The organism is Cellulomonas algicola (genome assembly GCF_019024305.1).
GTDB lineage: Bacteria > Actinomycetota > Actinomycetes > Actinomycetales > Cellulomonadaceae > Cellulomonas > Cellulomonas algicola.
On the sequence record NZ_JAHKSJ010000008.1, the window covers coordinates 345,125 to 402,795 of the forward strand.

At 73.8% G+C, this 57,671-nt stretch carries 53 protein-coding genes, 1 tRNA gene and 1 pseudogene (2 of these 55 running past the window's edge); 36 read left to right on the top strand and 19 right to left on the bottom strand.

The features are described 5' to 3' along the window. The 4 genes from adhE to aceA all read right to left on the bottom strand — a co-directional run. Positions 1 to 1,755, bottom strand: partial view of a bifunctional acetaldehyde-CoA/alcohol dehydrogenase gene (gene adhE / locus KOV94_RS08800; protein ID WP_218051829.1) — the 5' portion only. 996 nt of this gene lie to the left of the window's left edge; only the first 1,755 of its 2,751 coding nucleotides appear in the window; the start codon lies at positions 1,753 to 1,755; its stop codon lies off the left edge, out of view. 212 nt (positions 1,756 to 1,967) lie between these two features. Beyond that, positions 1,968 to 3,356 carry a chromate efflux transporter gene (gene chrA, locus KOV94_RS08805; protein WP_124343775.1) on the bottom strand — a complete coding sequence of 463 codons (1,389 nt, stop codon included), beginning with the start codon at positions 3,354 to 3,356 and terminating at the stop codon, positions 1,968 to 1,970. Positions 3,357 to 3,455: 99 nt separating this feature from the next. After that, positions 3,456 to 5,117 (bottom strand): malate synthase A, encoded by a 1,662-nt coding sequence (aceB, locus tag KOV94_RS08810; RefSeq protein WP_218051830.1) that lies wholly within the window; start codon positions 5,115 to 5,117, stop codon positions 3,456 to 3,458. A gap of 61 nt (positions 5,118 to 5,178) precedes the next feature. After that, a complete protein-coding gene (aceA, locus tag KOV94_RS08815; RefSeq protein ID WP_124343777.1) occupies positions 5,179 to 6,504 on the bottom strand; it encodes an isocitrate lyase in 1,326 nt (441 codons plus the stop codon). A 336-nt stretch (positions 6,505 to 6,840) separates the two neighbouring features. Between aceA and KOV94_RS08820 the strand changes: the two genes are divergently transcribed. After that, positions 6,841 to 8,319 carry a helix-turn-helix transcriptional regulator gene (locus tag KOV94_RS08820; protein WP_124343778.1) on the top strand — a complete coding sequence of 493 codons (1,479 nt, stop codon included), beginning with the start codon at positions 6,841 to 6,843 and terminating at the stop codon, positions 8,317 to 8,319. A gap of 22 nt (positions 8,320 to 8,341) precedes the next feature. Here KOV94_RS08820 and KOV94_RS08825 read toward each other — a convergent pair whose 3' ends face one another. Then, positions 8,342 to 10,054, bottom strand: coding sequence for a cation:proton antiporter (locus KOV94_RS08825; RefSeq protein WP_124343779.1), 1,713 nt, complete (start codon positions 10,052 to 10,054; stop codon positions 8,342 to 8,344). 207 nt (positions 10,055 to 10,261) lie between these two features. On the opposite strand from KOV94_RS08825, the gene KOV94_RS08830 reads away from it, so the two are divergent. Beyond that, positions 10,262 to 11,539: a pectate lyase gene (locus tag KOV94_RS08830; RefSeq protein WP_235843509.1), complete on the top strand. Its 1,278-nt coding sequence runs from the start codon at positions 10,262 to 10,264 to the stop codon at positions 11,537 to 11,539. A 112-nt stretch (positions 11,540 to 11,651) separates the two neighbouring features. On the opposite strand, the gene KOV94_RS08835 is transcribed toward KOV94_RS08830, so the two are convergent. The 3 genes from KOV94_RS08835 to KOV94_RS08845 form a co-directional block, all read right to left on the bottom strand. After that, positions 11,652 to 12,773: a hypothetical protein gene (locus KOV94_RS08835; protein ID WP_218051831.1), complete on the bottom strand. Its 1,122-nt coding sequence runs from the start codon at positions 12,771 to 12,773 to the stop codon at positions 11,652 to 11,654. Next, entirely contained in the window at positions 12,770 to 13,303 is a 534-nt protein-coding gene (locus KOV94_RS08840; RefSeq protein ID WP_124341912.1) for a SigE family RNA polymerase sigma factor, read from the bottom strand. The genes KOV94_RS08835 and KOV94_RS08840 overlap by 4 nt, the downstream gene beginning before the upstream one ends. 124 nt (positions 13,304 to 13,427) lie before the next feature. Beyond that, complete coding sequence (locus tag KOV94_RS08845; RefSeq protein WP_235843342.1) at positions 13,428 to 13,874, bottom strand: hypothetical protein; 447 nt, start codon at positions 13,872 to 13,874, stop codon at positions 13,428 to 13,430. Between the two features lie 153 nt (positions 13,875 to 14,027). Between KOV94_RS08845 and KOV94_RS08850 the strand changes: the two genes are divergently transcribed. From KOV94_RS08850 to KOV94_RS08865, 4 genes and pseudogenes are all read left to right on the top strand, one after another. Continuing rightward, on the top strand, positions 14,028 to 15,032 hold the full coding sequence (locus KOV94_RS08850) for a LacI family DNA-binding transcriptional regulator (protein ID WP_308160450.1): 1,005 nt from the start codon (positions 14,028 to 14,030) through the stop codon (positions 15,030 to 15,032). Between the two features lie 488 nt (positions 15,033 to 15,520). Continuing rightward, a pseudogene (locus tag KOV94_RS08855) lies at positions 15,521 to 16,163 on the top strand (NADPH-dependent F420 reductase). A 158-nt stretch (positions 16,164 to 16,321) separates the two neighbouring features. Next, positions 16,322 to 17,035, top strand: coding sequence for a TetR/AcrR family transcriptional regulator (locus tag KOV94_RS08860; RefSeq protein WP_218051832.1), 714 nt, complete (start codon positions 16,322 to 16,324; stop codon positions 17,033 to 17,035). Between the two features lie 65 nt (positions 17,036 to 17,100). Beyond that, positions 17,101 to 17,844, top strand: coding sequence for an SDR family oxidoreductase (locus KOV94_RS08865; protein WP_218051833.1), 744 nt, complete (start codon positions 17,101 to 17,103; stop codon positions 17,842 to 17,844). 59 nt (positions 17,845 to 17,903) lie between these two features. On the opposite strand, the gene KOV94_RS08870 is transcribed toward KOV94_RS08865, so the two are convergent. Continuing rightward, positions 17,904 to 17,976, bottom strand: a tRNA-Arg gene (locus KOV94_RS08870). Between the two features lie 53 nt (positions 17,977 to 18,029). After that, positions 18,030 to 18,683, bottom strand: a complete 654-nt coding sequence (locus KOV94_RS08875; RefSeq protein WP_124341916.1) for a FadR/GntR family transcriptional regulator — start codon at positions 18,681 to 18,683, stop codon at positions 18,030 to 18,032. Positions 18,684 to 18,856: 173 nt separating this feature from the next. Here KOV94_RS08875 and argS point away from each other — a divergent pair, with 173 nt between their 5' ends. From argS to KOV94_RS08910, 7 genes are all read left to right on the top strand, one after another. Beyond that, the gene (argS, locus tag KOV94_RS08880; protein WP_218051834.1) at positions 18,857 to 20,539 is read left to right on the top strand and encodes an arginine--tRNA ligase; all 1,683 of its coding nucleotides are present in this window, start codon (positions 18,857 to 18,859) and stop codon (positions 20,537 to 20,539) included. Then, complete coding sequence (gene lysA / locus KOV94_RS08885; protein WP_308160452.1) at positions 20,536 to 21,972, top strand: diaminopimelate decarboxylase; 1,437 nt, start codon at positions 20,536 to 20,538, stop codon at positions 21,970 to 21,972. Before argS ends, lysA begins: the two co-directional genes overlap by 4 nt. Positions 21,973 to 22,168: 196 nt before the next feature. Beyond that, the gene (locus tag KOV94_RS08890) at positions 22,169 to 23,527 is read left to right on the top strand and encodes a homoserine dehydrogenase (protein WP_235843344.1); all 1,359 of its coding nucleotides are present in this window, start codon (positions 22,169 to 22,171) and stop codon (positions 23,525 to 23,527) included. Further along, the gene (gene thrC, locus KOV94_RS08895) at positions 23,527 to 24,618 is read left to right on the top strand and encodes a threonine synthase (protein WP_124341918.1); all 1,092 of its coding nucleotides are present in this window, start codon (positions 23,527 to 23,529) and stop codon (positions 24,616 to 24,618) included. The genes KOV94_RS08890 and thrC overlap by 1 nt, the downstream gene beginning before the upstream one ends. Before the next feature lie 7 nt (positions 24,619 to 24,625). After that, positions 24,626 to 25,609 (top strand): homoserine kinase, encoded by a 984-nt coding sequence (thrB, locus tag KOV94_RS08900; protein WP_124341919.1) that lies wholly within the window; start codon positions 24,626 to 24,628, stop codon positions 25,607 to 25,609. A gap of 276 nt (positions 25,610 to 25,885) precedes the next feature. Next, the gene (gene rho / locus KOV94_RS08905; protein ID WP_218051835.1) at positions 25,886 to 27,925 is read left to right on the top strand and encodes a transcription termination factor Rho; all 2,040 of its coding nucleotides are present in this window, start codon (positions 25,886 to 25,888) and stop codon (positions 27,923 to 27,925) included. A gap of 200 nt (positions 27,926 to 28,125) precedes the next feature. Next, positions 28,126 to 28,593, top strand: a complete 468-nt coding sequence (locus KOV94_RS08910) for a DUF6325 family protein (protein ID WP_124344686.1) — start codon at positions 28,126 to 28,128, stop codon at positions 28,591 to 28,593. A gap of 77 nt (positions 28,594 to 28,670) precedes the next feature. Here KOV94_RS08910 and KOV94_RS08915 read toward each other — a convergent pair whose 3' ends face one another. The 7 genes from KOV94_RS08915 to KOV94_RS08945 all read right to left on the bottom strand — a co-directional run bounded on the left by KOV94_RS08915 (position 28,671) and on the right by KOV94_RS08945 (position 36,236). Further along, entirely contained in the window at positions 28,671 to 29,750 is a 1,080-nt protein-coding gene (locus KOV94_RS08915) for a class I mannose-6-phosphate isomerase (protein ID WP_308160453.1), read from the bottom strand. Further along, positions 29,747 to 30,829, bottom strand: coding sequence for a DUF4432 family protein (locus KOV94_RS08920; RefSeq protein WP_218051836.1), 1,083 nt, complete (start codon positions 30,827 to 30,829; stop codon positions 29,747 to 29,749). Before KOV94_RS08920 ends, KOV94_RS08915 begins: the two co-directional genes overlap by 4 nt. Continuing rightward, positions 30,826 to 32,010, bottom strand: coding sequence for an ADP-dependent glucokinase/phosphofructokinase (locus KOV94_RS08925; RefSeq protein WP_218051837.1), 1,185 nt, complete (start codon positions 32,008 to 32,010; stop codon positions 30,826 to 30,828). The genes KOV94_RS08920 and KOV94_RS08925 overlap by 4 nt, the downstream gene beginning before the upstream one ends. A 55-nt stretch (positions 32,011 to 32,065) precedes the next feature. Beyond that, positions 32,066 to 32,932, bottom strand: coding sequence for a ketose-bisphosphate aldolase (locus KOV94_RS08930; protein ID WP_124342293.1), 867 nt, complete (start codon positions 32,930 to 32,932; stop codon positions 32,066 to 32,068). Positions 32,933 to 33,004: 72 nt separating this feature from the next. Beyond that, positions 33,005 to 33,892: a carbohydrate ABC transporter permease gene (locus KOV94_RS08935; protein WP_225916299.1), complete on the bottom strand. Its 888-nt coding sequence runs from the start codon at positions 33,890 to 33,892 to the stop codon at positions 33,005 to 33,007. 2 nt (positions 33,893 to 33,894) lie between these two features. Continuing rightward, positions 33,895 to 34,878, bottom strand: a complete 984-nt coding sequence (locus KOV94_RS08940) for a carbohydrate ABC transporter permease (protein WP_235843385.1) — start codon at positions 34,876 to 34,878, stop codon at positions 33,895 to 33,897. 86 nt (positions 34,879 to 34,964) lie between these two features. Continuing rightward, on the bottom strand, positions 34,965 to 36,236 hold the full coding sequence (locus KOV94_RS08945) for an ABC transporter substrate-binding protein (protein ID WP_225916300.1): 1,272 nt from the start codon (positions 36,234 to 36,236) through the stop codon (positions 34,965 to 34,967). A 312-nt stretch (positions 36,237 to 36,548) separates the two neighbouring features. Between KOV94_RS08945 and KOV94_RS08950 the strand changes: the two genes are divergently transcribed. Further along, the gene (locus KOV94_RS08950; protein ID WP_218051838.1) at positions 36,549 to 37,376 is read left to right on the top strand and encodes a DeoR/GlpR family DNA-binding transcription regulator; all 828 of its coding nucleotides are present in this window, start codon (positions 36,549 to 36,551) and stop codon (positions 37,374 to 37,376) included. Positions 37,377 to 37,447: 71 nt separating this feature from the next. Next, positions 37,448 to 37,795, top strand: a complete 348-nt coding sequence (locus tag KOV94_RS08955) for a TfoX/Sxy family protein (RefSeq protein WP_124342290.1) — start codon at positions 37,448 to 37,450, stop codon at positions 37,793 to 37,795. Between the two features lie 78 nt (positions 37,796 to 37,873). Here KOV94_RS08955 and KOV94_RS08960 read toward each other — a convergent pair whose 3' ends face one another. Further along, complete coding sequence (locus tag KOV94_RS08960; RefSeq protein WP_124342289.1) at positions 37,874 to 38,056, bottom strand: hypothetical protein; 183 nt, start codon at positions 38,054 to 38,056, stop codon at positions 37,874 to 37,876. Positions 38,057 to 38,275: 219 nt separating this feature from the next. On the opposite strand from KOV94_RS08960, the gene KOV94_RS08965 reads away from it, so the two are divergent. The 21 genes from KOV94_RS08965 to KOV94_RS09065 all read left to right on the top strand — a co-directional run bounded on the left by KOV94_RS08965 (position 38,276) and on the right by KOV94_RS09065 (position 56,744). Then, positions 38,276 to 38,659, top strand: a complete 384-nt coding sequence (locus KOV94_RS08965) for an META domain-containing protein (protein ID WP_225916301.1) — start codon at positions 38,276 to 38,278, stop codon at positions 38,657 to 38,659. Positions 38,660 to 38,806: 147 nt separating this feature from the next. Beyond that, positions 38,807 to 39,022, top strand: a complete 216-nt coding sequence (gene rpmE, locus KOV94_RS08970; protein ID WP_124342288.1) for a 50S ribosomal protein L31 — start codon at positions 38,807 to 38,809, stop codon at positions 39,020 to 39,022. A 135-nt stretch (positions 39,023 to 39,157) separates the two neighbouring features. After that, positions 39,158 to 40,255 (top strand): peptide chain release factor 1, encoded by a 1,098-nt coding sequence (gene prfA / locus KOV94_RS08975; protein ID WP_218051839.1) that lies wholly within the window; start codon positions 39,158 to 39,160, stop codon positions 40,253 to 40,255. Next, on the top strand, positions 40,252 to 41,217 hold the full coding sequence (gene prmC / locus KOV94_RS08980; RefSeq protein WP_308160456.1) for a peptide chain release factor N(5)-glutamine methyltransferase: 966 nt from the start codon (positions 40,252 to 40,254) through the stop codon (positions 41,215 to 41,217). Before prfA ends, prmC begins: the two co-directional genes overlap by 4 nt. Continuing rightward, on the top strand, positions 41,214 to 41,882 hold the full coding sequence (locus KOV94_RS08985) for an L-threonylcarbamoyladenylate synthase (protein ID WP_124342286.1): 669 nt from the start codon (positions 41,214 to 41,216) through the stop codon (positions 41,880 to 41,882). The genes prmC and KOV94_RS08985 overlap by 4 nt, the downstream gene beginning before the upstream one ends. Further along, positions 41,879 to 42,991 carry an MraY family glycosyltransferase gene (locus tag KOV94_RS08990; RefSeq protein ID WP_124342285.1) on the top strand — a complete coding sequence of 371 codons (1,113 nt, stop codon included), beginning with the start codon at positions 41,879 to 41,881 and terminating at the stop codon, positions 42,989 to 42,991. Before KOV94_RS08985 ends, KOV94_RS08990 begins: the two co-directional genes overlap by 4 nt. Next, positions 42,988 to 43,473, top strand: coding sequence for a Cg1360 family ATP-synthase-associated protein (locus KOV94_RS08995; RefSeq protein WP_371852342.1), 486 nt, complete (start codon positions 42,988 to 42,990; stop codon positions 43,471 to 43,473). Before KOV94_RS08990 ends, KOV94_RS08995 begins: the two co-directional genes overlap by 4 nt. Before the next feature lie 259 nt (positions 43,474 to 43,732). Continuing rightward, positions 43,733 to 44,536, top strand: a complete 804-nt coding sequence (gene atpB, locus KOV94_RS09000; RefSeq protein ID WP_124342296.1) for a F0F1 ATP synthase subunit A — start codon at positions 43,733 to 43,735, stop codon at positions 44,534 to 44,536. 95 nt (positions 44,537 to 44,631) lie between these two features. Beyond that, positions 44,632 to 44,883: an ATP synthase F0 subunit C gene (atpE, locus tag KOV94_RS09005; RefSeq protein WP_013771954.1), complete on the top strand. Its 252-nt coding sequence runs from the start codon at positions 44,632 to 44,634 to the stop codon at positions 44,881 to 44,883. Further along, positions 44,880 to 45,473, top strand: a complete 594-nt coding sequence (locus KOV94_RS09010; protein ID WP_124342284.1) for a F0F1 ATP synthase subunit B — start codon at positions 44,880 to 44,882, stop codon at positions 45,471 to 45,473. The genes atpE and KOV94_RS09010 overlap by 4 nt, the downstream gene beginning before the upstream one ends. Then, on the top strand, positions 45,473 to 46,285 hold the full coding sequence (locus KOV94_RS09015) for a F0F1 ATP synthase subunit delta (protein WP_124342283.1): 813 nt from the start codon (positions 45,473 to 45,475) through the stop codon (positions 46,283 to 46,285). Before KOV94_RS09010 ends, KOV94_RS09015 begins: the two co-directional genes overlap by 1 nt. A gap of 78 nt (positions 46,286 to 46,363) precedes the next feature. After that, entirely contained in the window at positions 46,364 to 47,992 is a 1,629-nt protein-coding gene (atpA, locus tag KOV94_RS09020; protein ID WP_124342282.1) for a F0F1 ATP synthase subunit alpha, read from the top strand. 1 nt (position 47,993) lies between these two features. Next, entirely contained in the window at positions 47,994 to 48,893 is a 900-nt protein-coding gene (locus tag KOV94_RS09025; RefSeq protein WP_124342281.1) for a F0F1 ATP synthase subunit gamma, read from the top strand. 64 nt (positions 48,894 to 48,957) lie between these two features. After that, a complete protein-coding gene (gene atpD, locus KOV94_RS09030; protein ID WP_124342280.1) occupies positions 48,958 to 50,439 on the top strand; it encodes a F0F1 ATP synthase subunit beta in 1,482 nt (493 codons plus the stop codon). Between the two features lie 111 nt (positions 50,440 to 50,550). Then, a complete protein-coding gene (locus tag KOV94_RS09035; protein ID WP_124344552.1) occupies positions 50,551 to 50,844 on the top strand; it encodes a F0F1 ATP synthase subunit epsilon in 294 nt (97 codons plus the stop codon). Positions 50,845 to 50,857: 13 nt separating this feature from the next. Continuing rightward, positions 50,858 to 51,271, top strand: coding sequence for a DUF2550 domain-containing protein (locus KOV94_RS09040; protein ID WP_124344553.1), 414 nt, complete (start codon positions 50,858 to 50,860; stop codon positions 51,269 to 51,271). A gap of 50 nt (positions 51,272 to 51,321) precedes the next feature. Next, positions 51,322 to 52,017: an endonuclease NucS gene (nucS, locus tag KOV94_RS09045; protein WP_124344554.1), complete on the top strand. Its 696-nt coding sequence runs from the start codon at positions 51,322 to 51,324 to the stop codon at positions 52,015 to 52,017. Between the two features lie 159 nt (positions 52,018 to 52,176). Then, positions 52,177 to 53,136, top strand: a complete 960-nt coding sequence (locus KOV94_RS21225; RefSeq protein WP_308160457.1) for a TetR/AcrR family transcriptional regulator — start codon at positions 52,177 to 52,179, stop codon at positions 53,134 to 53,136. After that, on the top strand, positions 53,133 to 54,752 hold the full coding sequence (locus tag KOV94_RS09055; RefSeq protein ID WP_218051840.1) for a YndJ family transporter: 1,620 nt from the start codon (positions 53,133 to 53,135) through the stop codon (positions 54,750 to 54,752). The genes KOV94_RS21225 and KOV94_RS09055 overlap by 4 nt, the downstream gene beginning before the upstream one ends. A 44-nt stretch (positions 54,753 to 54,796) precedes the next feature. Next, positions 54,797 to 55,399, top strand: coding sequence for a hypothetical protein (locus KOV94_RS09060; RefSeq protein ID WP_218051841.1), 603 nt, complete (start codon positions 54,797 to 54,799; stop codon positions 55,397 to 55,399). 64 nt (positions 55,400 to 55,463) lie between these two features. Next, complete coding sequence (locus KOV94_RS09065; protein WP_218051842.1) at positions 55,464 to 56,744, top strand: N-acetylglucosamine-6-phosphate deacetylase; 1,281 nt, start codon at positions 55,464 to 55,466, stop codon at positions 56,742 to 56,744. A 175-nt stretch (positions 56,745 to 56,919) separates the two neighbouring features. Here KOV94_RS09065 and KOV94_RS09070 read toward each other — a convergent pair whose 3' ends face one another. After that, positions 56,920 to 57,671, bottom strand: the 3' end of a protein-coding gene (locus KOV94_RS09070) for a glycoside hydrolase family 3 protein (protein ID WP_218051843.1). 2,107 nt of this gene lie beyond the right edge of the window; 752 of the gene's 2,859 nt are visible here — the last part of the coding sequence; the start codon falls outside the window, past its right edge; it ends in the stop codon at positions 56,920 to 56,922.

Consider the following 57,671-nt stretch of genomic DNA (forward strand, 5'->3'; position numbering starts at 1 on the left):
CATGGGCGAGCCACCGCCGAGCGCGATGATCGTGTCCGGGCGGAAGTGGCGCATCTGCGCCGCGCCGTTCTGCACGGTGCGGACCGACGGCTCGGGCTCGACCTGGTCGATGATCTGCAGCGCGACCTTGCTGTGCCGGCGGTTCAGGACGTCGATGATCTTGTCGACGAAGCCCAGGGTGGTCATGGTCGCGTCGGTGACGATCGTGACGCGCTCGACGTCGGGCATGTCCTGCAGGTAGCGGATCGCGTTCGGCTCGAAGTACGTCTTCGCCGGGACCTTGAACCACTGCAGGTTGTTGTTGCGCCGGCCGACGCGCTTGACGTTGATGAGGTTCACCGCCGAGACGTTGTTCGAGACCGAGTTGTGGCCGTAGGAGCCGCAGCCCAGCGTGAGCGAGGGGATGAACGCGTTGTAGATGTCGCCGATGCCGCCGAGCGACGAGGGCGCGTTCGCGATGACGCGGACGGCCTTGACACGGCTGCCGAACTCCTCGGTGAGCGCGTCGTCGCGGGTGTGGATCGCGGCCGAGTGGCCGAGACCGTCGAACTCGACCATCTGCTCGGCGAGCGCGATGCCCTGCTCGGTCGTGGTCGCGCGCAGCACCGCGAGGACGGGCGCGAGCTTCTCGCGCGTCAGGGGCTCCTGGGGGCCGACGCTCCCGACCTCGGCGAGGATGATCGACGTGTCCGCGGGGACGGTGAAGCCGGCCTGCTCGGCGATCCACTGCGGGGACTTGCCGACGACCGTCGGGTTGAGCTTCGCGTCGCCGCAGTTCGTGCCCTGCGCGTCGACGCCGAAGATGAACTGCTCGAGCATGGTCTTCTCGGCCGGCGTCGCCAGGTAGGCGTGCAGGACGGCGAACTCCGCCATCGCGGCGTCGTAGATCTCGTCGTCCAGGATGACGGCCTGCTCGGACGCGCAGATCATGCCGTTGTCGAACGCCTTGGAGAGCACGACGTCGTTCACGGCGCGCTTCAGCTTGGCGGTCTTCTCGATGTAGGCGGGGACGTTGCCCGCGCCGACGCCGAGGGCCGGCTTGCCGCACGAGTAAGCGGCGCGGACCATCGCGTTGCCGCCGGTCGCGAGGATCAGGCTCACGCCCGGGTGGTTCATGAGCGTGTTGGTCGCCGCGATCGACGGCGTCTCGACCCACTGGATGCAGTGCTCGGGGGCACCGGCCGCCACGGCCGCGTCGCGCACGATCCTGGCCGCCTCGACCGACGAGCGCTGCGCGCCCGGGTGGAACGCGAAGATGATCGGGTTGCGGGTCTTGAGCGAGATCAGCGACTTGAAGATCGCCGTCGACGTCGGGTTGGTCACCGGCGTGACGCCGCAGACGACGCCCACCGGCTCCGCGATCTCGGTGATGCCGCGCAGCTCGTCGCGGGCGATGACGCCGACCGTCTTGAGGTCCGCCATGGAGTTCGTGACGTGCTCGCACGCGAAGATGTTCTTCACGGCCTTGTCCTCGAACACGCCGCGCCCGGTCTCCTCGACCGCGAGCTTCGCGAGCTGCCCGTGCTGGTCGAGCGCCGCGACGGAGCCCTTCTTGACGAAGCGGTCCACGTCGTCCTGCGTGAAGCGCGCGTACTCGGCGAGCGCCTTCGTCGCGTTGGCGACGAGCTGGTCGATCGCGGTCGCGACCTGGTCCTCGGGGAGCGCAGGTGCGGCGGGCGCGGCCGCGGCGGGCGCGGTCGCGACGGCCTTCTTGGCCTTGGTCGTGCGGGTGGTGCCGGACTCGGTGACAGTCACCGTGTGCTCCCCTGGTCGGTGCCCGGGGGTGTGTCTCCGGGCGGTTGCTGGAGTCGTCGCCGTTGACGTCTTCGACGCTAGGGGGACCAGTCATCGGATGACTGAGCCGAAGGTCCTGAGGTGGCGCCAGGACCCCGTGGGGTACGAAACCGCAGGTGAGGGACCCGGGACCTGGGTCCCGGGTGGCGGGGGTCGCGCGGCCCGCGGGCTGGTCAGAGCAGGCCGACGAGGCCCAGCGCGAGGCCGAGGGCGGCGCACACGGCGAGCGTGCGGAGCACCGACCACCGCAGGGCGAAGACGAGCACGCCGCCCACGACGGCGATCGCGAGCGACCACGGCTGGAGCGTGCCGACGTCGGGGACGTCGAGCCGCAGCGGCCCCCAGGTGGTCGGCGTGGACTCCGCGAACAGGGTGTGCGTCGTGAAGTACAGCGCGAGGTTCGCGATGACCCCGACGACCGCGGCGGTCACGGCCGTGAGGGCGGCGCCGAGCGCGCGGTTGCTGCGCAGCCGCTCGACGTAGGGCGCGCCGAGGAAGATGAAGAGGAACGACGGCACGAACGTCACCCACGTCACGAGCAGCGCGCCGACGACCGCCGCGGCCCAGGGATCCAGGTCGCCCGGGGCGCGGTAGGCGGCGAGGAACGCGACGAACTGCACGACCATGATGAGCGGGCCGGGGGTCGTCTCGGCCAGCGCCAGGCCGCGCGTCATCTCGCCCGGGGTGACCCACCCGTACGTCTCGACCGCGCGCTGCGCGACGTACGCGAGCACGGCGTACGCGCCGCCGAACGTCACGACCGCGGTGCCGGAGAAGAACGTGCCGAGGTGCGTGAGCGTGCTGTCCCGGCCGGTGATCGCGATCACCGCCAGCACCGGGAGGGCCCAGACAGCCAGGCCGATCGCCAGGACGCGTGCGGTGCGCCGCCCGGAGGGGCGTTCGGCGTGCAGGGCGTCGTCGGGGATGAGCGGGGTGCGGCTCTCGGGGTCGGCCTCGGCCCGGGGCGTCGGTGGGTCGATCTGGTGCGGCGCGACGCGGTGGAGCAGCCAACCGGTCAGCCCAGCGGCCAGCACGACCAGCGGGAACGGCACGGCGAACAGCGCGAGCGCGACGAACGAGCCGACCGCGAGCGCGACGAGCGCGGGGCTCGTGAGCGCGCGCCGCCCGACGCGGACCACCGCCTGCGCGACGATCGCGAGCACGGCGGGGGCGAGGCCCGCGAACACCGCGCCGACGACCGTGGTGTCGCCGAACGCGACGTAGATCGCGGCGAGCGCGAGGAGCGCGAGCATCCCGGGCAGCACGAACAGCCCGCCCGCGACGATCCCGCCGCGCGTCCCGTTGAGCAGCCAGCCGGTGTAGACCGCGAGCTGCTGCGCCTCGGGACCGGGCAGGAGCATGCAGTAGTTGAGCGCGTGCAGGAAGCGGCGCTGCCCGATCCAGCCCAGCTCGTCGACGAGCGTCCGCTGCATCACCGCGATCTGGCCGGCGGGGCCGCCGAAGGTCTGCCACGAGATCGCGAACCAGGCGTGCACGGCGGTCCGGAACGGGATGACGTCCCGGGGTGTCGCGACCGGCGTCGGGGTCGTGGCGTCGTCCACCCGACGAGTATCGCCGCCCCGCTGGGCGCGCCGGGTCGCGTCTCGGCGTGGCACCACCGGGGTGGGGTGGCGCCACGCCGAGCGGGCGTCCGTCGCAGGTCAGCGACGCACGACGAGGTGCTGCGCGTACGCCGGGACCGTGAGGAACGTCGGGAAGTCGTCGCCGAGCGCGACCTCCTCGACGAGGGCCGCGGCGTCGTCGAACCGGTCGTCCGCGGTGCGGGGGAGCCCGGCCAGCACGTCGGCCAGGACGGACCGCACGTGCTCCGCGGTGATCGTCGTCCCCGCGTCGGTGACGACGCCGTGGTGCACCCACTGCCACACCTGCGAGCGGGAGATCTCGGCGGTCGCCGCGTCCTCCATGAGCCCGTCGATCGCGACCGCGCCGGTCCCGCGCAGCCACGCCTCGAGGTAGCGGACGGCGACGGACAGGTTGGTCCGCAGGCCCGCGTCGGTGACCGCGCCCGGCTCGGTGCCCCCGGCGGAGGCCACGTCGAGCAGCGCGGCGGCGTCGGGGGTGACGTCGGGGCGCTGCACGTCGCGCTGGTCCGGGCGGTCGCCGAGCGTCGCGTCGAACACCTCGCGCGCGACGGGCACGAGGTCGGGGTGCGCGACCCAGGTGCCGTCGAACCCCTGCCCGGCCTCGCGCTGCTTGTCGGCGCGGACCTGCGCGAACGCGCGCTCGTTGGCCTCGGGGTCGCGCCGGTTCGGGACGAACGCGCTCATGCCGCCGATCGCCTGCGCCCCGCGCCGGTGGCACGTCGCGACGAGCAGGTCCGCGTACGCCTGCATGAACGGCACCGTCATCGTCACGCGCGACCGGTCCGGCAGCACCCAGCGGCGGCCGCGCGACCGGAACGTCTTGACGATGCTGAAGACGTAGTCCCAGCGGCCCGCGTTCAGCCCCGCGCAGTGGTCGCGCAGCTCGTAGAGGATCTCCTCCATCTCGAACGCGGCCGTGATCGTCTCGATGAGGACGGTCGCCCGGATGGTGCCGTGCCGCAGGCCCAGGTACGCCTCGGTGAACCGGAAGACGTCGTCCCACAGCCGGGCCTCGAGGTGGCTCTCGATCTTGGGCAGGTAGAGGTACGGGCCGCGACCGGAGTCGATGAGCGCGTGCGCGTTGTGGAACAGGTACAGCCCGGCGTCGACGAGCGACGCGGACGCCCCGTACCGCTGACCGGCGCGGTCGACGTGCTCGACGTGCTTCTCGGCGAGGTGCCAGCCGCGCGGGCGGAAGACGATCGTCGGCGTCTGCTCGCCGACGCGGTACTCCTTGCCCTCGGGCGAGGTGAAGTCGGCGTCGCCGCGGATGGCGTCGAACAGGCTGTGCTGCGCGCCCACGACGTTCTCCCACGTCGGGCTCGTCGCGTCCTCCAGGTCCGCCAGCCAGACGCGCGCACCCGAGTTGAGCGCGTTGACGGTCGTCTTGCGGTCGCACGGGCCGGTGATCTCGACGCGCCGGTCCTCCAGGCCCGGGCCGGGCCCGGCGACGCGCCACGACCGGTCGGCACGGATGCCCGCGGTCAGCGGCAGGAAGCCCGGGTCGGCGCCGTTGGCGATGCGGTCGCGGCGGAGCTGGCGCTCGCGGAGCAGCAGCGTGCGGCGCGTGCCGAACACGGTGTGCAGGTCGGCGACGAAGTCGAGCGCCTCGGGCGTGAGGATCTCCGCCGTACCGGGGACCGGCGGGCCGACCACGTCGAGGTGCGGCTGGATCACGGGACCGGTGAGCGGGGCGCGGGCGGGGGTCAGGACGGTCATGAGGCACCTCCGGGTGCGGGCCGACGTGCGCGCGGGGCGCGTCGCGGCGGCGGTCGTGCGGTCAGTGGGTGAACTGGGCCGTCTCGGTGGAGCCGGCGAGCGCGAGCGTCGAGGCGTCGGGCGAGATCGCGGTGGCGACCCGGTCGAAGTACCCCGTGCCGACCTCGCGCTGGTGGCGGGTCGCGGTGTAGCCGTCGGCCTCGGCGGCGATCTCCGCCTGCTGCAGGTCGACGTAGGCGGACATGCCCCGCTGCGCGTAGCCGCGGGCCAGGTCGAACATCGAGTGGTTGAGCGCGTGGAAGCCGGCCAGCGTGACGAACTGGAACGCGTACCCGTACCCGGCGAGCTCGCGCTGGAAGCGCGCGATCTGCGCGTCGTCGAGGTGGCGGCGCCAGTGGAACGACGGCGAGCAGTTGTACGCCAGCAGCTTGCCGGGGTGCTTCTCGTGGATGCGCTCGGCGAACTCGATCGCGAGGTCCAGGTCGGGCGTCGACGTCTCGACCCACAGCAGGTCGGCGAACGGCGCGTAGGCGTCGGCGCGGGCGACGACCGCGTCGAGACCCGGCTCGACCCGGTGGTAGCCCTCGGCGGTCCGCTCGCCCGTGAGGAACGCGTGGTCGCGCTCGTCGGCGTCGCTGGTCAGCAGGTCCGCGCCCAGCGCGTCGGTGCGGGCGACGATCACCGTCGGGACGTCGGCGACGTCCGCGGCGAGCCGGGCCGCCGAGAGCGTGCGCACGTGCTGCGCGGTCGGGACGAGGACCTTGCCGCCCAGGTGGCCGCACTTCTTCTCCGCGGCGAGCTGGTCCTCCCAGTGCACGCCCGCGGCGCCGGCCGCGATCATCGCGTGCATGAGCTCGTAGGCGTTGAGCGGCCCCCCGAACCCGGCCTCCGCGTCCGCGACCACCGGCACGAGCCAGTCGCGGGACGCCCGCCCGTGCTCGGCGACCTCGACCTGGTCGGCCCGCAGGAGCGCGTTGTTGATGCGCCGCACGACGGCCGGCACCGAGTTGGCGGGGTAGAGGCTCTGGTCGGGGTACGTCTGACCGGAGAGGTTCGCGTCGGCGGCGACCTGCCAGCCCGACAGGTAGATCGCCTCGAGGCCCGCGCGGACCTGCTGCACCGCCTGGTTGCCCGTGAGCGCGCCGAGCGCGGGCACGTGCGTGCGCTGGTGCAGGAGCTGCCACAGCCGCTGCGCGCCGCGCCGGGCCAGCGTGTGCTCCTCGCCGACCGACCCGCGCAGCGCGACGACGTCCTGCGCGGAGTGGGTCCGACGGACCCCGGCCCAGCGCGGGTCGGTCGCCCAGACGCCGGCCAGGTCGGCCGCGGACTGCGTCCGGTCGCCGGGAAGCGTCGTGGTGGTGGGGGCGGGGTCGGTGGCGGTGCTCATCGGTGACCTCCCGGTCCGGTCGTGACGGCCGCGCCGGTGCGGGCCGTCTGGTGCGGGCGGTCGACCGGAGGCTCCGGTTCCGCCCGCACCTCCACCGTGGTCGCTCCGAGCCTGTGCGGGCCCGTCCGGCGAACGTGAAGTTCCGGCGTTCTTCCCGACGACGGAAGGACCGGCGGCGCGGTCCGTCTGCGCGGGTCGCACGGTGCGGCGACGGAAGAAGCCCGCTCCACCTGCGGATGCGGGGCATCAGTTGCCCCATGAGACCGCTTCCAGGGTCGGAAGGATCAGGTTCCTTCTCCTGGACGGAACCGGTCCGGGCTGGCACCGTTGCTGGGCATGACGACGACGTCGCCCCGCCCCGCGGCACCCCCGCCCCCGTCGTCCGGCGCGCTCGACACCCTCGTCCTGGGCCGCCGGATCCGGCACCTGCGCACCGCGCGCGGCATGACCCTCGACGACCTCGGCCGCGCGATCGGCCGCGCGCCGTCCCAGGTGTCGATGCTCGAGAACGGCCACCGCGAGCCCCGCGTCGGGGTCCTGTCCGCCGTCGCCGACGCGCTCGGCGTGCCCGTCGCGGAGCTCCTGCGGCCCGAGCCCCCGACCCGCCGCGCCGCGCTCGAGGTCGAGCTCGAGCGCACGCAGCGCGGCCCGCTGTTCGCGTCGCTGCAGATCCCCGAGGTCAAGGTCGGCAAGTCGCTGCCGACCGACGCGCTCGACGCGCTCGTCCGGCTCGCGGGCGAGGTGCAGCGCCTGCTCACCGAGAACGCCGCCACCCCGGAGGAGGCGCGCCGCGCGAACGCCGAGCTGCGCGCCCGGATGCGTGCGCAGGACAACTACTTCGCCGAGCTCGAGGCCCACGCGCGCGAGCTGCTCACGGCCGTGGGGCACGCGGGCGGCCCGCTGTCGCAGCGCGCGACCGCCGACATCGCCGCGCACCTGGGCTTCTCGCTGCACCACGTGCCCGACCTGCCGCACTCGACGCGGACCGTGACCGACCTGGCTCACGGCCGGATCTACCTGCCGCAGGCCGGGGCCGGCGTGAGCGACAGCCGGTCGCCGCTGCTGCAGGCGCTCGCGTCCCACGTGCTCGGTCACGCCGAGCCGACGAGCTACGGCGACTTCCTGCGCCAGCGCGTCGAGGCCAACTACATGGCGGCCGCGCTCATGCTCCCCGAGGACGGCGCCGTCGCGTACCTGCAGGCCGCGAAGGCCGAACGGAGGCTGTCGGTCGAGGACCTGCGTGACCAGTTCGCCGTGCCGTACGAGACCGCCGCGCACCGGTTCACCAACCTCGCGACGCGGCACCTCGGCATCCCGGTGCACTTCATGAAGGTCCACGAGGGCGGCACGCTGCACAAGGCGTACGAGAACGACGGCGTCGTCTTCCCGTCCGACCCGCTCGGTGCGATCGAGGGGCAGCCCGTCTGCCGGCACTGGACCGCGCGCGTCGTGTTCACGCTCGCCGACCGCTTCACGCCGTACTACCAGTACACCGACACCTCGTCGGGCACGTACTGGTGCACGTCACGCGTGCAGGCGTCGTCGCAGGGGGCCTTCTCGGTCAGCGTCGGCGTGCCGTTCGCGCACGTGCGCTGGTTCCAGGGGCGGGAGACGACCGAGCGGGCGACGAGCCGCTGCCCCGACCCCACGTGCTGCCGCCGGCCCCCGTCGACGCTCGCCGAGCGGTGGGGCGACCAGGCGCGGCCGTCGGCGCGGCCGCACGCGTCGCTGCTCGCCGCGCTGCCCGTCGGCGCGTACCCGGGCGTGGACACGACGGAGGTGTACGAGTTCCTCGACCGGCACGCGCCCGAGTGACGGCGTCCCCGGCGTGCCGCGCTCAGTCCCGCACGCGCTCGAGCCACGACGACGACAGGCTCTCGTCCTCGAGGTCCAGCTCGCGCATCATGCGCCGCATGACGGTCTCGTCGAGCTCGCCGGAGTCGCGCCGCTGCATGAGCACCTCGCGCTGCGCGGCGATGATCTCGCGGCGGAACCGTTGGGTGCGGCGGCCCTCGGCGGCGCCGGGGAGCCGGCCGTCGCGCGCCTTCCCGACGGGTCCGAGCCCGCGGGCGCTCTCGCGCGCGTCGACGTCGTCGGGCAGCAGGTCGGGCGCGTTCTCGGGGTCGAGCATGACGGCCGCGGCGGCGGCACGACCCCGCCAGCGCGCGGACAGCGCGTCGATCGCCTCGTCCGCCGCCGGCTGCCCGACGACCTTCGCGAGCTCGCCGCGCTTGGACTCGAGCACCTGCTGCACGGCGTCGGCGGTCGCGATGCGGGTCGCGGCCTCCTGCGTGGCGTCCGACGCCGCCTCGTCGTCGGACCCGACCCCGAGGCGGCGGATCACCCACGGCAGCGTGAGGCTCTGCCCGAGGAGCGTGCCGATCGCGACCGTGTAGGCGGCGAGCTGGATCGTCGCCCGGTCGGGGAACGGCCCGCCGTCGATCGTCGCGGGGATGCCCGCGGCGGCCGCGAGCGTGACCACGCCGCGCATCCCCGCCCAGGACACGACGGCCGACTCGCGGACGGTGAGCGCGTCCCGTTCCGGTCGATGGCTTCCGCGCAGGCGCAGGTTGTCGAACCACGCCGTGCCGAAGACGTAGAGCGGGCGCACGAGGACCGCGACGGCGAGCACGGCCAGCGACACGGTGACCGCGTGCCCGAGGCCCTGGTCGGACGCGACGAGGTCGCGGATGATCCACGGGAGCTGGATGCCGATGAGGGCGAACGTGAACGACTCGAGCAGGATGTCGAGCGTCGACCAGATCGGCTCCTCGAACAGCCGCGTGGCGTAGCCGGCGCGGGGCGACGTGTGGCCCAGGTAGAGGCCGGCGGCGACGACCGCGAGGACGCCCGACCCGTGCACGGCCTCGGCCGCCCAGTACGCGCCGAACGGGGTGAGCAGCCCGATCGCCGACGCGACGACGGGGTCGTCCAGGCGCACGCGGATCGCGTGCACGACCCAGCCGATCGCCAGACCGACGCCCACGCCGGCGACGACCGCCACCGCGAAGGTGCCGACCGCGCCGCCGAACGCCCACGCTCCCGTCGCGGCGCCGATGAGCGCGACCTTGTAGAGCGTGAGCGACGTCGCGTCGTTGATGAGGCTCTCGCCCGACAGCAGCGTCATGACGCGGCGGGGGAGCCCGAGCCGCCGTCCGACGGCGGCGGCGGCGACCGCGTCCGGCGGGGCGACCACGGCGCCGAGGACCAGGGCGACCGCGAACGACACCGCGGGCTCGAGCGCCCAGAACACGAGCGCGACGGCGAGCGCGCTGAGCAGGACGAGCCCGACGCCGAGCCGCGTGATCGAGCTGAGCTGCGCGCGGAAGTCGCGGTACGAGCTCGCGAGCGCGGCCGAGTAGAGCAGCGGGGGCAGGACGAACTCGAGCAGGATCTCCGAGTTGATCTCGTACCGCGGCACACCGGGGACCAGCGACACGACGAGCGAGATCGCGACGATGACGAGCGGGGACGGCAGGCCGCGTCGACGGCACGCGGCGGCGACGAGGACGGCGCCCGCGAGCAGCAGGAACACCTCGACGTGATGCATCCGCCGTCCTCCCCGTGACCGACCGTTGCGCCCGACGCTAACGAAGCGGGCCGACCGGCGCGCCCGGTCGCGCAGAGCAGTGGGGTCGGGCGCGGCGGCCGGCGGTCGTGGCCGGAGTGGCACAGGCGAAACGCTTCGACGGTTTACGTCGCGGCCTGCTCGTGGGTCACTGGCCTGGAAAGCCCTTACCCGAAGGAGGGATCAGCAGTGAGTCGTACAACGATCCAGGGGCGACGGCGCCCCTGGCGCACGTTCCTCGCCGGACTCGCCGCGACGGCCGTCGCCGCGACCGTCGGCCTCACCGCCGCGACGACCGCGTCGGCTGCCAGCGTGGACACCGGCGCCTACTACGTGCTGCTCAACCGGCAGAGCGGCAAGGCGGTCGAGGTCGCCAACTGGTCCACCGCCGACGGCGGCGTCGTGCAGCAGTGGACCCGCAACGACGGGAACTGGCAGCAGTGGAGGTTCGTCGACGCCGGGTCCGGCTGGTACAAGCTCCAGAACCGGCACTCCGGCAAGGTCCTCGACCTGTGGGGCTGGAGCACCGCCGACGGCGGCGAGTTCCGGCAGTACAGCGACCTCAACGGCACCAACCAGCAGTTCAAGCTCGGCGACTCCGAGGGCAGCCGCATCCGGCTGATCAACCGGCACAGCGGCAAGGCCGTCACCGTCACCGACCGCTCCACCGCCGACGGCGCGACGATCACCCAGCTCACCGACAACAACCAGTACAACCAGCAGTTCGACCTCGTGAAGGTCGGCTCGGGCGGCGGCACCACCACCCCGCCGCCGTCGAACGGCGGGTCGTTCCCGGCCTGGCCGTCGGCCACCAGCGCCAAGAAGGTGTCGTCGACCATCAGCGTCTCCGGCACGTTCGACGGCGGGTACGTGCGCTACTACGGCATCTCCTCGGGCGACCAGGACGAGTCGCAGCCGCCGATCTTCCAGCTCTCCGACGGCGCCGTCCTCAAGAACGTCATCATCGGCACCGGAGCCGGCGACGGCGTGCACTGCACCGGCACCTGCACGCTGCAGAACGTCTGGTGGGAGGACGTCGGCGAGGACGCCGCGACGCTCAAGGGCTCGTCGTCGTCGCAGGTCATGACCGTCGACGGCGGCGGCGCACGGTCGGCGTCGGACAAGGTGTTCCAGCACAACGGGCCGGGGAAGTTCGTCATCAAGAACTTCCAGGTCTCCGACTTCGGCAAGCTCTACCGCTCGTGCGGGAACTGCTCCAAGCAGTACGCGCGGACCGTCGTCGTCGACAACGTCAAGGTGACCGCGCCGGGCAAGTCGCTGGTCGGCATCAACTCCAACCTCGGCGACAAGGCGACGATCACCAACGTCCAGATCTACAACGACTCGTCGAAGAAGATCGCGATCTGCGAGGAGTACAAGGGCGTGACCTCCGGCGAGCCGTCCAAGATCGGCTCGGGCCCGTCCGCGGCCTGCGGCTACTCGACGTCGTCGATCAGCTACCGGTGACGCGGCACGACTGACACGGCACGACCGACGCGTCACGACCGACGCGTCACGCACCGACCGACGGCCCCGCCCCGCACCGAGGGCGGGGCCGTCGCTCGCGCGCCTCGCGGCGTCAGGGGACGACGACCTCGCCACCGAGCCGGGCGACACCGAGCACGTTCGACGTCACGTCCGTGACGTCGGTCGGCGCGAGCGTGACGAGCGCGTACGCCGTGTACGTGCCGGCGGGCAGGTCGGTCCCCGAGCACGACGCCGCCGCCGTCCACTGGGCGGAGATCGAGATCGTCCGGCCCGCGGCGAGCGTCCCCGCGACCGAGGACGTCTCGTCGGACCACCGTCGGGAGTCCGCGACGACGCGTCGCGCCGCGTCGACGAGGACGACGCGCTCGTCGAGCAGCAGCGCCTCCGCGTCGCCCTTCCACCCGTCGTCCCCGGGCCGCCACGTCAGGGTCAGGTCGGCGGAGCGCCCGGCGGCGCCGACCGTCCCCTCCACCTCGAGCGCGCTGTCAGCGTCCGGTACGACGTCGACGTCGGCGTCGCACCAGGGTGCGCGCGCGTTCCCGGCGAGGACCAGCGGCTCGCCCGGGCTGAGTGCCAGCACCTCGCCGGAGTCCGGGTCGGCGAGCACGGCCCGCAGCGTGTAGGAGCCGTCGGGCAGCGCGAGGTGGTCGTCCGGGCCGCCGCACGTGACGAGCGCGAGGTGATGCCCGCCGCTGGTCGTGCCGGGCACCATCGACGAGCCGGTGTCGAAGGCGTCGCTCGACGCGGCGACGACGACGCCGTCCCGCTCCGCGACGACGTGCACGGGAGCGGGCATCCGCTGCGAGGTCGTGCTCTCGACCGTGACCCCGACCGGGAGGGACGAGCGGGGGTGCTGCGGGTAGTGGCCGAGGTTCACGCCGAGGTGCCACGGGGACGTGTGCTCGGGCGCGCGCACCTGCCAGCCGCACGTGCCCGGCGCGGCGGCGTCGTCCGCGGCGGGCAGCGTCGACGCGACCTGGTCGGCGGGGAGCGGCGGGGGAGCGGCCGGGTACGTCGGCCCGCCGAGCAGGTCGACGCCGTGGGTCGCCGTGACGACGATCGCCCCCGCGAGGCCCAGCCCGGCGGTGCCCTGGGCGGCGGCCCGGGCGGCGCGGCGTCGCCGGACCCGCCGGTGCAGGGCCGCCGCCTCGAGCGTGCCGAGCGGCGCGTGCGCCGCGACGTCGTGCAGGGCGGTGCGGAGGTCGGTGCTCATCGGGCGCTCCTCGGGGTCACGAGCTGGATCTCGGTCGGTTCGGTCGCGACGGGGCCGAGCACGCGCTCGAGCGCGCGCACGCCGTCGCTCAGGTACCGCTTGACGGTGCCGGTCGCGAGGTCGAGCCGGTCGGCGATCTCCGGCACGGTGAGGTCCTCGAAGTAGCGGAGCACGACGCACGCCCGCACCCGCGGCGCGAGCCCTGCCAGGGCCGCGACGACGTCCTGCCGGGCGTCGACGCCGTCGGCAGGACCGGCGGACGTGTCGGGCGTCGCGACGAGGTGACGCACCCTCAGCCACTGGCGACGGCGGCGGTACCCGTCGACGTAGGTCCGCAGCACCGTCTGGCGCACGTACGCCTCGACGGCCGCGGGCTCGCGCAGGCGGGCGCGGCGGGACAGCACGGAGACGAGCGCGTCCTGCACGAGCTCCTGCGCGTCCGCGGCGTCGCCCGTCAGCAGGTACGCGTACCGCAGCAGCGCGGGCCCGCGCTCGCGGACCAGCTCGTCCAGCACGTCGTCCCAGTGCACGTCGCTCCTCGCGTCGGTCCGCCGGCGTGTCCCGGCACCCCGTCATGACGGATGGCGCGCAGGTTCCGTTGGGGTCGACCTCGACGGCCTCGATCCCGCGGACCACCGGCTGGACGACGCCGGGCTACCCGGTGGCGTGCACGTGCGGCGTGGCGTCGCCGTCGAGCACCGGTGCGTCGACGTCGGCCGTGCCGCGGTCGATCACGAGGGCGCGCAGCTCCTCCGGGGGTGGGCCGCCCCCGGGGCCGCCGTGGCGCAGCCACGCGGCGAGGGCCGCGGTCGCGTCGTCGCCGGCCAGACGCTCGAACCAGACGGGCGCGACCCCGGCTCGCCGGCAGTGCGCGGTCGGCCGTGCGACCACGACGTCGCCGCGCTCGCACTCGTCGAGGCAGTCGACGAACGTGAGCCGCGCGACGCCGGTGCCCGCGAGCCGCCGCAGCCGCTCCGCCTGGCCGCCGCGCAGGTCGTCGACGCCCTCGAGCGTCTCCCCGGCGCACAGCGCGCACGCGGTCAGCCCGGGCAGACCGGCGTCCGCGGGCGCGCGGTCGGCGGGGGAGTCGTCGTGCGGCACCGGACGACGGTACGTGACGACGGCACGGCGCGGATGCCCGCGGGGGCGCGTGCCGCGTGGCGTCGGCGGTCCTCGCCCGTCGGTGCCGCACCGGCCGCTAGCGTGGACGTACCCGCCTGGAGGAAGCCCGGGCACCGTCGACGAGGAGGGGTCGTGGGCCGTCGTCCGACGCTCGACGACCTGGCGCGCCACGCGGGCGTCTCGCGCACCGTGGCGTCGCGGGCGGTGAACGGCGAGCCGAACGTCTCGCCCGCCAAGCGGGCCGCGGTCGCCCGCGCGGTCGCGGAGCTCGGCTTCGTGCCGAACGCGACCGCCCGTGCGCTCGCGACCAACCGTGCCGGCGCCGTCGTCCTGGCCGTGTCGGGAGACGACCCCGCGCTCGTCGCGGACCCGTTCTACGTCGAGGTCATCGTGGGTGTCGCGGGCGTGCTGGAGGAGGCAGACCTCGACCTCACGCTGCTGCTCGCGGCGTCCGACCGCGGCCGGGCCCGGCTGGAGCGCGCGCTGCAGTCGCGTCGCACGGACGGGCTCATGCTCATGGCGACACGCGGCGACGACCCGCTGCTCACGGTCGCGCGGGCGACCGAGAGCCCGGTGGTCCTCGGCGGCCGGCCGCTGCACGGGGACCCGGGCCTGTGGGTCGACGTGGACAACGAGGACGGCGGTCGACGCGCGGCCGAGCACCTGCTGGCCACCGGGCGTCGGCGGGTCGGGATCATCACGGGAGGCGAGCAGCTGCGCGCGCCCGTGGACCGGCGCCGCGGTGCGGAGGTCGCGCTCCGTGCGGCGGGGGTCGACGCCTGGGTCGAGGTCGGCGACTTCAGCGCCGAGTCCGGTGAGCGGGCGACGGACCGGCTCCTCGAGCGGCGCCCCGACCTCGACGGCCTGATCGCCGGCTCGGACAACATGGCGGCGGGCGCGCTGCGGACCCTGCGGGCGCGTGGCCGGTCGGTGCCCGACGACGTGGCGGTCGTCGGGTACGACGACCTCCCCGTGGCCCAGCAGACGGACCCGCCGCTGACGACGGTCCGGCAGCCGATCCGGCGCTTCGGCGCCGAGCTCGCGGCGGCGCTCGTGCAGGCGATCGACGGACGTGCGGTGGAGCCCGTCCTGCTGCCGACGACGCTCGTCGTGCGGGGGTCCGCTCCTCTGCCGTGAGGGCTTGACGGCTCCGACGTGCTCGCACCACGATGAGGACGCGCCGCACTGGAACCGCTTCCAGTCTGGCCTCTCAGCACCGGCTCGACCGAGCCCTCCGTCCGGTCCCGCGCCCTCGTCCGTCGTGGGTGCGTGCCGGTGCCGAGTCCGACGGGCGCGTGCCGGCGCCCGAGGGGAGGAAGGGTCGGGCGGCGGGGGCACCCGGCGCCCGACCCTTCGCCCGCGACGGCCGTCAGTGCCGCGTGTCCCTCAGCCAGTCGTGCATCGCGGACCGCTGACCGCCGTACCGGCACGGGCCGAGCCGGCTGTCGATGCCGGTGCCCGGGCCGGCAGTCACCGGAGAGGTCGTGCGACCGGAGCCCGCCCATGGCGTACGGGCGCCCGAAGCAGCGGCGACGCCGGCGGTGTCGGGCCGTCGACCGGCGACCGACACGTGGACGCCAGGCATGCGCGGGAATGCCCGTCCGCGACGCCGGTTGAGACCGAGCATGACCACCTACGGAATCATCGGCGCCGGGAACATCGGCAGCCAGGTCGCCCGCGCCGTCATCGGGCTCGGCCACGACGTCGTCATCGCCAACTCGCGCGGTCCGGAGACGCTCGACGCCCTCGTCGCGGAGCTCGGCCCGCGGGCGCGCGCCGCGACCGCCCAGGAGGCCGCGGCCGCCGCGGACGTCGCGGTCGTGACCGTGCCTCTGAAGGCCGTCGCCGACATCCCGGTCGAGCCGCTGGCCGGCAAGGTCGTGCTCGACACCAACAACTACTACTGGGAGCGCGACGGGCGCGTCGAGGCGCTGGACCGCGGCGAGAAGACGACCTCGGGCCTGCTGCAGGAGCACCTGCCCGCGTCGAAGGTCGTCAAGGCGTTCAACCACATCGGCGCCGCGGACATCACGACCGACGGCCACCCCGCGGGGAGCGAGCAGCGCCGCGCGCTGGCCACGTCGAGCGACCACCCGGAGGCCGTCGAGCACGTCACGGCGCTGTACGACGCTCTCGGGTTCGACACGGTCGACGTCTCGCCGCTGAGCGAGTCGTGGCGCGTGGAGCGCGACCGGCCCGCCTACGTCGTCCGCCAGAACCCGGGCGGAGCTCGTCGAGAACCTCGCCCGGGCACCGCGCACGATCTGACACCCCGCCACGCACCCGGTGCGGCGGGTCCTCGGACCTCGCCGCGCCGGGTGCGTCGCCGTGCCGGGATGCCCGCGTGCGCGACGACGGCCGGCTCCAGGGTGGCGGTCGCGTGACCGCCCGTAGCGGCGATACGCGTCGGATGTTATCGTCGCTACGTGGCCACACGAGCGCTGATCCTCGAGAAGGCGGCCGAGCTGCTCGCCTCGTCCCCCGACGGCACGGTCTCGACCCGGGCGGTGTGCGAGGCGGCCGGTGTCGGGCAGCCCGTCCTGTACCGGCTCTTCGGCGACAAGGACGGGCTCATGTCCGCGGTCGTCGACCAGGTCTGGGACGAGTACCTCACGATGAAGCGCGCCGCGACACCGTCGGCCGACCCGCTCGACGACCTGCGCCGCGGGTGGGACGCGCACACCGCGTTCGCCCTCGCGCACCCGCACGCCTACCGCCTGGTGTTCGGCACCACCCTGACGACCACGCCCGAGGCCCCGGCCGAGGCGATGGCGCTGCTGCGCGGCGTCCTCGACCGGCTGGCCGCCCAGGGCCGCCTCCGCCTCCCGCCCGACGACGCCGCGCGCGTCGTCATGGCCGCGAACAGCGGCGTCGCGCTCGGTCTGCTCCTGCGGCCCGGGTCCTATCCCGACGCGGCGATCTCGACGCTCACCCGGCAGGCCGTCGAGCGCGCCGTCCTCGCGGACGCCGGCCCGGCCGACGACGCCCCGGCGGTCGCGGCGACCACGCTGCGCGCGCACCTGCGCGAGACCGAGCGCTTCAGCGCGGGGGAGGCGGCGCTGCTCGACGAGTGGCTCGCCCGCCTCCAGACGCCCCCGGCCGCGGACCGACCGCACCTGACGGCACCCGACCGCACCTGACGGCACCCGACCGCACTCCCGCGCGCCGACCCTGCGCGCCGCACCCGACCACCGAGGAGACACCCATGCCCACCAGCACCCCCACCACCCGCGTCGCGCTCGTCACCGGCGGTTCCGGCGGCATCGGCGCGGCCGTCGCGCAGCGCCTCGCCACCGACGGGTACGCGGTCGCCGTGCACTACGCCGGCAACCGCGCGAAGGCCGACGACCTGGTCGCCGGCATCACGTCCACCGGCGGCCGGGCGATCGCCGTGGGCGGCGACGTCGCCGACGAGGTCGCCATGACCGCCGCCTTCGACGAGGTCGAGTCCACGTTCGGCGGCCTCGACGTCGTCGTCCACACCGCGGGCGTCATGGTGCTCGGCCCCGTCGCCGACTACGGGCTCGACGACTTCGACCGCATGGTGCGCACCAACCTGCGCGGCACGTTCGTCGTCGCCCAGCAGGCCACCCGACGTGTCCGCAGCGGCGGCGCGATCGTCCTCTTCTCGACGTCGGTGACCCGCACGCAGTTCCCCACCTACGGGCCCTACGTCGCGACCAAGGCGGCCGTCGAGGGCCTCACGCTCGTCCTCGCGCGCGAGCTCCGAGGCAAGGACGTCACGGTCAACACCGTCGCCCCCGGTCCGACCGCGACCCCGCTGTTCCTCGACGGCAAGGACGAGCAGACGGTCGAGCGGCTCGCGCAGGCCGTGCCGCTCGAGCGCCTCGGCCAGCCCGTCGACATCGCCGAGACGGTCGCCTTCCTCGCCGGACCCGCCCGCTGGGTCAACGGCCAGACGATCTTCACCAACGGCGGCCTCGCCTGACGCCCGCCGCGCCGGGACGACGAAGGCCGCAGCCCGTGAGGGGCTGCGGCCTTCTGACGTGCGCCCGATAGGATTCGAACCTACGACCTTCTGCTCCGGAGGCAGACGCTCTATCCACTGAGCTACGGGCGCATGGCGCGCACACGGGTGTGCGGGCCGGAAGCGAGCGTCAGCGTATCAGCCCGTCAGGCCTCGCCGAGAAACGCGGACAGGTACCCGGACGTCTCCGCGACGGCGCGCGCGTCGTCCCCGGCGACGATCGCCTCGACCAGCCCGTCGTGCGCGTCACCGCCGTGGGTGTCGCTCACGAAGTTGAACCGGATGTTCTCGCCGATCGCGTCGAGCAGGTTCTCGTACAGGGAGACGAGCACGGGGTTCGCGGCGGTCCGCACGATCGTGCGGTGCAGGTCGAGGTCGGTCACGACCATCTTGTCGAGGTCGCCGGCCTGGTAGGCGGCGGCCCGGGCGTCGCGCGCGTCGAGCAGCGCGGACGCGTCGGTCGCGGTGCGGCGGCGGGCCGCGAGCCGGGCGGCCTCGACCTCGAGCGCGCGGCGCACCTCGACGACGTCGCGCTGCCGGGCGTCGGCGATGTGCCGGCCCATCGTCACCGCGAGCTCCGAGCTCGACAGCACGTACGTGCCCGAGCCCTGGCGACGCTCCAGCAGCCCCGCGTGCACGAGCGACTGCACGGCCTCGCGGACGGTGTTGCGGCCGACGCCGAGCAGGTCGACGAGGGCGGGTTCGGGAGGGATGCGCGAGCCGACGGGCCACTCGCCCGAGGTGATGCGGCTGCGGAGCGCGTCGACGGCGGTGTCGATGAGTCCGGGACGTCGCGCCATGCGTCAGGTCGCCTGTCCGTGCATGGCCGAAGTCAACACCGACGGGTGCCCCCACGCCACCGTTTCGGCTGGTCGGCGCGCCGCGTCGTGCGGCCTGCGAGCGATGCGCGCCGGACGGGTGCGCGAACCGGACGCGCGTCCGGCCGTCGGCGGCGTTCCCCTACCCTTGACGGGTGACTCCCGCCCAGCTCTCCGAGGCCCTCCGGGCCGCTCTCGTGCACGCCGTCGACGACGGCACGTTCGCCCTCGACCCGGCCGCGATCCCGGCGACCGTGCACCTGGAGCGACCGCGGCAGCGCGAGCACGGCGACTGGGCGACGAACGTCGCGATGCAGCTCGCGAAGAAGGCGGGCACGAACCCCCGCGCCTTCGCGGAGGAGCTCGCGCGCCGGCTCGGTGACACCCCGGGGGTCGCGTCCGTCGACGACGCCGGTCCCGGGTTCCTCAACATCCGCCTCGACGCGGCCGCGGCGGGCGAGCTCGCGCGCTCGATCGTCGAGCAGGGCGTCGAGTACGGGCACGGCGACGCGCTCGCGGGCGTGCGCCTCAACCTCGAGTTCGTGTCCGCCAACCCGACGGGCCCGCTGCACATCGGCGGCGTGCGCTGGGCGGCCGTCGGCGACAGCCTCGCGCGCGTGCTCGAGGCGGCGGGTGCGGACGTCACCCGCGAGTACTACTTCAACGACCACGGCGCGCAGATCGACCGCTTCGCGCGCTCGCTCGTCGCCCGCGCGCTCGGCCAGGCCGCTCCGGAGGACGGGTACGGCGGCTCGTACATCACGGACATCGCCGAGCAGGTCGTCGCGGACGCGCTCGCCGCGGGCGAGCCCGACCCGCGCACGCTGCCGCTCGACGAGGCGACCGAGGCGTTCCGCGCGCGCGGCGTCGACCTGATGTTCGCCGAGATCAAGCAGTCGCTGCACGACTTCGGCGTCGACTTCGACGTGTACTTCCACGAGGACACGCTGCACGAGTCGGGCGCCGTCGAGCGGGCTGTCGAGCGGCTTCGCCAGGCCGGGCACGTCTTCGAGCAGGACGGCGCCGTCTGGCTGCGCACGACCGACTTCGGCGACGACAAGGACCGGGTCGTCATCAAGTCCGACGGCGAGGGTGCCTACATCTCGGGCGACATCGCGTACTACCTGGACAAGCGCGAGCGCGGCTTCGACCGCGTCGTCATCATGCTCGGCGCCGACCACCACGGGTACATCGGCCGGATGATGGCCGTGTGCGCGGCGTTCGGCGACACCCCGCACGTCAACCTCGAGATCCTCATCGGGCAGCTCGTCAACCTCGTGAAGGACGGCGAGCCGGTGCGCATGTCGAAGCGTGCGGGCACCGTCCTGACGATCGAGGACCTGGTCGACGCGGTCGGCGTGGACGCGGCGCGGTACTCGCTCGCGCGCTCGTCGGCGGACTCGTCGATCGACCTCGACCTCGACCTGCTCGCGTCGGCGAAGAACGAGAACCCCGTCTACTACGTGCAGTACGCGCACGCGCGGACGGCCAGCCTCGGGCGCAACGCCGCCGACGCAGGCGTCCGCCGCGAGGACGGCTTCGACGCGTCGCTGCTCGACCACGAGACCGAGGCCGTGCTGCTGGGCCAGCTCGCCGAGCTGCCGCGCGTCATCAACCAGGCCGCGGAGCTCCGCGAGCCGCACCGCGTCGCGCGCTACCTCGAGGACCTGTCGGGCGCGTTCCACAAGTGGTACGACACGAAGCGTCGCGTCGTGCCGTTCGGCGACGAGGAGGTCACGGACGCCCACCGCACGCGCCTGTGGCTCGTCGACGCGACGCGTCAGGTGCTCGCCAACGGGCTGGGTCTGCTCGGCGTGAGCGCGCCGGAGCGGATGTGACCGGCGCGGCCCCGCAGCCGTCCGCGCACCTGCACGACGCCGGGACGGTCGTCCCCGGCGAGCCGTGGTCGACGGGTGTCGCGCGCGGCGACGACGGTGCCGTGCGCGTCGCCGGCGTCGACGTCCGGGACCTCGCGGCGGAGCACGGGACCCCGGCCTACGTCCTCGACGAGCAGGACCTGCGCACGCGTGCGCGGACGTACCGGCGCGCGTTCGCCGAGGCGTTCGCGCAGGTCGGCGCCGACGTCGACGTCTACTACGCCGGCAAGGCGTTCCTGTCCGTCGCGGTCGCGCGCTGGGTGCACGAGGAGGGCCTGCGGGTGGACACCGCGTCGGGCGGTGAGCTCGCGGTCGCGCTGCGCGCGGGCGTGCCGGGCGCGGACATCGGCCTGCACGGCAACAACAAGTCGGACGACGAGCTGACCACCGCCCTCGACGCGGGCGTCGGTCGGATCATCGTCGACTCGCTCGTCGAGATCGAGCGGCTCGCGGACCTGGTCGTGTCCCGTGGCGGCGCTCCGGCGCCCGTGATGGTGCGCGTGACGACGGGCGTGCACGCGGGCGGCCACGAGTACATCTCGACCGCGCACGAGGACCAGAAGTTCGGGCTCTCGCTCGCGCCGACGCGGGGGACCGCGGACACCGTGGCGGACGCCGACGACGACAGCCCGGCGATGACCGCGCTGCTCGCCGTGCTGGCCCGGCCCGAGCTGCGGCTGCTCGGCATCCACTCGCACATCGGCTCGCAGATCCTCGACCCGTCGGGGTTCGCGGTGGCCGCGAAGTCCGTGCTCGCGCTGCGGGCGCGGCTCGCGCGGCGGACGGGCGTGCTCGTCGAGGAGGTCGACCTCGGCGGCGGGTACGGCATCGCCTACCTGCCGGGCGAGGTCGCGCTCGACCCCGACCGCATCGCCAAGGAGATCGCCGCGTCGGTCGCCGACAGCGCCGCCGAGGTCGGCACCGACGTGCCGCGGTTCTCGATCGAGCCGGGCCGCGCGATCGTCGGGCCGGCTGGGCTCACGCTCTACACCCTCGGGACCGTCAAGCCCGTGCGCGTCGACGAGGGCCTGACCCGGCTGTACGTGTCCGTCGACGGCGGTATGAGCGACAACATCCGCCCCGCGCTGTACGGCGCGCGGTACCACGCGGAGGTCGTCGGGCGGCTGTCGACGGCGGACCGGGTGCTGGCGCGCGTCGTCGGGAAGCACTGCGAGAGCGGCGACATCGTCGTGCACGAGGTGCTGCTGCCGGGCGACGTGCGCGCGGGCGACCTGCTCGCGGTCGCGGCGACGGGGGCCTACGGGCGCTCGATGGCGTCGAACTACAACCTGCTGACCCGCCCGCCGGTCGTGGCGGTCGCCGACGGCGCGTCGCGCGTCCTGGTTCGCCGCGAGACGGTCGCCGACCTCCTGGCCCTCGACACCGACGCCTGACGTCGGCCCCGCTCGAGCCCGACCCGGGCCTGGTGACCGTCCGGACGACGATCGCGGTACCCAGGACCGGGTCGGCCCGCGCCGGGCCCCACCACACGGTGTGGACGGCGTCCCGCCCGGTGCGCGCCCGGCTCTATCCTGGGCCGCGTCACCGCCCGCCCCCGGCGCCGGCCACGGCCCGCGGACGCGGCGCGGGGTGACACCCACCGACCGAGAGGCCGTCCCCGTGGTCCTGCCGTCCGACCCCCGCCCGTCCCTGCGCGTCGCCGTCCTCGGCTGCGGCGTCGTCGGCACGGAGGTCGTCCGGCTCCTCACGACGCAGGCCGACGACCTCGCCGCCCGCGTCGGCGCCCGCCTCGAGCTCGTCGGCGTCGCGGTGCGGGACGTCGACGCGGAGCGCGACCCGGTGGTCGACCGCACGCTGCTCACGACGGACGGCACGTCGCTCGTCGAGAAGGCCGACGTCGTGGTCGAGGTCATGGGCGGCATCGAGCCCGCGCGGAGCCTGCTGCTGCACGCGATCGAGCACGGCGCGTCCGTCGTCACCGCCAACAAGGCGCTGCTCGCGCAGGACGGCCCGACGCTCTACGCCGCCGCCGACGCCGCGGGCACCGACCTCTACTTCGAGGCCGCCGTCGCGGGCGCCATCCCGATCGTCCGCCCGGTGCGCGAGTCGCTCGCGGGCGACCACGTGCGCCGCGTGCTCGGCATCGTCAACGGCACGACGAACTACGTGCTCGACCGCATGACGACCGAGGGCCTCGACCTCGACCAGGCGGTCAAGGAGGCCCAGGCGCTCGGCTACGCCGAGGCCGACCCGACGGCCGACGTCGAGGGCTACGACGCCGCCGCGAAGGCCGCGATCCTCGCGTCGCTCGCGTTCCACACGCGCGTCGCGCTCGACGACGTGCACCGTGAGGGCATCACCGCGGTGACCGCGCAGGACGTCGAGTGGGCCGCCCGCACGGGCCACGTCATCAAGCTGCTCGCGATCGCCGAGCGCGGCGAGACCGCCGACGGTACGTCGGGCGTCCAGGTCCGCGTGCACCCGGCGCTGCTGCCCGCCGACCACCCGCTCGCGGGTGTGCGCGGCGCGTTCAACGCGGTGTTCGTCGAGGCCGAGGCCGCGGGCGAGCTCATGTTCTACGGCCGCGGCGCGGGCGGCGTCCCCACCGCGTCGGCGGTCCTGGGCGACGTCGTCTCCGTCGCGCGGCACCGCGTGCTCGGCGGCAAGGGCCCGGTCGAGTCGTCCTACGCCGCGTTCCCGGTGCTCCCCGCCGCCGCGGCGCGCACGCGCTACCAGGTGCGGCTCGAGGTCGCCGACCGGCCCGGCGTGCTCGCGCAGGTCGCCGCGGTCCTCGCGTCGCACGACGTGTCGATCGAGGCGGTCCGCCAGACCCCGGCCCGCGACGGCGACCCGACCAGCGCGGTCGCGCACCTCGTCATCACGACGCACACCGCCCCCGACGCTGCCCTGCAGGCCACCGTCGACGCCGTCGCCGGCCTCGACGTGGTCCGCAGCATCGTGTCCGTCCTGCGAGTCGAAGGAGCCTGATGGCCCACCAGTGGCGCGGCGTGATCGCCGAGTACGCCGACCGCCTGCCCACGCACGTCCAGGAGACCGTCGTCACGCTGGGGGAGGGCGGCACGCCGCTGATCCCGGCGCCTGCGCTGTCGGAGCGCTCGGGTGCGGACGTGTACGTGAAGTTCGAGGGCATGAACCCGACGGGCTCGTTCAAGGACCGCGGCATGACGACCGCGATCTCCGCGTCGGCGGCCCGCGGCGCGAAGGCGGTCGTGTGCGCGTCGACCGGCAACACGTCCGCGTCGGCCGCGGCGTACGCGACGCGTGCGGGCATGGTCTGCGCGGTGCTCGTGCCGGACGGCAAGATCGCGATGGGCAAGCTGTCGCAGGCGATCGCGCACGGCGCGCGTCTCCTCCAGGTCGACGGCAACTTCGACGACTGCCTGGTCGCGGCCCGCAAGCTCGCCGAGGCGTACCCGGTCGACCTCGTGAACTCCGTCAACCCGGACCGCATCGAGGGCCAGAAGACGGGCGCGTTCGAGATCGTCGACGCGCTCGGCGACGCCCCCGACATCCACGTCCTGCCGGTCGGCAACGCGGGCAACATCACCGCGTACTGGAAGGGGTACCGCGAGTACGCGGGCCTCGACGCGGGCGAGAAGCACGGCGCGGTCGCGACGCGCACGCCCGTCATGTGGGGCTTCCAGGCCGCCGGCGCCGCGCCCATCGTCCAGGGCTTCCCGATCGACCAGCCCGAGACCATCGCGACCGCGATCCGCATCGGCAACCCCGCGTCGTGGCAGCAGGCGGAGGAGGCGCGCGACGTGTCGGGCGGCCTCATCGAGTCCGTCACCGACGCGCAGATCCTCGCGGCGCACCGCGTGCTGTCCGCCGAGGTCGGCGTCTTCGTCGAGCCCGCGTCGGCCGCCGGGGTCGCAGGGCTGCTGATGCTGGCCGAGCAGGGCCGCGTCCCCGCGGGCGCGCGCATCGCGATCACGGTGACGGGGCACGGCCTCAAGGACCCGCAGTGGGCGCTCAAGACCCCCGAGGGCCACGACGTCGAGCCCGTGCGCGTCTCCGCGGACGTGGTGTCGATCGCCGCCGCGCTCGGCCTGGACTGAGGCCGCGATGCGCCTGGGGGCGGACCACGTCCGCGTCCGCGTCCCCGCGACGAGCGCCAACCTCGGTCCGGGGTTCGACGCGCTCGGGGTCGCGCTCACGCTGCACGACGAGCTCGAGGTCCGCGCGCTCGGCACGCCGGGCGTCACGGTCGAGGTGACCGGCGAGGGTGCGGGCGAGGTGCCCGACGACGAGCGGCACCTCGTCGTGCAGGCGCTGCGCACCGCGCTCGACCACGTCGGCGCCCCGCTGACCGGCCTCCATCTGACGTGCCGCAACGCGATCCCGCACGGGCGCGGCCTCGGGTCGTCCGCGGCAGCCGTCGTCGCCGGGATCGTCGCGGCGCGCGCGCTCGTCGCGGACCCCGACGCGCTCGACGACGACACCGCGCTCGCGCTGGCCACCGCGATGGAGGGCCACCCGGACAACGCCGCGCCCGCGCTGCTGGGCGGCGCGACCGTCGCGTGGAGCGACACCGGGACGGGCGCGGTGCAGGCGGCCCGCATCGCGGTGCACGACGACGTCGTGCCGGTCGCCGTCGTCCCCGGCACCCACCTGTCGACCAAGGCGGCCCGCGGCGTCCTGCCCGCGACCGTGCCGCACGCCGACGCCGCGTTCCAGGCCGGCCGTGCGGCGCTGCTCGTCGAGGCGCTCGGGCGGCGCCCCGACCTCCTGCTCCCCGCGACCGAGGACCGTCTCCATCAGCAGCAGCGGCGCGCGGTCATGCGCGACTCGCTCGCGCTGGTGGACGTCCTCCGGGCCGCGGGCGTCGCGGCCGTCGTCTCGGGCGCCGGTCCGACGGTCCTGGCCCTCGCGCGCCGCACGGGGAAGACGACGGGCCCCGACCGTGTTGAGAGGGTGAGCACGGACGCCGACGACGCCCTGACCGCCGCGTTCGGCGGTGTCATGGGCGGCTGGCGGATCCTCCCGCTCGCGGTCGACACCGAGGGCGCCCGCGCCGAGCGCGTGTCGTCGAGCCGCCCGATCGGGTGAACCGCGACACCAGCGCTGCGGCGGACTCCGGGTCGCACCGACAGTGATAACATCGACGCGTTCCCCGGACCTCGTCCTCCGGGCCGCCCGCGCCGTTCGTCGCCCGGGCGATTCCCTCGAGTCGACCCCCCGGGAGCGCTCCAGCCCACGCGCGCAGATGTCGCAGACGTCGTCGTACGCGCCGTGCCGCTCCATCACCGTCCCCGGTCGTCTGACCGGGGCCCGGCCGCACCCCGTCCCCGTGGGGTGGGCCACCGACGAGGGGAAGGGTCCTTCGTGACAGACACCATCGATCCCGCCGTGACGACCTCCGGCGGGTCCGCCCGCGCCGGCTCGATCACCGCGCTGCGCCTGCCCGAGCTGCAGGCGCTCGCGTCCGAGCTCGGCGTCAAGGGCACCTCGAAGATGCGCAAGGGCGACCTGGTCGACGCGATCAACGCCGCCCGCGGGGGCAACCGCTCCCGCGCGCTCGACGAGCCGCGCCGCACCGAGTCGGTCGCCGTGGCCGACGCCCCGCCCGCGCGGGAGCGTCGCCGCCGTGCGCCGCAGGCCGCCGCGCAGGACGCGTCCGCCGCCGCACCCGCCGCTGAGCGCGAGCAGGCCCGCGAGCAGGGCGACGACCAGCCGCGTGCCGAGCGCGAGCCCCGCACCGAGCGCGAGCCCCGTGCCGAGCGGGAGCCGCGCGGTGACCGCGAGCAGCAGGAGCGTCCGCGCCAGGACGCGCTCGCCGGCCTGGAGGCCGCGCTCGACGCGCGCCTCGCCCCGGCCGAGTCGCGTGACGACCGTGCCGCTCGGGCGACCGACGCCGTGCAGGGCGAGCGCCGCTCGCGCCGCTCCGGCCGGGGCCAGGGTGCCCCCGAGGACCAGCGCCGCGACGACGAGAACCGTCAGCAGGGCGGCCAGCAGCAGGCCCCGCAGGGTCAGGGCCAGCAGGGTCAGGGCCAGCAGGGCGGCAACCGCCAGGGCAACCAGAACCAGAACCAGAACCGGGACCAGTTCGGTCCGGACGACGACGAGCGCGGCGGTCGCCGCCGTCGCTCGCGCGACCGCTACCGCGACCGGGACCGCAAGGGCCGCCGCGGCCGCGGTGGCCAGCCCGACGTGTCGGGCCTCGACGACATCGAGGTCACCGAGGACGACGTCCTGCTGCCCGTCGCGGGCATCCTCGACGTGCTGGACTCGTACGCGTTCGTGCGCACGACCGGCTACCTGCCCGGCGCGAGCGACGTGTACGTGTCGCTCAACCAGGTGAAGAAGTCCGGCCTGCGCCGCGGCGACGCGATCACCGGTGCGGTCCGCCAGCCCCGTGAGGGCGAGCAGCCGCCGCAGGGCAACCGGCCGAGCAAGTTCAACGCGCTCGTGCGGCTGGACACGGTCAACGGCATGGCGCCCGAGGAGGCGCGCGACCGCCCCGAGTTCACCAAGCTCACGCCGCTGTACCCGCAGGAGCGCCTGCGCCTCGAGACCGAGCCGACGCGTCTGACGCCCCGCGTGATCGACATCGTCGCGCCCATCGGCAAGGGCCAGCGCGGCCTCATCGTCGCGCCGCCCAAGGCGGGCAAGACGATCATCATGCAGCAGATCGCGAACGCGATCACCGCGAACAACCCCGAGGTCCACCTCATGGTCGTGCTCGTCGACGAGCGCCCCGAGGAGGTCACGGACATGGAGCGGACGGTCAAGGGCGAGGTCATCGCCTCGACGTTCGACCGCCCCGCCTCCGACCACACGATCGTCGCGGAGCTCGCGATCGAGCGCGCCAAGCGCCTGGTCGAGCTCGGCCAGGACGTCGTGGTGCTGCTCGACTCGCTGACCCGTCTGTCGCGCGCGTACAACCTGGCCGCGCCGGCATCGGGCCGCATCCTGTCCGGTGGTGTCGACGCCTCGGCGCTCTACCCGCCGAAGCGCTTCTTCGGTGCCGCGCGCAACATCGAGAACGGCGGCTCGCTCACGATCCTCGCGTCCGCGCTCGTCGAGACCGGCTCCAAGATGGACGAGGTCATCTTCGAGGAGTTCAAGGGCACCGGGAACATGGAGCTGCGGCTCTCCCGGTCGCTCGCGGACAAGCGGATCTTCCCGGCGGTCGACGTCAACGCGTCGGGCACGCGCCGCGAGGAGATCCTCATGTCGCAGGACGAGCTGAAGATCATCTACAAGCTCCGCCGCGTGATGGGGGCGCTCGACCAGCAGCAGGCGATCGAGCTGCTCATCGGCAAGCTGCGCGAGACCAAGTCGAACGTCGAGTTCCTGCTCCAGGTGCAGAAGACGACGCCCGGCGGACCGATCGGCGACGGCGAGGTCGGCCGGACGGTCTGACGCCCGCACCACTCTCGACGGCCCCGCGCTCCCGACAGGGACGCGGGGCCGTCGTCGTTCCCGGCGGGGTCGGGTGTGGTGCGCGGACCCCCCGCGGTGCCGCCGAGGCGGACGATTGTCTGGGACGGTGCACGCTCCTACGATCGATCGCGGAAGGCCCGCCGCCCGCTCGGGGCGACGCGGATCGAGGTGCGGGACCCATGGTTGACCTCGAGCAGTCCGGCCCGATCGACTACGTCGTCGTCGAGTTCCCGCCGGGTGGTCTCCGAGGCGACGCCTTCCCCCTCCTCACGGACCTCGTGGACCGCGGCGTGATCCGCGTCCTCGACCTCACCGTGGTCGGCCGGGACGCCGAGGGCGCCTTCGCCGTGCTGGACGTCGAGGAGCTCTCCGCGCGCGGCGTCGACCTGACGCTCTTCCACGGGGTCACGCACGACGTGCTCGACGACGACGACCTGCGCGACGTGGCGCGTCGCGTCCTGCCCGGGTACTCGGTGGCGGTCCTCCTGTTCGAGAACGTGTGGGCGGCGCCGCTCGCGACGACGCTGCGCCACAACGGGGCGCAGCTGCTCGACAGCCGGCGGTTCCCGGTGCAGGCGATCCTCGCGAAGCTCGACTCGATGGCCGGTGCGGCCCCGCCGGCGGCCCTGGGCGACGCGCCCGCCTGACGCCCCGGCCGGACCAGGACGGCCCCGCGCTCCCCGGCGGAGGGAGGCGGGGCCGTCGGCTCCCGGCGCGAGCGGAGTCAGGCCGGGAGCGGAGGCCGGCAGCGGACCAGCTCGAGATCCGCGCCGGCGACGACGTCGAGGGAGCCCGCAGCGTGCGGGACGACGAGCGTCGCCCCGGCGCGCAGCGGGGTGCGGGTGCCGTCGGCGGCCACGAGCGTGCCGGTGCCGGCCGTGACGACGACCACGGCGAACGACGACTCCCACCGGTCGTCGCCGCGCACGCGGTCGGCGCGGAAGAACGCGGCACCGCCCGGGAGCAGGGAACCGACCGTCGACGCGTCGGCCTGCACGAGCCCGGCGACCTCGTCGGACGACCAGCCCCGACGGTCCACGGCCCGCAGCGCGGTGGCGTGACCGAGCCCGAGGTGCCCGTCGCGCGGACCGTCGATCGCGAAGCCGTCCCACTCGAGCAGGATCGACAGGTCGGTGGGCTCCTGGAGCTCGACGACGAACGCGCCCGCACCGATCGCGTGCGGGAGCCCGGCGGGCACGAGCACCGCGTCGCCCGTGCGGACGTGCAGGCGGTGCATCGCGCCGAGCATCGCGGCGGTGTCCTGCGTCGCGACCCAGCGGTCGAGCTCGTCGGCGGTGACGTCGCGGGCGAACGCGAGGTGGACGTCGGCGTCGGCGAGCGCGATCCACGCCTCCGTCTTGCCGTGCGCGAGGCCGAGGTGCTCGCCCGCGAACGGGACGTCGGGGTGGGCGTGCACGGGCAGCCGCTCGCCGGCGTCGAGGAGCTTGACGAGCAGCGCCGTGTCGGGCCCGGACGCGGCGACGTGCTCGGCGCCGAGCCAGTGCACCGGGTCCGCGGCGACTGCGTCGGCGAGCAGGTCCCCCCGGGGGAGCGGCGACAGCCCGAGCGTCGGCTCCCCGAAGAGCGTGGTCGTCGAGCCGACCCAGTCCTCGGGCACGCGCTCGCTCGTCACGGGCTCGCCGCGGAACTCGGCGATGCGCGCACCGCCGCGGTAGAAGCGCTCGGGCGGCTGGTTCGCGGGCAGCGTCACCGGATGCGTGGGCCGGACGTCCGCCGACGCGTCGGCGGTCGGGCCGGCGGTTGAGTCCGCGGCGGTCGGGTCGGCGGCGGGGCGGGTCGTCACGCGTCCTCCTGGTCGGCCGCCGGGACGACGGCGATCGTCACGCCGGTGCGCCACGACGCGCCCGGCTCGAGCAGCGGTGCACCGGCGTGCGGCGCGTCGCGCTCGGCGCCGAGCAGCGGGGCGTTGGTCGGTTCGACGCCGAGCACCCACGCACCCGCGGCGGGCCAGGCCCACGTGCAGAGGCGGGGGAGGGTGTCGCCCGTCCAGCGGACCTCGACGTCGACGCCGTGCCCCGTGCCGGTGAGCCGCGCGACGGGCGTGCGGGGGCGGTGCTCGGCGACGACGGCCTCCGCTCCGGGGGCCGGGTCGGGCAGCACGAGCGGGGACCGGCCGGGCGGCAGGGCGTCGCGGACGGCGGGCGGCGGGGCGCCGACGAGCAGGCGGGCGCCGGGACGCAGCAGGGGTGCGCCGAGGTTGACGTGGTACAGCAGGGGGACCCCGACGGCCGCGTGGCCGTCGTTGCGCACGACGTCACGCACCTCGACGGCGGGGGTGCCGGTGCGGGCGACGATCTCGCGCGAGACGACGAGCCTCGTGCCGTACAGCGTCGAGTGGCCGACGTCGCCGCGGACGTGCACGGCGACCTCGTCGCCGTCGCGCTCGCGCCACCAGCGCACGTCGGTGGCCCGGGTGAGGTGGTGCGTGCCGTGCTGGCCCGACGCGCCGCGCGGCGCGCCGATGTTGTCCGGCCCGCACGTCGCGAGCAGCCCGCCGAGGAACCGCTCCTCCCAGCCGTACCCGGGGCCCGGGTCGACGAGGTGCGGCGACCGCCACGCGACGGGCACGCCGGCCCACCACGCGGCGCCGAGGTCGAGGCCGCAGTCGGGCAGGACGTCGAGGTGCAGGCCGCCGTGCAGGCGCAGCGACAGGACGCGCGACCCGTCGGCGCGCCGGGCCTCGTCGACCGACGCGACCCCGTCGGCGAGCCCGACGAGACCGTCGTCGAGCAGGCGCCCGGCCCCGCCCGACGACGCAGGGCGTGAGGTCGTGCCGGGCGCGAGCGAGACGGGCGCGTCCCGGTCCGGCGCGAGCGTGCCCGTCGCGCCGGTGCCGGGCGCCGTCCCGCCCGTCCCGCTCACGCCCGCCCCGCTGCGGCGAGGAAGCCGCCGACGAACGTGTCGCCGAGCCCGATCGTCGTGGGCGCGGCGGTGTCCAGCGCGAACGCGGGGACGCACACCGCGCTCGGGAGGACGGACTCGAGCGCCGCGGCGAAGGCGACACCCTCGGGCTGGGGCGTGGTCGTGCCGGTCGCGGCGTAGTCGTCGGGCGTGAAGCCGTCGCCGTGCACGTACCGCGTGCCGGCCATGGTGATGCCGCCGAGCAGGGGTGCGCGGTACCGCTCGGCGTCGCCGCCGTGTGCGAGCGCCCAGTGCTTGGTGTGCACGACGCGTGTGGGCGCGGGCACGACGGACGCGAGCTCGACGAGGGCCGCGGCGACGTCGTCGGCGTCGAGCAGGTCGACCGTGCGGCCGAGCCAGGACTGCAGCTCGTCCTCGTTCATGGCGTAGACGTCGACGAGCCCGGACAGCTCGTCGCGCACGCGCCGGGCGAGCGCGGGCACGTGGTAGCCGGCGTCCTCGAAGTAGGCGAGCGCGCCGGGCGCCAGCCGCTGGAGGCCCTTGCGGACGTCGGCGAGCCGGTGCTCGAGCGTCTCGGCGTCCTGGATGACGTTGAAGCCGGACACGAGCACGACGTCGGCGTCGGCCATCGCGTCGGGCAGGCCGGGGTGCAGGAGGAGCTCGCGGTTGGGTGGGTCGTTGACGTAGATGATGCGGTTCGGGTGCGGCGCCACGACCTCGTCGGACCCGACGCGGATCGTCGTCCCCGCGGGGAACTGCACGATGAGGTGCGGGTCGAGGCTGTCGGACTCGGCGCTGCACAGGTACGACGTCGACGCGGGCAGCAGGCGCCGCACGTGGTCGTCGATCGAGACCAGGTGGACGGTCGACGCGAGGCCGAGCACGTCCATCGCGATCGCGGCCCGCACGCACGTCCCGCCGAGGGTCACGCGGACGGGGAAGTGCCCCGCGAACGCCGCGACGATGTCGGAGGAGGCGACGAAGCGCTCCCCGCCGACACCGTCGCGGACGAACGCGAGCAGCGTGCGCAGCAGGTCCCGCTCGGAGCCGATCGGCACGTGCACGTCGAGCTCGTCGGGTGTGATCGCGTGCTCGGCGACCAGCCGGTCGAGGACGTCGGGCGTCCACGCGAGCTCGTAGTCGACGGTGCCGCCGAGGCCGAGGACGTAGCGCGTGCTCATGGGACCTGCCGTTCGGTGCGGGTGCTGACGCGGGCTGCGGGTGAGGGAGGGGACGTCAGTAGAGGGACGCCTTGCCGGCCGCGTCGAACAGGTCGATCTTCTGCGCGGCGACCTCCTTCATGGCGGCGATCGCGGGCGGCTGGATCGTGTTGGGCTCGCGCAGCGTCGCGTCGGCCAGCACCTCGCGCATCTTGTCGTGGTAGACGACCTTGATGTCGCTCGAGATGTTGATCTTGTTGACGCCGAGCTTCACGGCCTGGCCGATCTCCGCGTCCGGGTTGCCGGAGCCGCCGTGCAGCACGAGCGGGATGGGCAGCAGGGCCTTGATCTCCTGCAGCAGGTCGAGCTTGAGCTCGGGCTTGACGTGCTTGGGGTAGAGGCCGTGCGCGGTGCCGATCGCGACGGCGAGGCTGTCGACGCCGGTGCGCTCGACGAACTCCACGGCCTCGGCCGGGTCGGTGTAGGTGATCTGCGAGACGGCGACGCCGTCCTCGGCCTGCTCGTCGAGCTTGCCGATGGTGCCGAGCTCGCCCTCGACGGACAGGCCGACCGCGTGCGCGGTGTCGACGACGCGCTTGGTGATCGCGACGTTCTCCTCGAACGGGAGCATCGACGCGTCGATCATCACCGAGGTGAATCCTGTCTGGATCGCGGTGAGCGCCTGCTCGTAGGTGCCGCCGTGGTCCCAGTGGATCGCGACGGGCACGGACGAGCGGTGCGCGCGGTGGATCAGCGCGGGCAGCAGGTCGTGGCCGATGTGGCTGACCTCGTCGGGGTGGATCGCGACGATGAGCGGCGCCTGCCGGTCCTCGGAGATCTCGAAGATCCCCTTGCCCATCGCCCAGTCGCTGATGTTGAACGCGGGCACCGCGAAGTTGTGCTCGTTCGCGACTGCCAGCAGGCGGGTGCCGTTGATCAGCATGGGGGTGTTCTCCTTCGGTGTTCTTGCGGGTCGTGCAGCGGTATTCCAGGGGAGGAATCTGGCGGGAATCGGTCAGATCTTCACGGCGCCGGCCGTCATCCCACCGATGAAGAATCGCTGGAAGAACAGGAAGAGCACCAGGACGGGAATGCATCCGAGAATGCTCATCGCCATCATCTCGTTCCATTCGTACGAGTGCTGGCCCATGAGGAGCTGGATGCCGATGGGGACCGTGCGCATGTCCTCGGTCCGGGTCAGGGTGAGCGCGAAGAGGAACTCGTTCCACGCGATCATGAAGGTGTAGATCCCGACCGACACCAGGCCGGGCACCGAGATGGGGACGAGGATTCGCCACAGCGCGGTCATCGGACCGGCGCCGTCGACCTTGACGGCCTCGTCGAGCTCCTTCGGGAGCGTGTTGAAGTACCCGGTCATCATGATGATCGCGTAGGGCAGCGTGAACACCATGTACGTGAGGATGAGGCCGGGATAGGTGTTGTAGAGCTTGAGCGCCACCACCAGGCCGAAATACGGGATCAGCAGCGTGATGGGCGGGACCGCCTGCACCGACACGACGACGACGTTGATCGTCTTCTTCCCCCAGAAGTCGTAGCGGCTGAACGCGTAGGCGGCCAGCACCGCGACGACCAGCGTCAGCAGCGTCACGGAGATCGCCACGACGTAGGAGTTGAGGAAGAACCGCAGCTTCACCGGGTCGGTGAGGATCGTCGTGTAGGCGTCGAACGAGAAGCCGTCCGTGATCAGCCGCGGCGGGTACGCGAAGATCTCCGGGTTGCGCTTGAACGAGCTCGACAGCATCCACAGCACGGGCAGCGCCGAGAAGCACGCGCCGACGACGAGCGCCGCGATCACCGCGATCTTGCGGCCCGTCTGCTTCGGCGCCGTCCGGAGCGGGGGCCGGTCGGTCGTCGTGGCGACCGTGGGAGCCAGGGTGGTCATGGTCAGTCCCTCGCCTTCTGGTGCCGGACGTAGAAGAACGCCAGGACCATGGAGAGCAGCAGCACGACGACGGCCGCGGCGGACGCCACCGAGAAGTCGTACTGGGTGAACGCGAGCTTGTAGGTGAAGGTCGAGAGCATCTCGGTGGACGTGATCGGGCCGCCGCCGGTCGTCATCCAGATGAGCGCGAACTGCTGCGTCGTCCAGATGAAGTCGAGCAGCGCCATCGAGACGATGATCGGGCGGAGCTGCGGCAGGGTGACGTTGCGGAACTGCCCCCACCAGCCGGCGCCGTCGACGCGGGCCGCCTCGTACAGGTCGCGGGGGATGCCCTGGAGACCGGCGAGCAGGCTGATCATGAAGAACGGGTACCCGGACCAGATGTTGATGAACGTGACGGCGCCGAGCGCGGTCGACGGGTCCGACAGCCACTGCGTCTGCCCGTCGGTGAGCCCGAACGTGCCGAGCAGGTAGTTGACGACGCCGTTCGGGTTGAGCAGCAGCCGCCACAGCACCGCGATGATCGCGACGGTGAACAGCCACGGCAGCACGTACAGGACACGGAAGAACGCCTTGACGCGGTGGCTGAGCAGCGGGGTGTTGAGCAGCAGCGCGAACGCGAGCCCGATGACGAAGTGCGCGACGACCGACCCGACCGTGAAGACGAGCGTGTTGCGCACCGCGACGGTGAACACCGGGTCGGTGAGCACCTCGAGGTAGTTCTGGAAGCCGACGAACGCGGGGTTCTTGTTCGTGATGACCCGGTCCATCAGGGAGTACTGCACGACCATGACGATCGGGGTGACCATCAGGACGATCAGCAGCACGCCGGTCGGGGTCAGGAACCCGTAGGGCGTGAACCGGGCCCGCAGCTGCGCGAGCGTGAGCCCGCGGCGGGGTGCCGGTGCCCCGCTGGGTTCCGGTCCCGCGGCGACGGCGACCGGGTGGTCGTCCGTGCGCGCCCGGGTGGGGTGGGACGTGATCACTGGCTGTCTCCTCGGGGGATGGGGCCGCGCCAGGCGTTCGGGGGGTCGACCTGGCGCGGCCGGTCCGGGTCAGGGGTGGTGCGCCCCTAGAACTCCGCTTCCCACTTCTCCTGGGCGGCCGCGAGGGCCTCGTCGACGGTCTGGTCGCCCTGCAGCGCGCGCTGCAGCTCCTCGCTGAAGTCGCGCATGAGCTGCTCGGCGACGGGCAGGCCCGTGAACTCGTTGGCCGGGTAGCCGTTCTGGTAGATCTCGAACGCCGTGCCGAAGAGCTCGTCCTCCTCGACGAAGTCCGGGACCGACTCGGTGTTGCCGGGGAACGCGTGCGCGATCGACGACAGCTGCGAGTTCGTGTCCTTGCTCATGAGGAACTCGACGAGCTTCCAGGCCTCGGCCTTGTGCTCGCTGTTCTCGGAGATGCCGATGCCCCACGAGGCGTAGGGGATGCCGCGCTCGCCGGTGTACCCGTCCTCGGCCGGGATCGCCGAGATGCTGAACTTCAGGTCCGGGTTGGCCTCGCGGATGGTGTTCACGTGCGCGAGCGAGTCGATCATCATGCCGACCCGGCCGTTGGTGAACTCCTCGACCTTGTCCTGCTCCTTCATGGTGAAGGCGCCGGGCGAGACGACGCCGGAGTCCCACAGGTCCGCGACGAACTCGACGCCGCTGGAGACGTCGGGGTTGTCGACGAGTGCGGGCTGACCGTCCTTCAGCATCGAGCCGCCGGACGCCCACACCCACGACATGACGTCGTTCTGGACGCCGTTGGGCGCCTCGAGCGACAGCGGGAGGACCCAGCCGTACGTGTTGTTGCCGAGGCCGGTGATCTTCTGCGCCGCGTCGGCGAACTCGGTGCGCGTGGCCGGGGGAGCGGCGACACCGGCCTGCGAGAGCACCGCGTCGTTCGTGAACATCGGGTACACGAAGTTCACGACGGGGATCATGTACGTCGACCCGTCGACGGCGACCTGGCTGACCAGCTGGCTGTCGTCGTACCCGGCGTCGGACATGATCGACGACAGGTCGGCGATCGCGCCCTGCTTGGCGAAGTCGTTGACCCACGCGCCGTCGAGCCCGACGACGTCGGACATCGTCCCGGCCGCGGCGCCGGCGATCACCTGCTCCTTGGTCGAGGCGTACGGGCCGCTGAGGAGCTCGACCGTGATGCCGGGGTTGGCGTCCTCGAACTCGTCCATGAGCGCGCGGAACTCGCCGTCGGGGAGCTCCGGCTCCCACCACTGGGAGAACTCGAGCGTGACGTCGCCGCCGCTCTCCCCGTCGCCCGAGCCGCCGGACCCACCGCCGCTGCACGCGGTCGCCACCAGCGCGACCGCGCCGAGCGTCGCCACAGCTCGTGTCATCCGAGCTCCGTTGCCCATGACCCACCTCATCTCGGTTGCCATCGTGAGTGCCGCTTCATGCGGACTCTTGCGCACATCTGCGTGTTTCAAGACCGTACTTGCGCCCCCGGATGTCGTCAAGCGCCGGGTTTGCGAGCGGTGATGTGCGGGGCGCCGACGATTACCGCAGGCCATCGCCGCAGGTCGTGGACGTATCAGTGCCCTGAACTGGGCGGGCGTCCGCGGGAACGCTCCCATCTGCGGGTTCCTGCGGCGACGCGCAACGCCGCAGACAGTCGCAAAAGTACGCACCGGTGTGCTACAAGTTCCTGCATGACTTCCTCGACCGCCACCGACGCCGGGAGCACCGCGCGGCGGCTCCCGGCCGGGCGCAAGGCCGAGCTCGCCGCGTACGTGGCCGAGGTCGGCGAGGTGACCGTCGCGCAGCTCGCCGACCGCTTCGACGTCTCCGCCGACACCATCCGCCGGGACCTCGACGCGCTCGACGCCGACGGCGTGCTCATCCGCACGCACGGCGGTGCGGTCAGCACGTCCGCGATCCCGCGGCCCGACACCGGCCTCGACGTCCGCATGCGGCTGCAGACCACAGCGAAGGAGCGCATCGGCGCGCTCGCCGCGACGCTCGTGCACGACGGGTTCGCGATCGTCGTCAACGCCGGCACCACGACGCTCGCGCTCGCACGGCACCTCGCCGACCACAGCGACCTCACGATCGCGACCAACAGCCTGCGCCTCGCGACCGAGATCGCGCCGAAGGTCTACCGCGACCTCTACGTGTTCGGCGGGGCCGTGCGCGCGAGCGCCCAGGCCACGGTCGGCCCGGTGCGGCTCCCGGCGCTCGCGGGAGGTCCCGAGCTCGACATCCGCTGCGACCTCGCGATCATCGGGGTGGGCGCGGTCGCGGTCGACGCGGGCTACTCGACGAGCAACCTCGCCGAGGCGCAGATGATGGGCGACATGATGGACCGCGCCGCGTGCGTCGCCGTCCTTGCGGACTCCTCGAAGTTCGGCCGCCGGCTGTTCGCGCAGATCGCCGACCTCGGCCGCGCCGACTACCTCGTCACGGACGTCGCGCCGCCGCACGACCTGCACGACGCGCTCCGGGCACGGGACGTCGAGGTCCTCGTCGCGGCAGACTGAGCCGTCGGGGCAGCAGGGCGCCGGTCGTCGGTCCGCCCGTCCGCGGGACGCCTCGCCGGAAGGGGAGCGCGATGGTCGACGAGGTGCTGGCCGGGCGCGTGCGCGCGCTCGTCGGGGCACGGGTGCCCGTGGTGGAGCGACGGATGTTCGGCGGGGTCGCGTTCCTCGTCGGCGGGCACATGGCCGTGGGCGTGAGCGGTCGCCAGGGCGCGGTCATGGTCCGCGTCCCGGCCGAGGAGACCGCGCGCCTGCTCACCGAGCCCGGGACCAGGCCGTTCGTCATGAACGGCCGCCACGCCGCCGGCTGGCTGCTCGTCGAGCCGTCCGCCGTCGAGGACGACGACGACCTCGCGCCGTGGGTCGACGCGGGTGTCGACCATGCGCGGTCGCTCCCGCCCAAGCCGGGCGCGGAGGACTGACGGACCTGCGCGCCCCGCCGGCACGGCCGCGACGGGTCGGCCGCGGCGGACCGGCCGGGCCGTGGCGGCTCGATCGCGTCAGGTCCGCGGCGTGAACGCGTCGGGCGCGGCGTTCGGGACGCGGTCGCGCCCCGGCCAGCGCTGCTGGTAGGTGCGGCGCCGACCGCAGCGGACGCACGTCGCCGTGCGCAGCGTGGACGTACCGGGGACAGGGGTCTTGCCGTCGGGGTCGCCGCGGAAGACGTGCAGGCACACCGTCATTGGTGCTCAGCTCCTCGTGAGAGTGCTCGTACCGTCCATCGTCCTCGGGCGCTCGGGGCGGCGCGCACGTCTCGCGGAGGGCGACCGGGTCAAATCCACGATGTGAGATCCGACCGACGGAAACGCGCTGACCAGCAGCGACGCGGTTGCTCCGAACGGGTCGGTGGCGCACGGTCCCCCGCCGGGCACCGCGTGCGCGCCGCTGCTAGCGTGCCCGGTATGAACCGGTACGCGTGGGGACGTCCGGCAGCGGGCGTGATCGGGCTGGTGGTGGCAGCGGCAGCGCTCGTCGCGTGCGCGGCGGGCGAGGAGCCCGCCGACGCGGTCGGCACGTGGGGCGAGGACGCCGAGGGCGAGCCGCAGCTCGTCATCGACGAGGACGGCACGGTCTCCGGCACGGACGGGTGCAACCGGATCACCGGCACCTGGTCCGAGGGCGAGGACCAGGACGTCACCTTCGGGGACCTCGCTGTCACGCAGATGGCGTGCGAGGGCGTCGACGACTGGTTGTCAGGGGCGTCCACGGGCGAGGTCGAGGGCGACGAGCTCGTGGTCTACGACGCGTCGGGCGAGCAGATCGGCACGCTGAGCCGAGGGGCCTGACCGTCGGGGTGTGTCCCGGCCGGGCGTGCGCCCGTCGGGAAGATTTCGACGCCCGTCGGCGTTCTGGCACAATCGTCTGTTGGTCTGCGGTTCACCCGTGCGCGCAGCGCGCCGGGACCCGGGGACACCCCAACAAGGAGAAGCCCTGTGAAGTCTGACATCCACCCGGAGTACGTGGTCACCGAGGTCACCTGCACCTGCGGCAACACGTTCACCACGCGCTCGACCGTGACGAGCGGCAAGATCCACGCCGACGTCTGCAGCGCCTGCCACCCGTTCTACACGGGCAAGCAGAAGATCCTCGACACCGGTGGCCGCGTCGCCCGGTTCGAGGCGCGCTACGGCAAGAAGTCGGCCAACTAGCACCTCCGCAGCGCCGGTGCCCGGCCGCGGACGACTGCCCTCCATGGCAGTGTCCGCCCGGGTACCGGCGCTGCTGCGTTGTGCGCCCGGCCCGACGCCGGGACCCGTGACCGGCCGCCGGAGGAGCCACCACCCATGAGCGAGGCGAACGCCGCCGCCCAGCCCCTGCTCGACGAGCACGCCCAGATCGAGGCGCAGCTCGCCGACCCGGCCGTGCACGCGGATGCCGCGCTCGCGCGCCGCCTGGGCCGCCGGTACGCCGAGCTGGGACGCGTCGCGCAGGCCTACCGCGCGTGGCGGGCCGCCGCCGACGACGCCGAGGCCGCCGCCGAGCTCGCCGAGGTCGACGACGCGTTCGCCGCCGAGCTGCCGGGGCTGCAGGAGGCCGCGCGCGCCGCCGAGACCCGGCTGCGCGACGTGCTCGTCCCGCGCGACCCCGACGACGCGCGCGACGTCATCCTCGAGATCAAGGCCGGCGAGGGCGGCGAGGAGTCGGCGCTGTTCGCGGGCGACCTGCTGCGGATGTACACGCGGTACGCCGAGCGCATGGGCTGGCAGACGCAGGTGCTCGAGTCCACGGAGTCCGACCTGGGCGGGTTCAAGGACGTGCACCTGTCCGTCAAGGCGCGCGGGGCCGTCGCCCCCGAGGACGGCGTCTGGGCGCACCTGAAGTACGAGGGCGGTGTGCACCGCGTGCAGCGCGTCCCGGTCACCGAGTCGCAGGGCCGCATCCACACCTCGGCGGCGGGCGTCCTCGTGCTGCCCGAGGCGGAGGACGAGGGCGAGGTCGAGATCGACCCGAACGACCTGCGCATCGACGTCTACCGCTCGTCCGGCCCGGGCGGGCAGTCGGTCAACACGACCGACTCCGCGGTCCGCATCACGCACCTGCCCAGCGGCATCGTCGTGTCGATGCAGAACGAGAAGTCGCAGCTGCAGAACCGCGAGCAGGCGATGCGCGTGCTGCGCGCCCGGCTCCTCGCCGCGCGGCAGGAGGAGGCCGCGGCCGCCGCGTCGCAGGCCCGCCGCTCGCAGGTGCGCACCGTCGACCGCTCCGAGCGCATCCGCACCTACAACTTTCCGGAGAACCGGATCGCCGACCACCGCACCGGCTACAAGGCGTACAACCTCGACGCCGTGCTCGGCGGCGACCTCGGCGCGGTCGTGCAGTCCGCGGTCGACGCCGACGAGGCCGCGCGGCTCGCGTCCGCCGGCGACGCGGGGGAGTCGTGACGACCGCACCGCCCACGCCGGGGCTGCGCGCGCTCGTCGACGGCGCCACGCGTGTGCTCGCCGAGGCGGGCGTCGGGTCGCCGCGCGTCGACGCGACCGCGCTCGCCGCGCACGCGCTCGGGCTGGACCGCCTCGACCTGGTCCTCGCACCCCCGGTCCCCGACGGCTTCGCGGAGCGGTACGCGGTGCTCGTCGACCGGCGCCGGCGTCGCGAGCCGCTCCAGCACATCGTCGGCAGCACGACGTTCCGGTGGCTCACGCTGCACGTCGAGCCCGGCGTGTTCGTGCCGCGGCCCGAGACCGAGGTGGTCGCGCAGGTCGCCGTCGACGAGGCCGCGCGCCTCGTCGCGACCGGTGCCGCGCCCGTCGTCGTCGACCTGTGCTGCGGCGCGGGCGGGCTCGGGCTCGCCGTCGCGACCGAGGTGCCCGGCAGTCGCGTCGCGGCCGTCGACGCGTCGCCCGCCGCCGTCGCCCTCACCCGGCGGAACGCGACCGATGCCGGTGCCGACGTGCGCGTCGAGCTCGGGGACGTCCGTGACCCCGCGCTGCTCGCCGACCTCGCCGGGAGCGTCGACGTGCTCGTGTCGAACCCGCCCTACATCCCGCCCGACGCCGAGCCGGTCGACCCGGAGGTGCGGGACCACGACCCCGACCTCGCGCTCTACGGGGGCGGCGCCGACGGCCTCGACGTGCCCCGCGCGGTCGTCGCCGCCGCGCTGCGGCTGCTGCGCCCGGGCGGCCTGCTCGTGATGGAGCACGCCGAGGTCCAGGACGCCGCGGCCCGCGACGTCGCGCACGCGACCGGCGGCTTCGTCGACGTGTCGAGCCGCCCGGACCTGACCGGCCGTCCCCGCATGCTCGTGGCGCGCCGAGGCGTCGCCGGGGGAGCCGCGGACGTCCCCACGGGCACGTCCGGGACCGTCCTGGACGGACAGCCGGACGTGGGAGACTCCCCCTCGTGAGCGAGCGCATCCTGCCGGCGTCCGATCCGTCCACCTGGGGTCCCGCGATCGACGAGGCGGTCGCTGCGGTCTCCCGCGGCGCCCTCGTCGTCCTGCCGACGGACACCGTCTACGGCATCGGTGCCGACGCCTTCACCCCGCCCGCGGTGCAGGCCCTGCTCGACGCGAAGGGCCGCGGCCGGCAGATGCCGCCGCCCGTGCTCATGCCCGACGTCCGCACGCTCGACGGCCTCGCCACCGAGGTCTCCGCGGAGGCGCGCGCGCTCGCGGAGGCGTTCTGGCCCGGCGGGCTCACGCTCATCGTGCGCGCCCAGCCGTCGCTCGCGTGGGACCTGGGCGAGACGCACGGCACGGTCGCGCTGCGCGTGCCCGACCACCCGAGCGCGCTCGCGCTGCTGCGCCGCACCGGCCCGATGGCCGTGTCGAGCGCCAACCGGACCGGGTCGCCGGCCGCCGTCACCGCGCAGGACGCGTTCGACCAGCTCGGCGACGCCGTCGCCGTCTACCTCGACGCGGGTGACGCGCCCGGTCAGGTCGCCTCCACGATCGTCGACGCGACCGGCCCGACCCTGCGGCTCGTGCGCGCCGGTGCCCTCACGCTCGAGCAGCTCGCGGAGGTCGCCGCCGTCGAGCCGCCTGCCCCGCCCGCGGAGCCCGGCCCGTGAGGGTCTACCTCCTGGCGCTGTTCGTCGCGGCCTCGGTCACGTTCCTCATGACGCCGCTCGCGCGCTGGTGCGCGCTGCGCTGGGGTGCGATCACCGCGGTCCGCACGCGGGACGTGCACGCGATCCCGACCCCGCGGCTCGGCGGGATGGCGATGTTCGCCGGCATCCTCGTCGCGCTGCTCGTCTCGAGCCGGATGCCGTTCCTCGCGGGCGTGTACGACAACCCCCACCCGATCGTGGGCATCGTCGGCGGAGCGGCGCTCGTGGTCGCGCTCGGCGTCGCCGACGACATCTGGGACCTCGACTGGCTCACCAAGCTCATCGGCCAGGTGCTCGCCGCCGGTTTCCTGACCTGGCAGGGCGTGATCCTCTACCAGCTGCCCATCGCCGGCACGACGCTGCTGTCGAACCGCACCTGGGTCGTCATCACGATCCTCACCGTCGTCGTCGCGATGAACGCCGTGAACTTCGTCGACGGGCTCGACGGCCTCGCCGCGGGCGTGCTCGCGATCGGCGGCGCCGCCTTCTTCCTCTACTCGTACCAGCTCATCGTCGACGTCCGCCGCGACGACTACGCGAGCCTCGCGACGCTCGTGCTCGCCGTCCTCGTCGGCGCGTGCCTGGGATTCCTGCCGCACAACCTGTACCCCGCGCGCATCTTCATGGGCGACTCCGGGTCGATGCTGCTGGGCTTCGTGATGTCCGCCGCCGCGATCGTCATCACGGGCCAGATCGAGCTCGAGAGCGTCATGGACCGGCAGAAGTTCCCCGCGTACCTGCCGATGCTGCTGCCGTTCGCCGTGCTCGTGCTTCCGCTGCTCGACATGGCGCTCGCCGTCCTGCGGCGCGTCGGCCAGGGGAAGTCGCCGTTCCACCCCGACCGCATGCACCTGCACCACCGCCTGCTCGCGCTCGGCCACTCGCACCGGCGCTCGGTCGCGATCATGTACGTCTGGACGGGCGTCTTCGCGTTCGGCGTCGCCGCGCTCGTCGTGTGGTCGACGACGGCCGTGCTCGTCGCGTTCGGCGTCGGCGTGCTGGCCGCGACCCTGCTCACCCTCGGTCCCCTGCGGGACCGGTCCACCGCCCCACCCCTGGAGACACCGTGACGACCGACCCGGCCGACCGCCCCGACGTCCCCGAGCCCGCCACGACCGCCCCCGCGCGGCAGCCCGGCACCACGGGAGCCGCGGCGGACGCCGTCTTCCGCACCGCGCTGCGCGACACGCTCCTGCTCCTCGGTGCGCTCACCGTCCTCGGCGTCGGCATCGGCTGGCTCGTCGCGGGCCTGCCCGGGGTGTGGGGCGCGCTCATCGGTGTCGGGCTCGCGCTCGTGTTCTCGGGCACGACCGTCGTGTCGATGCTCGCCACGTCGCACTCGTCGCCGCAGAAGATGGCGGCCGTCGTCATGGGCGCGTGGCTCGGCAAGGTGATCGTCGTGATCGTCGTCCTCGCGCTCCTCCGCGACCTCGACTTCTACTCGAAGCCGGTCCTCGCCGCGGTGCTCGCGGCGGGCGTCCTCGGGTCGGCCTACCTGGACTACCGGGCGGTCTCGCGCGGGCGCGTCCCGTACGTCGAGCCCTCCGCCTGACACCCGCTCCCCGCCTCTCGCGCGCCTCGCGCGCGGGGGCGGCAGCACGTCGTCCGGGCCCGCCCGGACCCGCCACGCGGGCGCGCTCCGCCGGATGGGTCGAAGGTCCCCCGGGGAGGGCGGACGGCGGTGCAGGAGCGGCGGATTCATAGGTTAGGCTTCCTGCCATCCATGACGGCCAGGTGCCGCTCGCATGCCCACGACGACGCGGGCCGCGGTGCATCACGACCACCAGGAGCTCGCTCTGTCCAGCCTCGCGATGATCGCGCCGTTCGCCACGCACGAGGGCGAGAGCGGTGGATTCCATGCGCCGTCGATCACGGACTTCTTCCCGCCGCCGATCCTGTTCGAAGGCACGATCTTCGAGTTCAACCGGATCCAGATGGTGCGGGTCATCGCGGCCGTCGCGCTCGTCGTGATCATGGTCATCGCGGCGAAGCGCGCGAAGCTGGTCCCGGACCGCTTCCAGAACGGCATCGAGCTCCTGCTCGACTTCGTCCGCGTCAACGTCGCGGAGGAGATCCTCGGCAAGGACCGTGCGCGCAAGTACGTGCCGCTGCTGACGACGCTGTTCTTCGCGATCCTCGCGTTCAACATCACGGGCATCATCCCGGGCCTCAACATCGCCGGGACGTCGCTGATCGGCCTGCCGGTCGTGCTCGCGCTGTGGGTCTACGTCATGTACCTCGGCGCCGGCGTCAAGGCGCACGGCGTGGGCGGCTTCCTCAAGGCCAGCCTGTTCCCCCCGGGCGTGCCGTGGTTCATGTACGTCCTGCTGACGCCGATCGAGTTCCTCACGGTCTTCATCATCCGGCCCGCCACGCTGGCGATCCGACTCATGGCCAACATGGTCGCCGGGCACCTCATGCTCGTGCTCTGCTTCTCGGCCACCCAGTACTTCATCTTCGAGGCCGCGCCCGCCATGAAGGCGTTCGGCGCCCTGACCTTCGTCTCGGGCTTCGCGATGACGCTGTTCGAGGCGTTCGTCGCCGCGCTGCAGGCGTACATCTTCGTCGTCCTGACGGCCGTCTACATCAGCCTGTCGGTCGAAGAGGAACACTGACCGTCGTCCCCACCCCCGAGGGCCCCCGCGGTCCTCACCCCACGATCGAGTAGCCGGCCGACCGGTCGGGTACCCAACGGAAGGAACGAGCAACCGTGGCTCTTGCGGACACCAGCACCATCCTCGCGGCGGCGGACGCCGTCTCGGGCAACATCGCGACCGTCGGCTACGGCCTCGCCGTCATCGGCCCCGGTATCGGTCTGGGCATCCTCATCGGCAAGACGATCGAGGGCATCGCCCGCCAGCCCGAGGTCGCCGGCCAGCTGCGCACGACGATGTTCATCGGTATCGGCTTCGTCGAGGTCCTCGGCCTCCTCGGCCTGATCACGGGCTTCCTCTTCCCGTGAGCCTCGCCGCGCTCCCCGCGGCCTTCGTGACGGCCGCGGAAGGGGGCGAGGAGGTTCAGGGCATCGACCTGATCATCCCCGCTCCGTACGACATCTTCTGGTCGTCGGTCGTCCTGCTGATCATCGCGATCGCGTTCTACAAGTACGCGCTCCCGAAGTTCCAGGCGATCCTCGACGAGCGCACCGCCAAGATCGAGGGCGGTCTGGCCAAGGCCGAGCTGGCCCAGGCCGAGGCCGCCGCCGCTCGTGACGAGTACCAGGCACAGCTCCAGGAGGCCCGTACCGAGGCCGCTCGCATCCGCGAGGAGGCACGCGGCGAGGGCAGCCAGATCGTCGCCGAGGCGCGCACCAAGGCGTCCGAGGAGGCCGCACGCCTCACGGAGACCGCGCACCGCCAGATCGAGGCCGAGCGTCAGCAGGCCGCCGTCCAGCTCAAGCAGGACGTCGGGACCCTCGCGACCGAGCTCGCGTCGAAGATCGTCGGCGAGGCCCTGGAGGACGAGGTGCGCCAGTCGCGCGTCGTCGACCGGTTCCTCGACGAGCTCGCCGCCAACACCGCCAGCACGGCGGACGCAGGTAAGGGGAACTGATGCGCGGGACGAGTCGGGCGTCGCTGGCGGCGGCCGAGGAGCGGTGGGAGCCGGTCCTCGATGCTGCCGGTGCGCAGTCGTCGGAGCTCGGCGAGCAGCTGTTCGCCCTGGTCGACGCGCTGGACTCCTCCGGCTCGCTGCGCCGGACGCTGGCCGACCCGTCGATCGACGGCGACGCCAAGGCCGGGCTCGTCGGGCGCCTGCTCGCCGCTGCCGACCCCCGGGTCGTCGACGCGGCCCAGGGGCTCGTCCGGTCGCGCTGGTCGGCCGACGAGGACCTGACCGAGGCGACCGAGCACCTCGCGTTCCACGCGGTGCTCGCCACGGCCGAGGCCGACGGCTCCCTGGCCCGCGTCGAGGAGGAGCTCTTCCGCTTCTCGCGCGCGCTCGCCGGGCAGCGCGAGGTGCGTCGGACGCTGTTCGACACGACCGTGCCGGCCGCGGCTCGCGCGAAGCTCGTCGAGGACATCCTCGCCGGGCGGACGTCGCCGGTGACCGCGACGCTCGCGAAGCGGCTCGCCGCCGCCCCGCGCGGCCGTCGCTACGTCGCGGCGCTCGGCCACCTCGCGGACCTCATCGCGGCCCGCCGGCAGCGGCAGGTCGCGACGGTGTCGACGGCCACGCCGCTGAGCGCCGCGCAGCGTGACCGGCTCGCCGAGATCCTCGAGCGCGCCTACGGGCGGGTCGTGCAGCTCAACGTGGTGCTCGACCCGCACGTGCTCGGTGGCCTGCGCGTGCAGGTCGGCCCTCAGGTCGTGGACGCGACCGTGCTGGCGCGTCTCGCCGACGCCCGACGACGACTTGCCAGCTGACCGGTGCCCGCCCCCGCGAGTGCACCCATGACCTGTGAGACCGCACGCACCGCGTGCGTCCGATGAGGAGAAGGAACAATGGCTGAGCTGACGATCCGGCCGGAGGAGATCCGGGCCGCGCTGGACAGCTTCGTGAAGAGCTACGAGCCGAGCGGTGCGGTGTCCGAAGAGGTCGGCCGCGTCACGCTGGCCGGCGACGGCATCGCGCAGGTCGAGGGTCTGCCGGGCGCGATGGCGAACGAGCTGCTGCGCTTCGAGGACGGGACGCTCGGCCTCGCGCTGAACCTCGACGTCCGCGAGATCGGTGTCGTCGTCCTCGGCGAGTTCACCGGCATCGAGGAGGGCCAGGAGGTCCGCCGGACCGGCGAGGTGCTCTCGGTGCCCGTCGGCGACGGCTACCTGGGCCGCGTCGTCGACCCGCTCGGCCAGCCGATCGACGGCCTCGGCGAGATCGCGACCGAGGGTCGTCGTGCCCTCGAGCTGCAGGCCCCCGGCGTCATGGCCCGCAAGTCGGTCCACGAGCCGCTGCAGACCGGCATCAAGGCCATCGACTCGATGATCCCGATCGGCCGTGGCCAGCGTCAGCTGATCATCGGCGACCGCCAGACGGGCAAGACGGCGATCGCGATCGACACGATCATCAACCAGAAGGCGAACTGGGAGTCGGGCGACCCGACCAAGCAGGTCCGCTGCATCTACGTCGCCATCGGCCAGAAGGGCTCGACCATCGCCTCCGTGCGTGGCGCCCTCGAGGAGGCCGGCGCGCTCGAGTACACGACGATCGTCGCGGCTCCCGCGTCCGACCCCGCCGGCTTCAAGTACCTGGCGCCCTACACCGGCTCGGCCATCGGCCAGCACTGGATGTACGGCGGCAAGCACGTCCTCATCGTGTTCGACGACCTGTCGAAGCAGGCCGAGGCGTACCGCGCCGTGTCGCTGCTGCTGCGCCGCCCGCCGGGCCGCGAGGCGTACCCCGGTGACGTCTTCTACCTGCACTCCCGCCTGCTGGAGCGTTGCGCGAAGCTCTCGGACGAGCTGGGCGCGGGCTCGATGACCGGCCTGCCGATCATCGAGACCAAGGCGAACGACGTGTCGGCGTACATCCCGACCAACGTCATCTCGATCACCGACGGCCAGATCTTCCTCCAGTCCGACCTGTTCAACGCCGACCAGCGTCCCGCGGTCGACGTCGGCATCTCGGTCTCCCGCGTCGGCGGTGCCGCGCAGGTCAAGGCGATGAAGTCGGTCTCCGGCACGCTCAAGCTCGACCTGGCGCAGTTCCGCTCGCTCGAGGCGTTCGCGATGTTCGCGTCCGACCTCGACGCGACGTCGCGCGCCCAGCTCGCCCGTGGCGCACGCCTCACCGAGCTGCTCAAGCAGGGCCAGTACTCGCCGTTCCCGGTCGAGGACCAGGTCGCGTCGATCTGGGCCGGCACCAAGGGCAAGCTCGACGACGTCCCGGTCGAGGACGTGCGCCGCTTCGAGTCCGAGCTGATCGACCACCTGCGCCGCAACACCGAGGTGCTCACCACGATCGCGTCGACGGGCAAGCTCGACGACGAGACGACGGACGCCCTCGCGAAGGCGGTCGACGACTTCCGCGACGGCTTCCTCAAGGGAGACGGCACCCCGCTCGTCGGCAAGGCGGACGAGGCGGCGGACGTCGAGGTCGAGCAGGAGCAGATCGTCCGGCAGAAGAAGGCCTGACGTGGCCGGATCGCAGCGCGTCTACAAGCAGCGGATCAAGTCCACCCAGTCGCTCAAGAAGATGTTCCGGGCGCAGGAGCTGATCGCTGCGTCCCGCATCGGCAAGGCGCGGGACCGCGTGAGCATGGCGTCGCCGTACTCGCGGGCGATCACGCGCGCCGTCTCGGCGGTCGCGACGCACTCCAACGTGTCCCACCCGTTCCTCGTGGAGCGGTCGGACACGAAGCGCGTCGCGGTCCTGCTCGTCGCCTCCGACCGCGGCATGGCGGGCGCCTACTCGGCGTCCGTGATCCGCGAGACGGAGCGGCTCATCGCACGGCTCGAGGGCGAGGGCAAGCAGGTCGCCCTCTACGTCTCGGGTCGTCGTGCGGTGACCTACTACACGTTCCGTGGGCGCGAGCTCGTGGCGCAGTGGTCGGGTCACTCGGACGCACCGTCCCCCGACGTCGCCCGGGAGATCGCGGACACGCTGCTCGACGCGTTCCGCGCCCCGGCCGAGGAGGGCGGCATCGCCGAGGTGCACGTCGTCTACACGCAGTTCGTCAACATGGTGACGCAGCGTCCGCGCGTCGTCCGGATGCTGCCGCTCGAGGTCGTCGAGGGCGTCGCGCCCGCCGACGACAAGGGTGCGCTGCCGCTGTACGACTTCGAGCCGAACCCCGAGGTCGTGCTCGACGCGCTCCTGCCGCGCTACGTGCGGTCGCGGATCTTCGCGGCGCTGCTCCAGGCCGCGGCCTCGGAGCTCGCGGCCCGTCAGCGCGCGATGCACACCGCGACGGACAACGCCGAGGACCTCATCCGCACGTACACCCGCCTGGCGAACCAGGCCCGCCAGGGCGAGATCACCCAGGAGATCAGCGAGATCGTGTCGGGCGCCGACGCGCTCGCGTCGGCCTCCTGACCCCGACCGCACGACCCCAGACCATGCCGGAGCGCCGCTCCGGACGAGCGAAGCGAGGCCAGACATGACCGCCACCACCGTCGACGAGACGGCCGCCACCGCCGGCACGCCCGGCGTGGGTCGGGTCGCCCGCGTCATCGGTCCGATCGTGGACATCGAGTTCCCCGCGGACCAGATCCCCGAGCTCTACAACGCGCTGCAGGTCGACATCGACCTGTCGGCCCAGGGTGAGGGCGAGGGCGCCTTCACGATGACGCTCGAGGTCGCCCAGCACCTCGGTGACTCGCTCGTCCGCGCCATCGCGCTCAAGCCGACGGACGGCCTCGTCCGGGGCGCGCAGGTGCGCGACACCGGCGCGCCGATCTCGGTGCCCGTCGGTGACGTCACCAAGGGCAAGGTCTTCAACGTCATCGGCGAGGTGCTCAACGCCGAGCCGGGCGAGACCATCGAGATCACCGAGCGCTGGCCGATCCACCGCAAGGCGCCGGCCTTCGACCAGCTCGAGTCGAAGACCACGATGTTCGAGACCGGCATCAAGGTCATCGACCTGCTGACGCCGTACGTGCAGGGCGGGAAGATCGGCCTGTTCGGCGGTGCGGGCGTCGGCAAGACGGTCCTCATCCAGGAGATGATCCAGCGCGTCGCCCAGAACCACGGCGGTGTGTCGGTGTTCGCCGGTGTCGGCGAGCGCACGCGTGAGGGCAACGACCTCATCGTCGAGATGGAGGAGGCGGGCGTCTTCGACAAGACGGCTCTCGTCTTCGGCCAGATGGACGAGCCGCCGGGCACGCGTCTGCGCGTCGCCCTGTCCGCGCTGACGATGGCGGAGTACTTCCGCGACGTCGCCAAGCAGGACGTGCTGCTGTTCATCGACAACATCTTCCGGTTCACGCAGGCCGGTTCCGAGGTCTCGACGCTGCTCGGCCGCATGCCGTCCGCGGTGGGCTACCAGCCGAACCTCGCCGACGAGATGGGTCTGCTGCAGGAGCGCATCACCTCCACGCGTGGTCACTCGATCACGTCGCTCCAGGCGATCTACGTCCCCGCGGACGACTACACCGACCCGGCCCCGGCGACGACGTTCGCGCACCTCGACGCGACGACCGAGCTGTCGCGTGAGATCGCGTCGCGCGGTCTGTACCCCGCCGTGGACCCGCTGGCCTCGACGTCGCGCATCCTCGACCCGCGCTACGTGGGCCAGGAGCACTACGACGTGGCGACGCGCGTGAAGTCGATCCTCCAGCGCAACAAGGAGCTGCAGGACATCATCGCGATCCTCGGCGTCGACGAGCTGTCCGAGGAGGACAAGACCGTCGTCGCGCGGGCGCGCCGCATCCAGCAGTTCCTCTCGCAGAACACCTACATGGCCGAGAAGTTCACCGGCGTCGAGGGCTCGACGGTCCCGGTGTCGGAGACGGTCGAGGCGTTCAAGAAGATCGCGGACGGCGAGTTCGACCACATCGCCGAGCAGGCGTTCTTCAACATCGGCGGGCTCGAGGACCTCGAGCGCAACTGGGCCCGCATCCAGAAGGAGTACGGCGTCTGAGACCCGTCCGTCCCGCGCCCGGCCGCAACGCCGGGCGCGGGAGGTCGGTTCTCCGCCGACGGCGCGTCGCAGGGCGCGCCGCCCCCGCATCGAACGTGAAGGAGGAGGTCCGTGGCTGACCTCGAGGTCGACCTCGTCGCGACCGACGGCAAGGTCTGGTCGGGCACCGCTCGTCAGGTGTCGGCGCCGGCCGCCGACGGTGAGATCGGCATCCTCGCCGGCCACACCCCGATCCTGTCGGTGCTCCGCCCCGGCGAGGTCCGGGTCCAGCCGGTCGGCGGCGGCGAGCCGCTGCGCTGGCACGTGGACGGCGGCTTCCTGTCCGTCGACTCCGACACCGTGACCGTCGTCGTCGACACGGTCGCGTCCGGCACCCGACCGGCCTCCGCCGGCGACACGCACTGAGGTCGACGCGACGGTGAGCCCCGTGGTCGTCGGCCTGCTGATCGGCGCTGCCGCGCTGCTCCTGGCCGTCGTGCTCATGTGGGTCTCGCGCGTGCACGCGCTCGAGCGGCGGGTGGGCTCGTTCCGGTGCGCCGTCGGCCGGTCCGAGTCCGGACCGTGGTCGCTCGGCATCGCCCAGTACGGCTCCCAGCGGCTCTACTGGTGGCGGCGCTGGTCGCTCGCGCCCCGCCCGTCGCTGCGCTGGGACCGCTCCGGTCTGGCCGTCGTCGAACGCGTCGCGGGGACGCACCCGAGCGGCGCCGACGTCGTCGTCGTCACCTGCCGCGTGAGCGGCCGCACGGTCCACCTCATGATGGCGCCCGACGCGTACGCGGGGCTCACCTCGTGGATCGAGGCGACGCCGTCGCACGTCGGCTCGGTGATCTGAGGGCTCCGTCCCCCCGCCGTACGCCCCGTCTTCACAGAAGGTCGTCGTCCATGCGTCTCGTCGTCGCCTCGTGCGCCGCCCGGTACAGCGGCCGGCTCAACGCCCACCTCCCGCGGGCGACGCGTCTGCTCGTCGTCAAGGCCGACGGCAGCGTGCTGCTGCACTCCGACGGCGGCTCGTACAAGCCGCTCAACTGGATGAGCCCACCCTGCACGATGGCGGTGGGGGAGCCCGACGACGAGTCCCGCGCTGCGGGCGTCACGGCCGTGTGGACCGTGCAGCACACGAAGTCCGACGACCGGCTCGAGATCGACCTGTACGACGTCCTGCACGACTCGGCGCACGACCTCGGCGTCGATCCCGGTCTCGTGAAGGACGGTGTCGAGGCGCACCTCCAGGAGCTCCTGGCCGCGCAGATCCTGCTGCTCGGCGACGGGCACACGCTCGTGCGCCGCGAGTACCCGACGGCGATCGGCCCGGTCGACATCCTCGCGAAGGACCCGCTGGGCGGCACCGTCGCCGTCGAGATCAAGCGCCGCGGCGACATCGACGGCGTCGAGCAGCTCACCCGCTACCTCGAGCTGCTCAACCGCGACCCGCTGCTCGCTCCCGTGCGCGGCGTGTTCGCGGCGCAGGAGATCAAGCCGCAGGCCCGCGTCCTCGCGACGGACCGCGGCATCTCGTGCCTGGTGCTGGACTACGACGCCATGCGCGGCGTCGACGACGTCGACTCGCGCCTCTTCTAGACCGCCCTACGCCCTACGCCCTACGCCCTACGCCCTCCGGCTCCGATGCCGGACGGTGTGCGTCGCGCGTCACACCACCCCCCGCTCCGCGCTCGCGCCTGCTGCGCTACCGTGTTGAACACGTTCAGTTGAACATGTTCAATCGTGAGGAGCTGGGGCATGGACGAGGCGGAGACCCGTCGCGACGTGGCGCGTGAGGCGCCGGACGGCGACATGCTCGCGGCTGGTGAGGTGCCGGAAGCCGTCGAGGTGCCGGAGAGCGAGAGCGACGAGGTGCGGGGGGCCGACGAGGTGCCGGAGCCCCGCGCGGTGCGTGGGGCCCGCGAGGTGCGCGACACGCGTGCGCTCGTCCGGGCCACGGCGCTGCGGCTGTTCCGGGAACGCGGCTACGCGGCGACGACGATGCGGCTCGTCGCGCAGGAGGCGGGTGTCGCGACCGGAAACGCCTACTACCACTTCGCGTCGAAGGACCACCTCGTCCAGGAGCTCTACCTCGACGTGACGCAGGACCACGCGCGGCGCTCCGCGGCGATGCTCGCCGCGGGCGGTGATCTTCCGACGCTGCTGCGTGGCGTGCTGCACGCCGGCCTGGACGCGTTCGCCGGGTACCACGCGTTCGGGACGGAGTTCATCACCGTGGCGATCCGGCCCACGTCGGCGGCGAGCCCCTTCTCCCCGGCGTCCCGCGGCGCGCGCGCGACCAGCGACGACGTGTTCCGCCAGGTCGTCGACGCCGCCGCACCCGCGGTACCGCGCCACCTGCGCGCCGACCTGCCCGAGCTCCTGTGGCTCGCGCAGCTCGGCGTCACCCTGTTCTGGGTGCACGACGGGTCGCCCGACCAGCGGCGCACGCGCGCGCTCGTCGACGGGGCGGCACCGCTCGTGGGCCGCCTCGTGAGCCTCGCGCGGCTCCCTGTCGCCCGGCGCGTCACGGACGACCTGCTGCACCTCGTGCGCGAGGCGATGCGGGTCGAGGACGACGACGTCGGGCGCGCGGGCGACGCGAGCGGACGGGAAACCGCCGACGCGCACGTCGTGGGTGGCGGCGGGGCGCGGCGGGCAGGCACGGTGAGCGCCGACGTGCGGTCGCCGGGCGGCGGGTCGGCGGACGGCGCGTGAGCACCGACGTGCTGGGAGCCCCCGCGCTGACCGTCGTCCACGTGGTCGTCGGGATCGGTGCGGCGGTCGTCGTGCCGCTCGGTCTGCGCCTGCTCGGAGCCCACGTGGTCCCGCGTCCCGGGTCCGCGTGGTGGCCGCTCGCCGGCCTCGCCGCGGGCGTGAGCGTCTGGATCCCCGTGGGGCCGGTCGCGGCGGTGCTAGCGACTCCGTTGGCGCTGGCGGGCCTGGTGCTCGCGGCGGCGAGCGTGCGGGTCCTGGTGCGCCCGCCCGTGACGCTGGACGTGCGGGTGCGCCGCTGGGCGGTCGCCACCGCACTGGTCACGCCCGCGATCGGGGCGGCCGCGCTCGTCACGGAACGCGCGGGGTGGGGGCTGCTCGGCTTCGGTGGCACGTACCTGACGCTCACCGTCCCGCACATGCTGTTCGCCGGGTTCGGTGCATGCCTCGTGACGGGCCTCGTGGCGGGGGTCGCACCGAGCCGCGCGGCCGACGTCGCGGCGGGCGCTGTCCCGCTCGGGGTGCTGCTCGTGCTCGGCGGCTACTTCGTGTCGGACACCGCGGAGCTCGTCGGCGCCGTCGTGCTCACGGTCGCGCTGTGGTGCGCCGCCGCCGCGGTGCTGCGCGGGTCGTCGCGCGTGACGGGCGCGGGGGGCGCCTCGGCCCTCGAGGCGCGGCGCGCACGGGTGCTGCTCCGCATGGGCGCCGCGGTCGTCGTCCTCGCGATGCTGCCGGCGCTGTGGTGGGCCGTGGGCGAGGCCTTCGGGCTGCCGCACCCGGGGCTCGACGTCATGGTCACGACGCACGGCGTCGCCAACGCGCTGGGGTTCGTCGTGTGCACGCTCGTCGGGCTCGCCGTGCTCGGGCACCGCTCGTCGCCGAACCCGGGCACCGCGGACGACCGCGGTCTCGGTCGAGACGCCGGTGCGCACCCACGCGTCCCGCGCGAGGCACGTGGTCGCGACGCCGACCTCCGGCATGGCGCAGGTGGTCGCGACGCGGGCGGCCGCCACGGCGAGGTCGGTCGTGGCTCGGGTGTCCCGCACGGCGACGTCGGTCGCGGCGACGGCCTCACGTACGCCGAGGTGGGAGCCACGCTGCGCGGCGACCGCCCCGCGGGCTACCGGTGCACGGCCAGGCGGTGGCGCGTCGCCGCGCACGCCACGGCCGAGGAGGCGGCCGCGCTCGGCGACGACCTGCTGGCGTGGCGGATCCAGGCGGAGGCGGGCGTCCGCGTCGAGGCCGACGGTCCGGCGCGACGGGGGGTGCGCGTCGTGAGCCGTCCGGGCGTCGGGCGGCTGCGTCTGACGGCGCCGTGCGTCGTGGTGGCCGTCGACGAGGCCGCGTGCCACACCGCGTTCGCGTACGGCACCCTGCCGGGACACCCGTTCCGCGGGGAGGAGCTGTTCGCGGTCGAGCGGGGCGCCGACGGGAGCGTGTGGTTCGTCGTGGAGGCGTTCTCCCTGCCGACCGCGTGGTGGACGCGCGTGGCGTGGCCGGTCGTCGGCGTCGGGCAGCACGCGTACGCCCGGGCGCTCGCCGGCGCCGCGCGACGTCTGCACCGCGCGCGGACGGCCTCGCGCACCACCGCACCCCTCGCAGGCGGGGGCGACCGGTGACGGGCGCGGCACCGTCGTGGGGTCCGGCGGCGGAGGGGCACGGGGTGGACCCGACCGGCGCACCCGCACCCGCACCCGCACCCGCACCCGCACCCGCACCGGAGCCGCCGCGGAGCGCGGCGTGGCACGCCGGGCTGGTGCGCGGACCCGCGCGGGTCGCCCTGCTGTGCGCGCTCTGCTGGGTGGTGGCGACGGCGCTGAGCCTCGTCTACGTCCTCGTGTCGGTCGCGGTGAGGGGCTTCCGGGCGGTCGCGGGCGGCGCGGGCGGACCGGGCGGCGACGTCGAGGGCGCCGCGATGCTGCTCGTCTACCTGCCGGTCGTCTGGCTCTTCGCGATCGTGCCGGTCGTGGTCGTGGGATGGCCGGCGGGCCTCGGACTCGCGTGGCTTCTCCGGCGTCGCGCGCGCGAGGTCGAGCACGTCGTCGCGTTCGCCGCGGTGGGTGCCGTGCTGGCCACGGCGCTGGTCCGGCCGCCGGTGACGGGTGGGTGGCCCGAAGCGCTCCTCGTGGGCGCCGTCGTGGCGTCGCTGGGCGCGGCGGGGGCCGGCGGCGGACGCTGGTGGGCGGGCGCGGTCCTCCGCCGCCGGGCTGCTCGCGGTGAGCTGGCCCACCGCCCGGGGATCGCCCCGCCTCCCCCGTGGTGGTGATGACGTCGACGGCGCCGACGCGGCACCGGCCACGGGCGGCACGCGGGTGCGGCAGGATGCTCGCGTGAGCGTCGACTCCTCCCACGACCCCGCCGGCCCGACCGGCTCCGCACCGCTCGTCCTGCGCGGACGGGTCGTGACCCCGGCCCGGGTGCTGGACGACGGCGTCGTCGTCGTCGAGGGCGCGTCGATCGCGTGGGTCGGACCCGCGGACCGGGTCCCGGCTCCCTGGCGCGCCCCGGGGGAGGCCGTCGGCACGCTCCTGCCGGGCCTGGTGGACGTGCACTGCCACGGCGGCGGCGGTGCGAGCTTCCCCGACGCGGCTGACGTCGAGACGGCGCGCACGGCGGCGCACGAGCACCTGCGGCACGGCACGACGAGCCTGGTCGCGTCGCTCGTGACGGCGCCGCGTGACGTCCTGCTCGGGCGGACGGCGGTGCTGGCCGACCTCGCCGACGCGGGCGACGTCGTGGGGATCCACCTCGAGGGACCGTTCCTGTCGGCGGACCGCTGCGGGGCCCAGAACCCCGACGACATGCGGCCGGGCGACGCGGCGCTCGTCGCGGAGGTGGCCGCGGCCGCCCGCGGCCATCTCGTGACGATGACGGTCGCGCCGGAGGTGCCGGGCGTCGCGGACGGGAGCGGGACGGCGGACGCGCGCGCGGACGTGCTCGCGGCGCTCGTCGCCGCGAGGGCGCTGCCGTCGGTCGGCCACACGGACGCGTCGGCGGCGCAGGTCGACGTGGCCGTCGACCGGGCGTTCGACCTCCTGGCGTCGGCGCCGGCGGCGCGGTCGGGGCGCCTGACGGCGACGCACCTGTTCAACGGCATGCGCCCGCTGCACCACCGCGACCCGGGGCCGATCGCGGCGTGCCTGGCGGCGGCGGCGCGGGGCGAGCTCGTCGTCGAGCTCGTGGCCGACGGCACGCACCTCGCCGACGACACGGTGCGCGCGGTCCTCGACCTCGTCGGTCCGGGGTCCGTCGCGCTGGTGACCGACGCGATGGCGGCCGCCGGGATGCCCGACGGCGACTACCGCCTGGGCCCGATGGCCGTCCGCGTGGCCGACGGGGTCGCACGGATCGTCGAGGCCGAAGGGCCGACGCCGCCGGGCGGCGGCGCGATCGCGGGCGGTGTCGCCCACCTGCTCGACGTCGTGCGGAACGTCGTCGCGGCGGGCGTGCCGCTCGAGGACGCGGTGCTCGCGGCGGCGACGACGCCCGCCGACGTGCTGGGTCGGCGCGACCTGGGCGCCCTCGTCGCGGGCCGGCGGGCCGACGTCGTGGTCGTCGACGACGCGCTCGCACCGGTGCGGGTCATGCGCGCGGGCGCCTGGGTGGCCTGACCGGCGGGGCGACGGTCGTCGTGGTGCGGGACGACGGGTTGACGGTGATGCGCGACCCGGAGGGCAACGAGTTCTGCGTCGAGTGACGCCCCGCCACCGGCCGGACCCGGCCGACGGACGTCGGACGGCACCGGGCACCCGCTGACGCCGCGTCGTCCGCCCGGGGAGCGGGCGGTCAGCCCGCGCGCGTCCCCCGCACCTCGCTGAGCCGGACGGCGCCGTCGAGCACGAGCCGCACGTCGGTCTCGCCCCAGGTCGGCAGCGTGGTGCGCGGCGTCGCGCCCACCGTGTGCCAGGCCCACCGGTCGGTGCCGTCGGGGACGGCCGCGGTCGCGACCCGTTCCCAGCGCCGTCCTTCGCGCACCTCGACGTGGACGGCGGCGTCGCCGGGCCCGGAGCGGGCGACGGTGAGCTCGAGCCCGCCGACGCCGTGCAGGTCGACGTCGCGCAGCAGCACCCACCCGGAGCCGGCGCCGGGGGCGACCTCGACGGCGGTGCCCGCGTCACGGTCGCGGGGGACCAGCCGGACGTCGGCGCGCTCGTCGTGGTCGACGGCGCGCACCCAGCCGTCGAGCAGGGTGCGCGGCGGGACGGGCGTCCCGGCGACCTTGAGGTCGGCGACGAGCGGCAGGTCACCGGACGACGACCCGGCGTGCAGCTCGTACCCGCCGGGCTCGACGACGAACGACCCGCTCGTGACGTCCCACACGGCGAGGCCGGCGACGGCGACGGCGAGCGCGACCTCGCGCGTCTCGCCGGGCTCGAGGCGGACGCGCTCGAAGCTCACGAGGCTGCGTCGCGGGTAGGGCAGCCGGTGCCCGGGTGCGGCGGCGTAGACCTGGACGAGCTCCTCGGCGACGCGGTCGCCGGTGTTCTGCACGATGACGCGCGCGGTGGCGACGGACAGCTCGTCGAGGTCGTCCTCGG

Bases quoted from the DNA above. Each gene is read 5' to 3' on its own strand.
- aceB (WP_218051830.1), bottom strand. From the start codon at position 5,117: ATGACCGTCCTGACCCCCGCCCGCGCCCCGCTCACCGGTCCCGTGATC.
- aceA (WP_124343777.1), bottom strand. From the start codon at position 6,504: ATGAGCACCGCCACCGACCCCGCCCCCACCACCACGACGCTTCCCGGC.
- KOV94_RS08820 (WP_124343778.1), top strand. From the start codon at position 6,841: ATGACGACGACGTCGCCCCGCCCCGCGGCACCCCCGCCCCCGTCGTCC.
- KOV94_RS08825 (WP_124343779.1), bottom strand. From the start codon at position 10,054: ATGCATCACGTCGAGGTGTTCCTGCTGCTCGCGGGCGCCGTCCTCGTC.
- KOV94_RS08835 (WP_218051831.1), bottom strand. From the start codon at position 12,773: ATGAGCACCGACCTCCGCACCGCCCTGCACGACGTCGCGGCGCACGCG.
- KOV94_RS08865 (WP_218051833.1), top strand. From the start codon at position 17,101: ATGCCCACCAGCACCCCCACCACCCGCGTCGCGCTCGTCACCGGCGGT.
- KOV94_RS08875 (WP_124341916.1), bottom strand. From the start codon at position 18,683: ATGGCGCGACGTCCCGGACTCATCGACACCGCCGTCGACGCGCTCCGC.
- thrC (WP_124341918.1), top strand. From the start codon at position 23,527: ATGGCCCACCAGTGGCGCGGCGTGATCGCCGAGTACGCCGACCGCCTG.
- thrB (WP_124341919.1), top strand. From the start codon at position 24,626: ATGCGCCTGGGGGCGGACCACGTCCGCGTCCGCGTCCCCGCGACGAGC.
- KOV94_RS08910 (WP_124344686.1), top strand. From the start codon at position 28,126: ATGGTTGACCTCGAGCAGTCCGGCCCGATCGACTACGTCGTCGTCGAG.
- KOV94_RS08925 (WP_218051837.1), bottom strand. From the start codon at position 32,010: ATGAGCACGCGCTACGTCCTCGGCCTCGGCGGCACCGTCGACTACGAG.
- KOV94_RS08930 (WP_124342293.1), bottom strand. From the start codon at position 32,932: ATGCTGATCAACGGCACCCGCCTGCTGGCAGTCGCGAACGAGCACAAC.
- KOV94_RS08935 (WP_225916299.1), bottom strand. From the start codon at position 33,892: ATGACCACCCTGGCTCCCACGGTCGCCACGACGACCGACCGGCCCCCG.
- KOV94_RS08945 (WP_225916300.1), bottom strand. From the start codon at position 36,236: ATGACACGAGCTGTGGCGACGCTCGGCGCGGTCGCGCTGGTGGCGACC.
- KOV94_RS08950 (WP_218051838.1), top strand. From the start codon at position 36,549: ATGACTTCCTCGACCGCCACCGACGCCGGGAGCACCGCGCGGCGGCTC.
- KOV94_RS08955 (WP_124342290.1), top strand. From the start codon at position 37,448: ATGGTCGACGAGGTGCTGGCCGGGCGCGTGCGCGCGCTCGTCGGGGCA.
- KOV94_RS08960 (WP_124342289.1), bottom strand. From the start codon at position 38,056: ATGACGGTGTGCCTGCACGTCTTCCGCGGCGACCCCGACGGCAAGACC.
- KOV94_RS08965 (WP_225916301.1), top strand. From the start codon at position 38,276: ATGAACCGGTACGCGTGGGGACGTCCGGCAGCGGGCGTGATCGGGCTG.
- prfA (WP_218051839.1), top strand. From the start codon at position 39,158: ATGAGCGAGGCGAACGCCGCCGCCCAGCCCCTGCTCGACGAGCACGCC.
- atpB (WP_124342296.1), top strand. From the start codon at position 43,733: ATGATCGCGCCGTTCGCCACGCACGAGGGCGAGAGCGGTGGATTCCAT.
- KOV94_RS09015 (WP_124342283.1), top strand. From the start codon at position 45,473: ATGCGCGGGACGAGTCGGGCGTCGCTGGCGGCGGCCGAGGAGCGGTGG.
- atpA (WP_124342282.1), top strand. From the start codon at position 46,364: ATGGCTGAGCTGACGATCCGGCCGGAGGAGATCCGGGCCGCGCTGGAC.
- atpD (WP_124342280.1), top strand. From the start codon at position 48,958: ATGACCGCCACCACCGTCGACGAGACGGCCGCCACCGCCGGCACGCCC.
- nucS (WP_124344554.1), top strand. From the start codon at position 51,322: ATGCGTCTCGTCGTCGCCTCGTGCGCCGCCCGGTACAGCGGCCGGCTC.
- KOV94_RS21225 (WP_308160457.1), top strand. From the start codon at position 52,177: ATGGACGAGGCGGAGACCCGTCGCGACGTGGCGCGTGAGGCGCCGGAC.